Here is a 57,671-nt window from a genome sequence, read left to right as displayed (position 1 = left end):
GATTTATGACTACATATACCAAAATGGCCATACCTGGAGCCGTTCTCTCTGCCACTGCCGGAAGTGCAGGCGGGGCAATTATCCTCTACCAGGCAGGCCGTCTTTTATCTCCCGAAAGGCTGGATGCCTTTCTTTCCGGCCAGGCCGGAAGAATACTGCATCTAAAAAAATCTGACCTTCAAAAAGCCGCAGACTGGTTTGACAGCAAAGGGAATTATACTGTATTCCTCTGCCGCTTTATCCCTATTGTCCGCAGTCTGATCTCTGTTCCGGCTGGAATGGCGGGCATGGCTTTTGGAAGGTTTCTCTGGATGACTTTACTGGGCAGCTTTCTCTGGAATGTAGTTCTGATCTGTGCAGGAGCCGCCGCCGGCTCTTCCTGGCAGAAAGCAGTAGAATATTTCGGCAGTTATACCCAGGCCGCCAAAATTGTCCTGGGCGTATCCTGTCTCATCCTGCTTCTTCTCCTCATCAGAAAATACATATCCTCCCACTCATCCAAATCATAAAAGCTCTTTAAGTTTCCTAATATACTCCGGAGTGGTTCCGCAGCATCCTCCTACAATATCTGCCCCTGCTTCCACCAGTTTTTTCATGTGAAGGGAAAAATCCCCTGCATTCATAGAATATACCGGGCAGCCCTGAGCGTCGATTATCGGCATTCCTGCGTTTGGTTTTATGATCAAAGGAATATCTATGGCCTTTCTCAGGTTCTCTGCCACTGCCAGAAGCTGATCCGGCCCTGTGGAACAGTTGATTCCCACAGCATCTGCACCCATATCTGCCAGCGCTCTGGCTGCATCATATATATTTCCCCCAAAAAACAGACTGCCGTCTGACTCTACTGTAAGGGTGCACATTACCGGCAGGTCGCACAGGGATGCTGCCGCGTCCAGCACAGCCATGGGTTCTGTCTCTCCCAGCATGGTCTCTGCTACCAGCAGGTCTGCGCCTGCTGCCAGCTGGGCTTCTATCTGCTCTTTATAAGCCTCCAGCAATTCTTCATAGGAAACTTCCTGCTGCCCTGTTGTGGTAAGGTCTCCTGCTACCAGACAATCTGTCCCCACTGCTTTCCTGGAAATTTCTATCAGTCTGGTATTCAGCTCTTTCACTTTATCCTGGAGTCCATGATTTGTCAGGCTGATCCTGTTGGCAGAAAATGTAGGCGCATAGACAATCTGGGAGCCAGCCTCTTTATAAGCCCTCTGCAGCTCTGAAAGAGGCTCTGGATTCTCGCATATCCACTGTTCTGTACACACACCTCTGGGCATACCGGCTCTCATCAGATTGGAGCCTGTAGCTCCGTCCAGCAACACAGTTCCCTTATTTACCAGTTCCTGAAATTCCTGTTTTGTCATTTCTATTCCTCTCTTTCCTTCTGCTTTTTTCTCTTCTCTCTCAGTTCCCGGAAAAAGCCGGAAAGCATTCCACCGCACTCTTCCTCAAGAACCCCTCTGGTCACCTGGACTTTATGATTAAACCCTTCCATTTCAAGCAGGTTCAGCACAGAGCCTGCGCAGCCTGCTTTTGGATTCATAGCAGCAATGACTACCCGGTCTATCCTTGCCTGGACAATGGCACCTGCGCACATCTGACAAGGCTCCAGAGTTACATACAAAGTACAGCCTTCCAGCCTCCAGTCCCCCAGCTTTCTGCTGGCCTTTCGGATAGCATTTAGTTCTGCATGAGAAAGAGTATTTTTGTCCGTGTTTCTGCGGTTATATCCTCTGGCAATGATCTTATCTTCATAGACAATCACGCAGCCTATAGGAACCTCTCCAAGAGCATAGGCCTTCATAGCCTGTTTTTTTGCCTCTTTCATATACTTTTCATCTGCTGTCAGTGCCACTTGTCTCTGCCTCCTGCTCTTATTATTTTATTCCCGCGGACAATGAGCCAGGCGGACATGCAGGCATGTCCATTTGGCGGCTGCCGCGAGGGTCTTTGACTCATTGTAAAGGATTCCCATGGGCAAGTCAACTGCCTCAGCACTGCAAAGCAGTAAAATAACCCAGCGACGAAAACTTTTCCACAAAATGAAAAAGTCCCCGGGGAACGAATCCCTGAGGACAGTTTTCTGACGGAGATGGTGGGAGTCGAACCCACGCGCCCCTGGGGACCTATCGCATTTCGAGTGCGACCTCTTACGACCACTTGAGTACATCTCCAGAAAATTTATGTTTCAGACGAAACTTATTATATCTCCCCCATGGGTCCAGGTCAAGAAATTTTTAAGGCAAAAAGCCCAGGCGCCGAACCAGTACCTGGGCAGTATCTGTCCGCGTCTGAGCCTTTTTGGCACAGTTCATCTGTCACTATTTTCCTGAAATTCAGAGCTGGGGAGTATCAATGACTCTGTACCAATACCCAAACCGTTTTCCTCTTCCCGAAGCCTTCCCGCAGTCCTTAAAGTAGGGAAATCCAAACATATTGGCCATAAGCCCTTCCTGCCGTTCATAAATCCCCGGCACTCCCAATATGTATCTTCCATCCTCTTCTCTTTTCCCCAGAAGCAGGTGGCCGTAATTTTTCATTCCATATCTGAGGAAATTATTGTTCATCAGTCCCCTGTCCCGTCTCCCCAGAATCCGGAAATCTGCCGGAGTGATCTTCCTGCATTCGTTAATTTCATCGTCTCCAAAAGGAGTCCACCTGTTCCTGGCTGCTGCCGCTGACTGGCTCTCCATTTCCGGGCTGTCAGCAATCCTGATATTCTCCTCTGCTTCTTCCGTCTCCGGCGCCACAGGAGTTTCCGGCTTCTGTTCCTCTGCCATGGGAATACTGTCGGTTTCTTCAGCTTCTTCCTCATACATATTTTCCGTATACGGCTCTTCCTCCTCAGAAATTTTCTGTTCTTCCTGTTCCCGCTCTTCTGCAGTCTCCTGAGGTGCAGATTCTTCTGCCGGCAGCTCTTCTTCAGCTTCCGCCTCTTCTTCAGGGGCTGAAATTTCCTGCTCTTTTTTAAAAGGCAGTTCTATTATCTCAGGCCTTACCGGCTGTTCGTCCCAGCCGCTTGCATAGGTTTCTCCATTTTCTCCCAGGATCAGCAGTCCCCCTAAATCACTCAGACTGTAGCTGCTGTCTCCCATATGGTCCTCTCTCATCTCCAGCTCAAATTGTGCCTGATTTCCTGCCAGTTCTCCCTGACCCAGAAGGACTCCTCTGCAGATTTTTCCTTCTCTTACATAACCATAGGCTTTTGCCTTTACAGAATCCCTTCCCGGAATCCCTTCTAGTTTAAAGTTCATTCTGCAGATTCCATTCCTGGCTTCTACTTTGATAAATCCTTTTCCGTCTCCCTTCTTTCCCTGAAGATACTCATATACATATGCGATAAATCTCCTATATCCCGGCATAAACCCTTCCTTTAGACTCTTATCCCTAAAGTATATGAGTCCTCTCCGTCTTTAGAACCTTTCCTCTGCATTTCTCCTTCATCCAGACTAAGAACTCTGGTTGCCGTCCGTTGCCGGAATCTCACATCGTGTTCCACTGCCAGCAGGGTAGGCCTGTATTCTAAAAGCAGGTTTTCAATCTGAATCCTAGTGAATACGTCAATATAGTTCAGCGGCTCATCCCATACATACAAATGTGCAGGCGTAAGAAGGCTGGCTGCCAGAAGGACCTTTTTCTTCTGCCCTTCTGAAAATTCCTCCATATTCTTTCTAAACTGGTTCCTGTCCATATCCATCTGTCTGAGAATGGCGCAGAACAAGCTTTCATCCAGTTTTCTTTCCCTGCAGAACTCTCGGATACTGCCTTTGAGAAAAGAAGTGTCCTGACTGATATAAGACACGATAAGCCCTGATGCAGTCCTCAGTTCCCCTGTTTCTGCAGGGCCTTCTCCCTGTCTGAACTGAGGACTTTCTGTAGCTTTTTCCATGAGCTTTTTCAGCAGAGTAGATTTTCCCTGTCCGTTTCTTCCTGTAATAAATATCCTCTCTCCCTGGGTAATTTCAAAATTCAGCTCTTTGAAAAGCTCTTTACTGCTGTCGGTATACTTTAAGCCATATCCATCCGCCCATGCCAGTCTGTCCTTATGATATTTCAGAGGCATCATTTTAAGAGCCGTAATTTCCTCAATATCCTGAAGAAGTCCCTCCTGCTCCCGGATTTCCCTATCTATACGCTTTTCCATCTGTCTGACCCTGCTCTGCATCTTTTTGGTCTTTGCGCCAATATAGGCTCTGGTTGCAATAGAACGGTCATGTTCCTTTGTAGGATCAAAGCCGATTTTAGAGCTTTCACTCTTTTCCGCCCACTGTTTTGTCTGGCCTGCAGCCTCTCTAAGCTTTCCAATGGCCTTTCTGTGCTTTTCATTCTCTCTCATGGCAAACTCGTCTTTGCGCCGCTTATTCTCCTCCCAGGAGCTGAAATTGCCGTTTTGGATCTCTATGGTCTTTCGGTTCAGCACCAGTATATGATCGATACAGGCATCCAGCAGGTCCCGGTCATGAGATACCAGGATAAATCCTTTCTTTCCCTTCAGGTAACCTTTAACAGTCTCTCTGGATTCCTGGTCCAGATGATTGGTGGGCTCATCCAAAAGCAGAAAATCATTTTCTCCTGAAAAAAGCACTGCCAAAAGAAGTTTTGTCTGTTCTCCAAAACTGAGGGTATCAAACTTCCGATACAACAGGTCTCCCCCCAGTCCCAGCTTATCCATCTCGCAGAACACCCGCCACTGCTCACATCCCGGCTTTAATTCTTCCAGAAACTCTGCCGCTGTCTTTTCCCTGTTCTCTGCCTTCAGCACATAGGGAAAGTAATCAAAAGGCGTACTCCCAGTAATACTTCCCTTATAGGCGTATTCTCCTAACAGCAGTTTCAGAAAAGTAGTCTTCCCTTTTCCATTTCTTCCTGCAAAACCCAGTTTCCAATCCGTGTCAATGGAAAAAGAAACATTCTCAAAAATATTGTCAAAGCTTCCCTCATAACCGAAGGTCAGACCCCTTACATTTATCTGAGACATATCTATCCCTCCTCTTATCCGTTGCCAAAGGACTGTCTCTTTGAAGCCTACCTTGTCCGATTAAGGGCAGCAAAAAAGAGAGGCGATGAGAACATAGCCTGCTTTTGGCAACATAAAACCCGCCTTCCGGACCTCCGGAAGGAACTGTACTGCAAGTTTCACGTTTTCCAAAAACGAACTATCTGCTCATCTTTCCACCTCTCTCATTAATCATAGCCTCATTATAGTTAGAATTCCTGTGGCTGTCAAATCTTTTCCTGTAAATTTTATATCCTCAGCCCTTATATATTTCCGATTTTTTGCTTGACATCTGCAGCTCTATTCTATATAATAACATCTGTTGAACATCTCAGCGAAGCGTGGCTCAGTTTGGTAGAGCGCTGCGTTCGGGACGCAGAGGTCGCGTGTTCGAATCACGTCGCTTCGATTTTAGAATCCTACCGGGTAGTCTCGTCATGAGACTATCCGGTATTTTTTTGTCTAAAAATAAAATTTTTTTAATTTACGCGTCATAAATGGGCTGTTTATACCGTATATTAATTAGTAATATAATTTTCTATCAGTAGTTTAATATGGATTTACGGCTGGGTTAGCTATATAATAAATCCATAATACTTGGACAGGAGAATTCTTATGGAAAAAAAATTAAGCTCTTTTGAAAGACAGTTAATGTTGGATGAAATTATGTTTTACAGTATCTGCAGTGATCAGGACAGACAGAAAATTCTGGATCAGCAGCCTATGACCTTCGATGATTTCCGGAGGCTTTCTCTGCTTACTGATTACCTGGAACTGGAGCATCTCCATAAATTTATCTGGGATCTTCACGGATACAAATTTATGGACGAAATGGACAATCTCTATGACAAATGTAAAGACGGCAGCGAAGAACTGCCGGATATGCTCATAGAGACAGGACACTGGCTGGATGACTTCTGGAAGCAGGCTCCCAATACCACTGTGTCCTTCCTCTTACGGAAAGTTTTTTCCGACGGGCTGAAAAGTCCCCGTAAAAAAGCCAGCATAACCCTCTATCCTCTTCCGGATAAGGGAAAATCTATGTCGTAACGCAAACATCAGAAAGGAAACTATTTATGTGTACACAGCTTCCACAGGCATTTCTGTCCCGGATGGAAGAAATGCTGAAAGATGAATTCCGGGATTTTCTGGAAAGCTATCAGGCTCCCCGGCAGTATGGGCTTCGGATAAACACGAAAAAAATCAGTCCTGAGAAGTTTATGGAAATCTCTCCTTTTCAGCTTACCTCTATTCCCTGGGTGGAAAATGGATTTTTCTACAGCAGTGAGGACAGACCATCCCGGCATCCTTATTATCAGGCCGGACTCTATTATCTTCAGGAGCCCAGTGCTATGACCCCTGCCAGCCGCCTTCCCATTTATCCGGGGGAGCTGGTACTGGATCTTTGTGCGGCTCCCGGAGGGAAAGCTACCGAACTTGGCAGCCGGCTTCAGGGACAGGGGCTCCTGGTCGCCAATGATATCAGCGCCTCCAGGGCCAAAGCACTTATGCGAAATCTGGAGCTTTGGGGAATTGATAACTCCCTGGTAACTACAGAAACGCCCAAACGTCTGGCTGAAGTTTTTCCTGAGTATTTCCACAAAATACTCATAGACGCCCCCTGTTCAGGAGAGGGCATGTTCCGTAAGGAACCGGACGTTGCCAAAACCTGGGATCCTTCCAGGCCGGAATATTTCAGCAGTCTCCAGAAAGAGATTGTATCCCGAGGGATTTCCATGCTCAGGCCAGGGGGAATGATGCTGTATTCGACCTGCACTTTTTCTCCCCAGGAAAATGAAGGGGTGATTTCCTACATTCTGGAAAATTTCCCCCAGATGAAGCTCCTGGATATTCCAGGATATGAAGGCTTTTCCAAAGGCCGTCCCCAATGGGGCAATCATGACCCTCGCTTAGAAAAATGTGTAAGGATCTTTCCTCACCATATGGCCGGAGAGGGGCATTTCCTGGCGCTTTTCCAGAAAGATGGGATGCCCTCCCCCCAAGTATCAGAAAGAGGCTTTGAAAAGGGGAAAATAGAAAAGTCTTCCCGGCTGCTGCTGGAAGATTTCTTTAAAGATTTTTCCACTGTTCTGGATATGTCCAGAGTGGAAGTACGGGGGGATCATGTATACTATCTGCCGGAAACAGGACCGGAGTCTGTAAAAGGTGTGAAATTTCTCCGCTGGGGCCTGTATCTGGGGCAACTGAAGAAAAACCGTTTTGAGCCTGGTCAGCCTTTGGCTATGGCGCTTTCTGCCGAAGATTATTCCCGCGTTCTGAACCTGGCCCCAGATGACCAGCGGGCACAGCGTTATCTTAAAGGGGAAACCCTTCTTCTTGATGAGAAGGAGTCTGCCCCAGGACCTGGCTGGTATCTGGTATGTATCAGCGGCTATCCTCTGGGCTGGGGAAAAGTCTCTGGAAACCAACTGAAAAATAAATATCCCGCCGGCTGGCGCCAGCAGTAAAACTTTCATTACAGCAGGAAAAGACGCTGTCATATTTTACTTGTGCAGGCAATATAACAAATCTATATTCCTGACTCTGTAAAATACGGCAGCGCCTCTTTACTTTTTCACAATCTTTTTCTTATTCCACAGATTCCTCAAGTGGTTCCTCCGCAAGTACCTGCTCATATTTCTCCAGAATAATATTCTGTATTCTCTCACGGGTTGCAGAATTAATCGGATGGGCAATATCTCTGTATTCCCCATCAGTGGCCTTACGGCTGGGCATTGCAATAAACAATCCCTTTTCACCTTCAATGACTTTAATGTCATGAACTACAAATTCCTCGTCAATAGTAATGGAAACTACCGCTTTCATTTTGCCTTCTTTGGCCACTCTTCTTACTCTTACATCTGTGATGTTCATACAACCTTCCCCTTTCATCGCCGCCTTGTTCAGTCGTGCTTTATGTCTTATTTTGGAAATATATTCCGGCAGACCAGTCTGCCCGCAAAACGGATTTCTCCGCTCTGTTCCTAAGTAAGATATTAAAGAACATATCTTTCGTTCTTTTCGATAACCACTTTGATACCGTCCTCTCCGCAATAGTAAGAGTTCGCCCGGATAGTATCCCGGCTCTCTACAACGCAGTTCTCAATATGTGTGTTATCGCCCAGATATACATCATTTAATATGATGGAATTTTTGATCACACAGTTATTGCCCACAAAAACTTTCTTAAAGAGAATAGAATTCTCCACCTGGCCGTTTATAATACAGCCACTGGAAATCAGGCTGTTTTTCACATCAGAACCTGGATTGTACTTTGCCGGGGGCAGGTCGTCAATCTTGGACTGAACACCGGGATACTGACGGAAGAAATAATCTCTGATCTCTGGTTTCAGGAAATCCATATTGGTCTTATAATAGGATTCTACTGTGGAAATATTACTCCAGTAAGTATCAATTTTATATCCGTAAATCCTCTTCAGATTTTTGTATCGGATGAGGATATCTTTTACAAAATCATGGCGGTCTTCCTGTCCGCATTTTTCGATGAGTTCAATAAGCTGTCTTCTTCTGATCACATAGATACCTGTAGAAATCGTTGTGGACTGAGTTACCATAGGTTTCTCGTCAAACTCTACGATCCGGCTGTCCTCATTCATCTTCACACAGCCAAATCTGGTAGCATCTTCTCCGCTTACATCTGTGCATACTACTGTGATATCTGCTCTCTTTGCAATGTGATATTCCAGCACCTTATTATAATCCAGTTTATATACACAGTCTCCTGAAGCAATGATCACATATGGTTCATGGCTGCTTTTCAGGAAACTTAAGTTCTGGTAAATAGCATCCGCTGTTCCCTGATACCAGAAACTGTTGTCAGGGGTAATGGTAGGTGTGAAAATATACAGGCCTCCCTGCTTTCTTCCGAAGTCCCACCATTTGGAGGAACTTAAATGTTCGTTCAGAGATCTGGCATTGTACTGAGTCAGTACGGCCACCTTCTGAATATGGGAGTTTGACATATTGCTGAGGGCGAAATCAATGCTGCGGTAGCTGCCTGCTATAGGCATTGCAGCAATGGCTCTCTTCTGTGATAATTCTCTCATTCTGTGATTATTGCCGCCGGCAAGAATAATACCTATCGCTCTCATTCTGTCTCACCTTCCTTATTCAATGTTTCTCCGCTTTCCAGCACGCCGCCCGGGTAGTCCTCCGCTGTAGTTTCGCCTACAACAGCTGTATTCTTTCCGATTTTTACATTAGACGGAATTACGGTGTTCTCCCCTACTGTTACCAGTCCAAAAGAATATACATTAGGCTTCAGCTTATTGGGAACTTCTTCTCCCACACCCATTACCACATTGTCGCCTACTGTAACATTTTCGGCAATGATCGCTTTATCTATCACGTCGTTTTCTCCGATAACAGACTGTTTCATGATAATGGAATCACGGATTACAGCGCCTTTTTTAATAATAACTCCGGCGCCGATAACAGAGTTATGTACCTCGCCGTACACTTCTGTTCCTTCGCTGATAATACTTCTGTCCACCATTGCGTCTGCGGCAATATACTGAGGAGGAATAATATCTCCTTTGGTATAAATCTTCCAGAACTCCTCATATAAATTAAACTCAGGGATAATGTCAATAAGCTCCATATTGGCTTCCCAGTAAGAACCCAGAGTTCCTACATCCTTCCAATATCCGTTATACTCATAGGCAAAAAGTCTCTGGCCTTTCTCTCTGCAGTAAGGCAGGATATGTTTTCCAAAGTCGCAGCCAGACTGATCTTTCAGGGCAATCAGCGCCTCTTTCAATACTGGCCAGCTGAAAATATAAATTCCCATAGAAGCCAGATTGCTCTTAGGCTTTTCCGGTTTTTCTTCAAAGTCTGTAATTCTTCCTGTTTCGTCTGTAATAGCTAGTCCGAAACGGGAGGCTTCTTCCCATGGAACAGGCATACATGCCAGGGTGACATCTGCTTTATTTGCTTTGTGGAAGTCCAGCATTACCTCGTAGTCCATCTTGTAGATATGATCTCCACCCAAAATCAGTACATAATCCGGGTTAAAATTTTCCATATACGCCAGGTTCTGATAAATGGCGTTTGCTGTGCCGGTATACCATTCCGTATTGGTTTTCTTTTCGTAGGGCGGAAGAATGGATACGCCGCCTACATTCCTGTCCAGATCCCAGGGAATACCGATACCAATATGCGTATTTAAACGCAGGGGCTGGTACTGTGTCAGCACCCCTACGGTGTCAACTCCCGAATTAATACAGTTACTGAGCGGAAAGTCTATGATCCTGTATTTTCCGCCGAATGTCACAGCCGGTTTAGCCACTTTCGCAGTCAGAACACCCAGTCGGCTGCCCTGTCCTCCGGCCAATAACATTGCAATCATCTCTTTCTTAATCATGCAATCACCTCTTGTATATTCTATGGTTTTTACATTATACCACAACGCTTCGGAAAAGTGAATATTTTTAACAATTTTTTTTCGACATATTCATTTTTTTTGTGACATTTTACCTGTTTTTAACCACTCCCTAAAGATAGGGGGTTCCATTTTCTGAGATTTTAGGTATAATTTTTATCAGATGGAAGGATTCTTCCATCTGGTAAATGTTCTCCGGAAATGCTGGAGGCAGTTCTTAAAATTTTCAAGTAAAAAAGGAAGGGATTCTTTTATCATGTATCAGATTGATTTTCATAAACCAATGCATATTCACTTTATCGGCATCGGCGGCATCAGCATGAGCGGTCTGGCAGAGATTCTTCTGGAAGAGGATTTTGTCATCTCCGGCTCTGATGCCAAAGAGTCTGAGCTGACAAAGCTGCTGGAAGCAAGAGGCGCCAGAATTTTTATCGGTCAGAGAGCTTCAAATATCACCGAAGACATTGAACTGGTGGTGTATACGGCTGCCATTCATCCAGACAATCCGGAATTTAAGCAGGCCCAGGCCATGGGGCTGCCCATGCTTACCAGAGCAGAACTTCTGGGACAAATGATGAATAATTATGAGCTGCCTATCGCCGTATCCGGCACCCACGGCAAAACTACCACTACATCCATGATCTCTCATATCCTTCTGGAAGGAGAAAAAGATCCTACTATTTCCGTAGGTGGAATCCTCCCTGCCATTCACGGAAACATACGGGTTGGGCACTCTGGAACCTTTATCACCGAAGCCTGTGAATATACCAACAGTTTCCTCAGCTTTTTCCCGAAGATCAGCATTATCCTGAATATCGATGCCGATCATCTGGACTTTTTCAAAGATATTGAGGATATCCGTCATTCTTTCCGGCTTTTTGCCCAGAAACTGCCTAAAGACGGCACCTTGATCATCAATGGAGAAATCCCTAATGTTGAGGAAATCACCCAGGAACTTCCCTGTGAGATCATTACTTATGCTTTAAAGGGACCTGCCCAGTATACAGCCGAAAATATTGTCTTTGACGAGACAGCTCATCCCTCCTTTGACTGTATCTGTCAGGGAGAAAATATCGGACGTTTTTCTCTGTCTGTTCCAGGCATCCACAATGTGTCCAATGCTCTTTCTGCCATAGCCCTTTCCAGAAAGATCGGCCTGTCCACAGAAGTCATTCAGAAAGGCCTCCTCCATTTCGGAGGTACTGACAGAAGATTCCAGTATAAGGGAAAAGTAGCTGGCGTAACAGTCATTGATGACTATGCTCATCATCCTACAGAAATCGCCGCTACTTTGAAGACTGCCCGAAATTATCCTCATAACCGGATCTGGTGTGTTTTTCAGCCTCATACTTATACCAGGACCAAAGCTCTCATGCCGGAGTTCGCCCAGGCTCTGTCCCTGGCAGATAATGTAGTCCTGGCAGAAATCTATCCGGCCAGAGAGACTGACAATCTGGGGATTTCTTCTAAAAATCTGGCAGACCTTATCGCTGAAAAAGGCACGGACGTTCACTATTTTTCTACTTTTGACGAGATTGAAGCATTTTTATTAAAAAATTGTATCCACGGAGACGTGTTGATAACTATGGGGGCAGGAGACGTATATAAAATCGGGGAAAACCTCCTGGGAATGTAGAGTTATCCACATTATCCACCAATCCATCCACATGCTCTTTCCCCAGAGCATGTGGATTTTTTTGTGCATAATAGGGTTGACATAATCAGACAACATTTTTAACGAAAATACGCCAAAAGCCTCATACTTTCGACATACTATCGGTTTCCCATAAAAATTATCCACTTTTTTATCCACATTATCCACATTTATCCCAGCAATTTTTTTCAACTTGCCTCTTTCCACCGTCGAAAAAAATCTTTGTTCTCTTTTCAAAAATTATATGCTATACTGAGGTTGATTCATTAGGAAGATATAAAATGTAAAGGATGTTAAACATGGGACAGTTTGAAGTTTACAACAGCTTTCCAGGGGATTTCACCTTGATTTCCAACCGATTTCTGGAAGACTATATGCCTAAGGCCAATGGAGAATTTGTCAAAATATATCTCTACCTTCTGCGCTGCTGTCAGGGCGGAAGGGCAAAGATGGAGCTTTCCTCCATTGCAGATACTTTTAACTGTACGGAAACGGATATTTTGAGAGCGCTCCGCTATTGGAAGGAATCCAATATTCTGGATGTTTCCTTTGACCAGGACGGAAATGTGACCAGTGTCCGTTTTTCTGTCCCTGATTCAAAGCTGCCTGAGAAAAAAACGCCTTCCTCCCCTGCCGTATCCCGGAACAGGCTCCGGGCCCTCAGGGATCAGGAAGAGGTGCGGCAGCTTCTTTTTATTGCAGAACAGTATCTGGGAAGGATCCTTACCTCCACAGACACGGAGACGCTCCTTTACCTTTATGATGAAGTACATTTATCCGCCGAGCTTCTGGAATATCTTATCGAATATTGTGTCTCCAAAGGCAGCCCTTCCATGGCATATATAAAGAAAGTGGGACTGTCCTGGGCTCAGCAGAAGATCACTACCGTAAGCCAGGCCAAAGAAGAGACTAATTTATATAACAAGAATTATTTTACTATCCTGCGGGCATTCGGCATTACCAACAGGAATCCTCTGGATAAGGAAATCCAGTATATGAACCTCTGGCTGAACCAGTACGGGTTTACTATGGACATCATTACTGAGGCCTGCAGCCGTACTGTTCTGTCAACAGGAAAGGCCAGTTTTTCCTACGCAGACAGTATTCTGGAAAGCTGGTTCAAGAAAGGAGTCCATCATCTTTCAGATATTGACTCTCTGGACATGAATTTCCAGCAGAAAAAGGCGGAGAAAGCCAAATCCAGGCCAAAGGCTTCCGCCGCTGGTTCTAAAAATAAGTTCAACAATTTCCATCAGAGGAACTACAACATGGCAGAGCTTGAAAAACAGCTTCTTGGAAAATAGATAAGAGGAGACTTACCGTGCCACTGAAAAATTTTCAATATGAAGCAATTATGCGTGACTACAACCAAAAACAGTTTTTACATAAACATGAGCAGGACGAACATATCCGTCTGGCAGAGGAGAAGATCCCCCGTCTGGGTGAAATCCGCCGGGAGATTGCTTCTCTAGGGCTAAAGAAGGCCCGTTTTGTACTGGGAGCAGGCCAGGAAGAAGACTTCGACCTGGAGGCAGCTATCGGCGTTCTGGCTGATGAGCGAAAGACCTTGCTTCTGAAGAACGGCTTTCCTGCTGATTATCTGGAACTTCACTATGACTGTCCCATCTGTAAGGACACTGGCTATATAGAGGGAGAAAAATGTGCCTGCTTCCGTAAAGCTGCCGTAGATCTTCTCTATACCCAGTCCAATATCCGGGATATCCTGGAAAGGGAAAATTTTGAGCATTTTTCTTTTCAGTACTACTCTTCTGAGTTTACAGATTCCTCAAACGGCCTGACTGCCCTGGACGCCGCCCATCAGGCTTATGATAAGTCCTGGGACTTCATCGACAGCTTTGGGGAAGAATTCAATAATCTTATGATATATGGAGATACTGGTGTGGGAAAGACTTACCTTACCCACTGTATCGCCAAAGAGCTTCTGGACCGCTCCTTTTTTGTCCTGTATTTCAGTGCTTTCGATCTTTTTGACCTGCTGTCGAAGAATACATTTCAAAAGGATGTCCAATCTGCAGATATGGCTTCTTTTATCTATGACTGTGATCTGCTCATCATTGATGACCTGGGTACAGAGCTCACCAACAGCTTTGTGTCTTCCCAGCTTTTCTGCTGCATCAATGAGCGTATCATGAATAAAAAGGCAACTATCATTTCCACAAACCTGACCATGGAGGATTTTCTGGATACTTACTCCGAAAGAATCTTTTCCCGTGTCTCCAGCAACTACACCATGATCAAGCTTATTGGAAATGACATCAGAATCCAAAAAAGACTTTTAGGAGGAAAATGAACATGGCACCAAAAATCACAACACCTTTAGACTCACTCCCTGTAGGCCGTCTGGGTATCATTCCCCTGAAGAGCTGTGAAAAGCTGGGCTCTAAGGTTAACGACTACATCGTGAAATGGCGGAAGGACCGTGACCACCAGGAGAAAAACAATCTCCAATTCGAAGGTTATGAGCGTCCTTCTTACCTGATCGATGCCCAGACTCCCCGTTTTGGCTCAGGAGAAGCCAAAGGTATCCTGGAGGAATCTGTCCGCGGTGACGACCTCTATCTCATGGTGGATGTCTGCAACTATTCCCTGACCTATTCTCTCTGCGGCCACACCAATCACATGTCTCCAGATGACCATTTTCAGGATCTGAAAAGGATCATTGCCGCTGTAGGAGGGAAAGCCAGGAGAGTCAACGTTATCATGCCTTTCCTGTATGAGAGCCGTCAGCACAAGAGAACCCGCCGGGAATCTCTGGACTGCGCTCTGGGCCTTCAGGAACTGATCAGTATGGGAGTTGACAACATCATCACCTTTGATGCTCATGATCCCCGGGTACAGAACTCCATTCCTCTTCATGGCTTCGAAACAGTACAGCCTGCTTATCAGTTTATTAAAGGCCTCTTTAAGGCAGAGCCTGATCTGAAGATAGACAGCGACAGTCTGATGATCATCAGCCCTGACGCAGGAGGAACCAGCCGGGCTATCTACCTGGCCAATGTGCTGGGCATCGACATGGGTATGTTCTACAAGCGCCGGGACTACTCTACTATCATAGACGGACGTAATCCTATCGTAGCTCATGAATTTCTGGGTTCAGATGTAGCCGGCAAGAATATGATCATCATCGACGATATGATCTCTTCCGGTGACAGCATGCTGGAAGTAGCACGTCTGCTGAAACAGAGAGGAGCCGCAAAAATCTTTATGTGCTCCACCTTTGGTCTCTTCACCAACGGACTGGAACGTTTTGATGCTGCATACAAAAACGGTGATTTTGACCGGGTTCTGACCACCAATCTGGTATATCAGACAGAAGAACTGCTTCAGAAGCCATATTATGTAAACTGCGATATGAGCAAATACATTGCCCTGATCATTGACACCCTGAATCATGATGCTTCTATCAGCAAGCTATTGAATCCTGTAGAAAGAATCAATAAACTTGTTGCTAAGCATAATAAAGAACTGAAAGAGGGCAAAAAGAAAAATTAAATCTTTTTTGGCTTTTCATTGTAATTTACAGACAATAGTTGTATAATATAGGAAACTAAAAGAATTCTTTCATAATAAAAGGAGGTGCCACTATTATGATGAACAAAATTATTTCCATCATCAATGTCTGTATTGCTCTTTTTGTGATTCTCTATGCAGCACATATTTATGCGGTCACCGCTAGCATCAGTCTTGTTACCGTGGTACTCCTGATTGCCGGTCTGGCTCCTGTACTGCATATGTCCTGGAATTATATTCGGATCAAAATCGAGGAATATCGCGGCAGACATTCTCACCGTTATATGAAAGGCTGAGATGATTCGTATTACCTGTAAATAACTTCAAATTCAAAAGGGCTGCCCCATGAAACATATATCCAATTAACCTTGACTTCTGTTTCATGGGGCAGCCTCTTTTCATGTCATGAACTGCTCTTTATTCCGGCACGTATCTGCAGATCCACCTGATGGGAAGGAATTCCAAGGCTCTCCAGGGCTTCTATTTCCCTTCTGGTACAGGTTAAAAGGATGACCTGAGCTCTGTTCCTATGGAGCCATTCTAATGCCTCACAGAGCCTTTTATCGTCGTACATGGCAAAGGTCTCGTCCAGGATCACCGGCAGCTCCTCCTCCCGGCACAGCAGTTCTCCTGCTGCCATACGAAGAGCAAAATAAACCTGTTCTGCAGTCCCCTGGCTTACCTGGTGGAGTCCTGCATACCTGTCTCCTGTATCCAGCCGTATCTGAAAGTTTTCATCAATGATCCCTCTCTGGTATCTGCCCTGGGTAAGTTCTCCAAAAATCTCCCAGGTCCGTTCTTTCAGAAAATTTCCTCTCCTGCTCTGAAGATTCCCCGCTGCCTTGGCCAGCATTTTCTCTGCCAGGGATATGCTCTGGACTTCTTTCTGGGCTTTCAGTATCTTTTCGTTGTCATTCTCCAGCTCTTCCAGTTCCTCCTGAAGATTATATAAAAGATTTCTCTTGTCCTGCAGCGCCTCCTTCCAGGTTATCTGCTGCCCTTTTTTCCGCTCATTTCTGATGGCCCTGTCCTGCTCTTTGCGGCTGCGTGCTGAGGCCTTCTCCCCTCTGTCCCGGAAATACCAGAAAAGAAATGCGCCTCCTAACAGGAAGATCAGAGCCGGTATCAGCCAGGATAGCTGAAAAAAGATGGCACCGGCGCATCCCGCCAGAAATCCAAGAAAAAACAATGCTGCAAAAACCAGTGGAAAAGAGGATTCCCTCCTGTCTTCTGCCGATTTTTCTTCCTGTCTGTCCTGTCCAATGTCTCTGAAACTTTCTCTGCTTCTTTCCAGTTTTTCTTCCAGGTCTTCTATCTCCTCCCTGGTATACTGTATCCTGTCCAGAAGCTTTTCCCTTGCTCTTTCTTTTTTCTCTCTTGCTTTTTTTTCCTCTTTCTCCCATTCTTTCCGCCTGTCTTTCAGACGATCAAGAGCTGCTCCAGGGTCCAGGCGGAAGTCTCCTTCAGTCTGAAAGTTAGTCAGATATTCTCTCAGCTCCTCTGTCAGACCTTCCTCGGTCCTGGTTTTCAACTGGCCTATGGCTGCAGTATTTTCGTATATCCGCTGGGTAGCCCCTCCCAGAAGGATTTCCAGATCTCCTTCTTCCACAGACATCTTTTCTCCGTCTGTAACACAATAAAGCTCAGCCTCCTGAGAACGGCTTTCAAAATTTCTCTCCAGCCGAAAGTCTTTTTTCCCTGCCTCAAATAAAACACTGCCTTCATACCAGGATGGGTTCTCCCAGGGAAGACATCTGGTATAAGTGTCGGTCCGGGAAGCAACGCCTCTTTTTCTCCGGAGGCCAAAAAAGATTCCCTGGAAGAAGGTATAGAGAGTGCTCTTCCCGCTTTCATTCCCTCCGTAGACTATATTGATCCCCGGCTGAAATCTGAGTCTCTCATTATGGAATTTTCCAAAATTCTTCATGAAAACTTCTTTTATGATCACAGTATCTCCTCCCCAGTCTCCAGGAGTGCTCCGATTCCATATTCCAGAGCTTTCTCTGCCTCTTCATCCGGTTTCTCTCCAAAGCTTCTGATATACTCTTCCAGAAGGCTGCCTTTATATTTTCTGCACAGCTCCTCCAGGGACCATCCGGGCCTGGTCTGGTCTTCCACAGCCCGAATATTCCCCAAGGAGTAAAGCTGGTTTAAATGAAATTCTGTATCAGGATCTCTTTTTCCCTCCAGAAGCACTGTATAAATGTGTTTTTCTCCCATTTTCTTTATTAATTCCTGGAGAAACTGGGTCAGTCTATACTGGGTAGTTTCCCTGGTCACAGGAATTCTCAGCTCCTTATACTCTCTTACTGCCCAGGGAACAAAGGCAGTCCTTACTTTCCCTTTTTTAATCTCACCTTTTACAAAGCCATGAACACCGGTATCATTTTTCTCTGTAGGCTCCAGAGAGCCAGGGTAGATGATCCGGTCCTCCAACAGGACCTGAGGCTTGTGTATATGTCCTAAAGCCACATAGTCAAATCCTCCTGCTATCAGCCTTTCTCTGGATATAGGAATATGTTTCTCATCTCCTCCGTGAGCCAGCAAAATCTCCACTGGCATTTCTCCTGACTTTTTCAGGGAGTCATAGAGGGGCTGACGGATTTCTCTGCTCTCATAGCTGCATCCTCTCACCCGCACTCCCATCTCCGGAAAATCCACATGCGAAAACTCCTGGCTCCACAAACCCCAGACGTTTTTTCCCCATGGGAACTTCCGGTAAGGGGAATCTTTCCTGAGATAATCATGATTTCCTGCAATGAGCACAATCTTTGTGTCTGGAATCGTGGAAAACATGGCATTTACTTCTTTTAATTCTCTGGCCAGGGGCTGTCTGTGGAACAAATCTCCTGCAATAAGAAGCAGGTCGACATGATCTCTGCCGGCCTGCTCTATCACTCTTCGGAAGCTGTCCCAGATTTCCCGGCTTCTGTCCTGGCTCCAGGGATAACCCTTATCAGGTTCTGCCCCCAGATGAACATCTGCTATATGGAAAAATCTCATAGTGCTCCTCTTATAATTCACAATTGTTTACAGTTCTTGGGAAAGGAATTACGTCACGGATGTTCTGCATACCGGTAAGGTACATAACACATCTCTCAAATCCCAGACCGAATCCTGAATGGCGGGTAGAGCCATACTTTCTCAGATCCAGGTAGAATCCGTAATCTTCTTCCTTCAGATCCAGTTCCTTCATACGCTGTTTCAGCTTCTCATAAGAGTCCTCTCTCTGGCTTCCGCCGATGATCTCTCCGATTCCCGGAACCAGACAGTCCATAGCTGCTACAGTCTTTCCGTCCTCATTCTGTTTCATATAGAAAGCTTTGATCTCTTTTGGATAATCCGTAACAAATACCGGGCGTTTGAAAATCTGCTCTGTAAGGTATCTCTCATGCTCTGTCTGAAGGTCACATCCCCAGAAAACTTTGTAGTCAAACTTGTCATTTGCTTTTTCCAGGATCTCAACTGCCTCTGTATAAGTAACATGTCCAAACTCAGAATTCAGCACATGGTTCAGTCTGTCCAGAAGTCCTTTATCAATAAAGGAGTTAAAGAAGTTCATCTCTTCAGGTGCATTTTCCAGCACATAACGGATTATATACTTCAGCATGGCCTCAGCCATCTCCATATTGTCCTGGAGATCTGCAAAAGCCATCTCCGGCTCGATCATCCAGAATTCAGCGGCGTGGCGGGTAGTGTTTGAATTCTCTGCCCGGAATGTTGGTCCAAAAGTATAGATATTCCGGAAAGCCTGGGCAAAGGTTTCTCCGTTTAGCTGGCCGCTGACGGTCAGGTTTGTTGGTTTTTTAAAGAAGTCTTTTGAGAAATCAACCTCTCCCTCTTCTGTCTTGGGAATATTCTTCAGGTCCAGGGTAGTCACCTGGAACATTTCTCCTGCTCCTTCACAGTCACTGCCTGTGATCAGTGGGGTATGGACATATACAAATCCTCTCTCCTGGAAGAACTGGTGGATTGCAAAGGCTACCAGTGAGCGGACTCTGAATACTGCCTGAAAAGTATTGGTCCTTGGACGCAGATGAGAGATTGTTCTTAGATATTCCATGGTATGACGCTTTTTCTGAAGAGGATAATCCGCTGCAGAATCTCCTTCTACAGTTACCTCTGAGGCCTGGATCTCAAAAGGCTGTTTTGCCTCGGGTGTTGCTACCAGAGTTCCTTTTACCACAATGGCCGCGCCTACATTTAATTTGGAAACTTCCTGGAAGTTCTCCATCTGGTCATGGTATACGACCTGAAGAGTATCAAAGAAACTGCCGTCATGAAGTACGATAAAACCGAAGCTTTTTGAGCCTCTCACACTTCTGACCCAGCCTCCTACGGTAATCTCTTTATCCAGATATTCTTCTCTGTTTCTGTAAATCTCTTTTACTGTTGTCAGCTTCATTCCTCTATCTCCTTCTCTTACGGGTATTTCATTAGTATATCGCATTGTTCTGAACAGTTCAAGGCTAAACGGAAACTGTTACTGTATATCCTCCAGATAGCAGAGAAAAACGTTCCCATTAGCCTGGAAAGTATCGGTGCTGTCCTGCATTCCGAAGTAATAGGTCTCCTGAGTGGAGGGATTATATAATATGGTATTGTAATCATCATATCCAATGATAACAACCGCCTGGCCATTCTCGCCTTTAGCGATTACCGGGCGCTGAGCGCTTACTTCATACAGGATCTGTTCCAAAGTACAGCCTGTCATATCTATTACTTTCCCCTGACCTTTCAAAGCCTCATTCAAAGCAGCCGCATCAAGGGATGCCTGGGCCACAGCTTCTGGAAGGTCCTGAGCAGAAATACTCGCTCTGTCTCCAGTATTTCCTGCTTCCCATATATACTGCTGGGCGGTATTCAGGACAATTCCGCTCTCTTCTTCAGCCTTAGCCACTGCCTGGGAAGCGCTGTCATAGATTCCTGAAAGTTCTCCTCCCCCATATACGTAATATTTGTCTTCGCTTTCAGAGGAAAGCTCCATATTCAAAGTCCTGTCCGGATTCTCTATGATTTTAGTATCTACTACCAGAGGCGGCTGTCCGGAGCTGTCTGCTGCAAACTGTATGGATGTCACATTTCCCTGGCGCACAGTCGTGGATGTGATAACGGAAAAAACCTCGTCCTGTTTGCTGCGGACATTATTCATGATCTGGTCTCCACTGGTCCCTGCAAAGCTGTCGCCCACTTTGGTAGCTCTGGACAATTCCAGAAGATTTTCCTGAATCGTTACATCCAGTACATAATAACCATCCTGATGATAACTTTTTACCAGCTCTCCATCAAAATTCTGGATCCTGACCTCTGTCATGGCAAAATCCGTTCCTCCTGAAGCATTGGTCACAATGTCGCTTTCATTTGCCACACCGTAGATCAGATCATTATTAATAAATCCAAAGAGCCGTATCCTGGTCCCCTGATCTGCCTGTATGGTCTTCTGTTCTCCTGTATTAAAATCTATGAAGGTAATAGATGTGGTGTTATAAGGGTCCATACCGTCCATCCAGGCTGCATACCGGCTGTTTTCCGATACGAAGAAGCAGTCATCCTCAATCTGTTCCTGAAGGACTTCGTAAGTCTTTTCCTCCATCTGGAATCTGTAAAGGTTTCCTTCTAATAGAAGATACAAATTTCCGTCTTCGCTGACATAGGACAGTTTTTCCACATCCTTCTGAAGGAATTCACTGGATTGGAGGCTTCGCAGGAAAAATTCCTCTTCCATAGCATTCTGTTCCGCAGAATAATGGTATACGGAAGTTCCCACCTGGCCCTCATGCTGGCCTCTGTTCATGTAGCCATAAAGGATGAAATCTATATCTCCATTTTCACTTATCCGGACAATTTTGATATCGTGTCGGTTGATATCATTTCTCTCATCATTGCTTCCTGTGTCGCGGAAGCTGAAGACTCTGGTCATCTTATTTGTTTCTATATTATAAGACCATAAATCTCCCTGCTGGACAAAAGCCAGGATAGTTCCTGTACTGTCAGACATATACTGAACATCTGTATCGGTTATCCCCAGGTTTATTTTTCCATTGCTCACAAGATTCTGCTCTGTGGTAAGCACCTGCTTTACATGGCGCTGGAAATCCAACAGGTAAACCCTGGTCTGGTTATAACTCATCCGGTAAAACTCGTCTACCTGATATTTTTCCACTTCTCCGTTTTCATTTTCTGCTGAAATATAATAAGTAAGGGAAATGCTTCCTGAGTTTTCACTGATGTCCTCTATAGTAGGGATTCCCGGTCTGCTGATCTGAGGATTCAGGTCGCCCCAGGTGATCATATCTACATCTGAGTGTATATCCAGACTCCGGAAACTGTTACTGACAACAGAAGTATCCGGCTCCAGATAAGTAGTCAGGTCACCCGTGTCGTCCTGGGCGAAAGTCTTAGTGTAAAAACTATTTACGAACTCTACATACTGGGCCGTGCTGAGCCCTGCCCGCTGAAGAATCCTTGTATAATAATTCCAGGTTCCGTCTTCGGTGCTTAAAGTAAAAGTCAGGGCATATTCCTGGTTCATCAGAATTGGCTGGGACAGTGTAAATTCCACTGTAAGTCTGCCGTCTTCCTCCTCTGTAAAACTCCGTATCTTATTGTTTTCGATTACCTGTTCCCCGTCAGAGGTGCATACTTCATAGACAAGACTGTCGATTTCCCGGCCATTAGGGGTAATGCTCACCTTCAGACTTCTGTCCGTACCTACAGGAGTCAGCCCGTCCCTTACAAATCTTACATCCATGTCGTCTGCATAGGCGTACATACGGTTTACTTCTGTATCTTCGATCATCATGGCCATGCTTGGGCTGGATGCAGTTTCCATATCTGTCTTATTATCTGTAGACTGATAATTCATAAGACTGGAAAACCCTGCCACCCCGCATATAAAAATAACCAGTAAAATACCGGCTCTTATTAATTTTTTCTTCATTTACAGTCCTCTCCGTGTATATCTTCAAACAGCAGCTTCTTAAGGGTCGGTTCTACGTGGAAAGCCTGTATACAGTTTTCCCATTCCCTGGGCTGCTGTGGCTCCTCTTTTCTATTTTTATTTTTTACTGCCCGTATAAGCAGATTTTTAGGCGTATGCTCCATGGAAATAAATTCCAGGATCTGTACGTCGTAACCTGCACTTTTCAGCATCTGCGCCCGGAGTCCGTCTGTGAGAAGAGCCGCAAAGCGCTCTTTTAAAATCCCGTACTCCAGAATCGGCGCCAGGTCCTGGTTTGCCACCTGACGGTTCAGTTCATGCTGACAGCAAGGCACAGACAGGATTACAGAAGCTCCCCATTTTACAGCTTTCGCCAGAGCATAATCTGTAGCCGTATCACAGGCATGAAGGGTCACTACCATATCTACATGGTCCGCTCCTTCATAGGATGCAATATCTCCCTGTAAAAAACGCAGTTTATCATAGCCGTATTTATCTGCCAGTTTCTGGCACTTTTCAATTACGTCTGCCTTAAGGTCCAGTCCTGTGACCCGGATATTAAAGTGCTTCAGCTCTTTCAGATAATAATACATAGCAAAGGTCAGGTAGGACTTTCCGCAGCCAAAATCAATAATCTGGATTTCCCTGTCTCTGGGCAGCTTTGGAAGAATATCCTGTATAAATTCCAGATATCTGTTCAGTTGTTTAAACTTATCATATCTGGAATTTTTGATTTTTCCCTCTGGGGTCATTACCCCCAGGTCAATGAGCCAGGGAACAGGAACGCCTTCTTTCAGCAGATATTTTTTCGTTCTGTTATGAGAAAGCATAAGCGTAAAATCCTCTTTTGTTCCTCCCTTGACTTCTTTGGCCTTTATATCCATTTTTCCTTTTTTGCTCACCAGGACTCTGGCCTGGACATATCTGCCCTCCAACTGCATCTGACGGAAATTTTTCTCCATCTGTTCTGTAAGATAAGAATTCAATTCGTCCTTTTTATAGTTGTCGTGAATAGCCTTCGTTCCCTGGATGTAGGTAACCTGATACTGTACCTGACCCTTTACCGGTACCGGCCTCACCTGAAGCTTTGCCACTGGGCTTGAGCTTCTGGCATTACTCACCAGTATACGCTCAAGGTCTTCATTTACATATTTATCTAAAAATTCTCTGATATCTGTCATAATCTACCCCTGTATCTTATCTTTCCCCTGAAACTGCCGGCTTTCCTGCCTGCAGTCCATTTCTATTGTAAAAGCTTTAGGAAAAATCCGCAACCCCAAAACCAGGGGTTTTAGAAAAATAGCTATTTATTCTGCCTCCAGTGTACTGGCATAACCATTTTTCTTCGCTGTCTTCTCTTGCAGACTTCCTGACAGAATAAAACTCCCACAAAGTCTCCCAGCATTTCTCCTGTCCCTCTGTTTTCCATTCCTTGAAGCTCGCTGCAGCTTTCTGCCTGCCCACAGATCTGTCCGCAGATTCTTTCGATAGTATTCTTGTCAGGATATTCATCATAAATAAAACTACCCTCATAATCCAGTCTGTCACAGGCATCTGTAACAAGTGCCTGAAGATATCCCGCACTGGGAGGGTAGTAAGATTCCATCAGTCTTCTGTCTGCCTCCTGGGCAGCAGCCTGCTCAAATCCTTTTTTATTTATTACAGCAGATTTGTAAAACCTCTTTTTTTCTTCCATAAATCCTGTCTCCGGAACAGAAATACTCTTTAACAGTATATTCTGCTTTGTACAGAAAGTTACCCTCTCTGTACGAAGAGCAAAGGCTCTTGTTCAGAGAGGGTATTCGTTTTATTTTTATTATTGCCGGCTGGATTTTTTATTCTCTGTTTATTGTGTCTGCCGGAAAAATTATTCCCTGCTGTCTGCGAACTTCATCCATCAGCTCCATCTCCATCCGGGGATTTCCAGATTTTCTGTTTTTCCGCTTCTATAATAAATAGTAATCTCCTGTGGGTCTGGAATCTCCCGGATCACCATGGTTCCTTCTTCCCCCTGGATCTGGCTGGGTACTCTGGAATCGGTGTTCTTGGAGTAGAGAAGTTCTCCCTGAAACTCCGGATATTCCACCAGGATAGTTCCTGCCCCGTCAATGCCGTTGGAAAGTTTCAGACTGCTGCTGATCACTTTCTTCGGTTTTCCAAAAAGGCTTATCAGGGGATGTCAATTATTTACCTGTATGGTAAAGCTTTCGCCTATAGGTGTGCCGTCCTCAGGAAGGGACTCTCCTGGTTCTCCCAGAGGAATTACGCCCGGAGTAACGGCAATACTTCTGGTATCACTATCAATATTTCGATCTATAAGATAGACGTCCCCTGCTTCATGCTCAAACTTTACTTTCCGATATTTATCCGTCACTCCTGTTAAGTCTAAAATTCCGCTCCAGTCTTCGTTTGGATCCCAGCCCTCTGGCCTTTCTGTTTTCACATAGAGCTTTCTGCCCCCTTCGTTCTCCGCATATTTATAAATGTGAATGATCCTTCCATCGGGCATTGTATAGGTTTCATCTAATTCTTGTTCCCTAGTTGTATTTTTCAAGTTTCGTTTCTGTAAATTCAGATGAAATCTCCACTCTTCCGTATCTGGATAATATCTTTCTTTTAAAATCAGTTCCGCCTCTTCCACCTCGGACAGGTCACAGCCATAATCTCCTGTATAAATAGAAAAGGTATTATCAATAGCGTTTGTATTAAATCGCAGACTATAAGAATTAATCCACCCTTCTCCTACAATCTCTCCGTCTACCAAAAGCTGGGCGTCTAAAGAATATTTCGCACTGTCCGTCTTTTTTTCCATATCCTCATCGAGATATCCTGCTGCCTCGAAATTTTCTATAGTCAGGTCCCGGTCCTTATAAGAAATCTGAAGCAAATCCTCATCTGCGATCATATCTACGATAGTTACTTCTCTCCCGTTAGCCGTATCTTTTCCGTAAACTTCCTGAACATAGTCATTCTCCCTAGGCGTCCCAATAATCCAAATAGCAATGCTCCGATAGCTGTCCTCTACAACCTTTCTCGCCTTTGCCATCACTTCAGAATCTGACATTGTGAAAAACAGCCCTGCGGCGATTCCCAGACAGCCTGCGCTGACAGCTACTTTTCTTCCCGTTTTCACCGGCTTTTTGATCTCTTTTCTCAGCTTTTTCTTCCACTTCTGCTTTTCCAGATCATTCATAACTTCCAGATCTTTTTCTTCTTCCATATTAAAATCGTTGAATACTTCATATAAATCTCTCATAATCAGCGCCTCCTTTCTCCTGGCCTATTCGTGGGAAGTGTCTGCGGATCTTCTTTTTTCCTCTGGAGATCCGGTTGTAAAGGTTTTCCCTTTTAATCCCGTTTTTCCGGGCTACTTCATCCGGCTCCATTTCCTCTATGAAAAGCTGGCGGAAGAGAAAACGGTCCTCTTCTTTCAGGCAGGACAGGAAATCCTCGGTTTCATCGGAAAGCTCTTCCACAAGTTGGGAAAGCTCCCGGCTCTCCTCTCCCGGCTCCTGGATTTCCTCCAGTCCTGCCGCCTGCTGCCGGTTCAGATATTTCCGCTTATAGGTAAGGGCTTTATACCTGGTCACTCCGGCCACCCACTTCTCAAAGCTTCCTTTTTCTGGATCATAGGATCGGCTGTGCTGCCAGACTGCCAGAAACACATCATTGATACATTCTTCCTGATAATCTGTCAGCCCCCGCAAATGCCGTTTCACAATGGTCTTTATCAATCCGCCGTACACGTCTACCACATACTCCAGAGCTTTCTCATTTTTTCTGGATAATTCCTGGAGAAAATTATCCTGATCTACTTTTCTCATGCCGCCTCACCCCTCTTTCGGAAGCTTCCTTCTATTTAATACTTCGCTGTACATATTCTAAATCTATCAGAATCTCCAAAATTTTTCTCCTCTGATCCTGCCTTCTGTCTCGATTTTCTTTACAGATGCACAAATCTGCAAAAAACATGCTACAATATGTTCAACTGTTTAAACAGAAAGGAGCATTACATTGAAAAACACACGGGAAGATATCCAGAGACTTGAAAAAGAACTCCGGGCCTGTCAGAAGATCCTCACTGCCATCGGAGATGAAACCAGACAGCATCTCCTCTGTATCATGCTCCAGGGAGAGTGCAGTGGAAGCCGGGTCATTGAATTTGCCGAAAAAACCAATCTTTCCCGTCCTGCAGTATCCCATCATATGCAGATACTGAAAGACGCCGGGATCGTAAAAAGCAGGAAAGAAAGCACCTGCGTCTATTATTATCTGGATCCGGAGGCCAGTGAGATCAATAATCTGATCGCCCTTTTCACAGATATCAAAAAATGTATGGAAAAGGCTCCTGACAGAAAGGGCGACGACTTCCCAGACCTTTAACAGGCTCAGTGTGCAAAGAATCAAATGGACATGCAGACATGTCCGCCTGGCTATTTGCTCGCAGGAATAAAAACATAAAAAGGAGACATGAAAAATGGATTTATTACAGGCAATGAAAGAACGGCATTCTGTCCGTTCTTATGACGAAAAATCAATAGAAGCCGGGACTGTGGAAAAGCTCCGGTCCTTTATCAAAGAATGCAATAAAGAAAGCGGCCTTCATATGCAGCTTGTCCTGGATGAACCCCATGCTTTTGAGGGTTTTATGGCCCATTACGGAAAATTTTCCGGCGTCAGAAACTACATTGCTCTTATTAGCCGGAAAGGAAATGATCTGGAAGAAAAGCTCTGTCTGGTGATCGCCATAGGATACGGTCAGACCCAGGGCGTCTCTCACAATTCAAAGCCCAGAGAAAAAGTAATGAATGCAGAGGCAGCGCCCCAGGACTGGTTCCTGCGAGGCATTGACGCTGCTCTTCTGGCTCCTACCGCCATGAATCAGCAGAAATTCACATTTACCTGTAAAGGAAATCTGGTTTCAGCCAAAGCCGGTCTGGGATTCTACAGCAAAACAGATCTGGGGATCGTCAAGTATCATTTTGAACTGGGGGCAGGAAGGGAAAATTTTCGCTGGGTGTAATCTGCACCCAGCGTTTTTCTGCCTTATTTCTTAACCATACATTCCTTCCTATAAAAAGCCACTCCATACTTCAGGATCTGGCTATATCCCTCCTGCCGGAGAGCCTCCTCATATTTCTGTTCTTCAATCTGTCTCAGGGCCTCCTGACATTTTGCTTCAAGTCCCTGATAGGTTTTTGAAACTTTAATCTCCAGGATCACAGCCTTTCCTCTCACACTGGGATATTTCAGCAAAATATCCGGTCTGCCATTTCCCGACTCCCTGTTAGACAATACAATATAATTTCCGATATTCTTCAGCATTCCTGCCAGGAACCCACGGTAATAACTTTCCTGATAGTCGTAAAAGCTGATGGTCTCCATAAGATTTTCTGAGAGGATTTTTCCCATCTTTTCCGTATCTCCGCAGAGGATACTCTCATAAAGAGGAGACAATTCCTTCTGCTCTACTTTCTTTTCAAACCAGCGGAGCACCGTGTTTTTATAGATATACCGGACTTCCCGGTTTGGAATGGCCATTTCCATATAAATAGTTTCTTCCTCCTGGTGTTCCTGAATCTTTTTCAGATAACCGGTAAAGAACAGGAAGTTCCATAAATTATCCTGGGTAGAATCCATATCTTCATGAGTAATATCCTCATGGATGGGTTTTATGATTGTCTTTCCTTCTATCAGATCCTCTATTTCCTGTTTTACAGAAAAATCCGCTTTCTCCACAAGTGTACGGACAATATTATTGGAACTGGCGTTGGACCAGTAGGGCTTTGGCAGGCTATTTTTATTTAGTCGGCAGGAATCCACATAATTGATCACGCTCCAGGGGTTATAAACTTCTGCATTGCCAAACTGATATCCTTCATACCACTGGCGGACTGTCTCATAATCTTCTGTTAACCCGTAAAAATCCAGCATCCTTCTTACTTCTTCCGGGGTAAAGCCAAAGTATTCCCCGCAGGCCTGGGAGGTGACAGACATGATTTTCAGGTTATTGAGTCCTGTAAATATAGATTCCCTGCTGATTCGCAGACAGCCGGTGACCACAGCAAACTCCAGGCTTTCATTTGTCTTCAGGGCAGATTCAAAAAGGGAACGTATGGTATCGGTCATCCTGTCATAAAAACCGCTGAAATAGGCATTTTCTAATGGCACATCATATTCATCAATTAAAATGACGGTCTTTCTCCCCGTACATCTGCAAAGGCATTCCGAAAGGAACTTTAACGCATCTGCGTAGTCTGCTTCTGTTCCCTCCAGATCCCGCAGCCTCAGATACCTCTTCTGATCTGCATCGGTAAGTCTGCCGCTGTCTGAGACCAACTGCCAATGGCGCTGAAATTCCCCTTTTAAGGCTTTTTTCAGCATTTCAAAAGCCAGTTCATAGGAAGGCTGCTTCATAGACTTTAGGGAAATCATAATAACCGGATATTTACCCATATGATCCAGATATTTTTCTCCGGCATCCATAATATTCAAGCCCTGGAATATCCGTGAAACATTTTCTGGATTTTCCTCAAAAAAATATCTCAGCATACTCATATTCAAAGTTTTTCCAAAACGGCGGGGACGTGTGAAAAGATTTACTTCTCCTTTCATGTCCAATAGTTCCTTGATAAAAAGTGTTTTATCTACATAAAAGTAATCCCCTGTTACTATTTTTTCAAAATCATCAATTCCCACCGGCAATGGTTTCCATTCCATAAAAAACGTCTTCCTTACCTATTCTCTGAAGTTTTCCTCCAGCCATTTTGCAACACTGTCTGAGTCATTATTTCCGATAATTCCCGTTGCCAGCTTTTTAAGACTATCAACTGCATTTTCTACCGCATAACATTGATCAGAAATCTGGAACATAGGAATATCGTTGACAGAGTCTCCAAATGATATTACCTTATCGCAATGCCACAATTCTTTCAGTTTTAAAATCCCATTATACTTTGTTGCCTTTCTAGGCATAATCTCCAGCCAATATTCGGGACGATACAATTCTTGTTGAAATGTACAGGTATATCTTTCATCCCCGGCAAAGATATCATAAAGGGGCTTTAGCTCTTCTTCTTCCCCAATACAGGTATAATAAAAGGCCTCACCTTCATAAAGCTTTTTTTCATTCTCAACAGGGCGAAGTCTTTTATCTCCTTGTCTGTTGCCAAAATATCTCTTTTTTCCTTCGTTTATCTGCAAGAGATTCCAAGATACGCACTCTCTGCCTTTAATAAACGAATACACAACCGGACTCACTCCATATCCAGACAATTTTCTTTCCACATAGGAACGTTCTTCTTTTGTAAAACTTTCTGACGCAAGAATATTCCCGGTTGCCGGTTCCATAATATATGCCCCGTTATACACAATTACAGGAATTTTAGGATTCAGGCCTTTTGCGGCCACCGATGCAGAACTTAAAGACCGTGCCGTAGCATAGGTAAACAGCATCCCTTTCTCTACTAAACCATTGATGGTCTTTATGGTGTATGGGCTGAGGCTGGCACTGGTATTCAGCAATGTGCCATCCAGATCTGATACGTAAAGAATTCCCATAGTTTATCCCTCCCTGACGTAGTTTCATTTTACTACGTCGGGAAGAGAGGCGCAAGACGATTCCCTGGCCTTTACCTACTGCAGTAATCATTACCTGTTTTTGTTTTTCTCACTGCAAATACCGCGCTCAGTAAAAGAAAGAAAGCCCCGGCTGCCATGCACAGGAAAGATATATTCATACCGTGGATTAAAGCCCTGTCTCCATAAGCTGCTTCAGAAGCCGCACTCACTGCCGTCATAATTCCCACAAACAGAGCAGAACCCACAGAACCTGCAATGGTACGGAAAGAAGTCAGCAGTGAGGAAGCATCTGCCACTTTACGGAAGTCCACGTTGCTGGTTCCCCAGGTCAGCAGAGGCATCATCAGACAGCCTATAGAGATATTCCTTATAACATTCAAAACTGCTGCGATCCAGAGAGGGGTCTCCAGGCTCAGGAAGAACATGCCCAGATTGCTGATCAGCAGCACCGCAGAACCAAGGACAAAAATCTTTTTGATCCCCATCTTGTCGTAAATCTTACCTGCAAAGGGGCTGACAATAGCTGTAGCCGCAGATCCCGGCAGGGTAACCAGACCGGACACCACTGCGGAATAGCCCATAACACTCTGGACATACAGGGGCATCATGACCGAGGATCCCATCATGACCAGATAAAGGACCATACTGGCGATGACACTTACCGCATAGTTTTTATTGCTGAGGATCTTCACATCCAGGAAAGGAGTGTCCAGACCCCGCTGGCGGGCGACAAAGAAGAAGCACACCAGAATTCCGATCAGCAGAGGCGCCCCTGCCTGAACACTGATCAGACCGTAAGTGGTAATATTTCCAAGACCCAGGGTTATGCCCCCGAATGCAAAGATACTTTCCACAAAGGAAAGAACATCGAACTTCTTATCCTGGAGTTCCAGTACATTTTCAAACACTGCTGCCGATAATACAAAGGATACTGCCATGATCACCAGGACCACATAAAAAATAGATTTCCACCCAAAAGCATCGATCAGCAGTCCCGCAACAGTTGGGGCAATGATAGGCGCCGCTGTTGTAGCCAGGCCGTAAGTTCCCATCATGGTACCCTTTTTCTCAATGGGATAAACCGTAAGGATCACCACCTGAGCTGCCGCCATAAGGATTCCGTTTCCGCAGGCCTGAAGAACCCTTCCCACCATCATGATCCCGAAATTACCGGAAAAGATGCTGAGAAGCAGTCCCAGGATAAAAATCCCGATACCGGATAAATACAATCTTTTCGTAGGAAACCTGGTGATGAGAAAAGCCGTGAGAGGCATGATCATTCCCATAGCCAGAGAATATCCGCTGGTAACCCACTGTCCCAGGGAGGTATTGACCCCGAAATATTCTACCAGATTCGGCAGTGCTGTAGTCATAGCTGTTGATAAGGTAGAAGAGGCGATTCCTGAAACTACCAGACAGATAAATATCATTGTCCTCTTCCCGCCGGATATTTCCACACTTTCTTTATTTTCCATGATGTTCCTCCATTCTGTGCCATACTTTCTTGTTAATGTTGTCTGCTATGCGGTGCAGGGTGTTTTCTGTTACATTCAGATCCTCTCCGGAAATCCCCGCCTGGAGATCCTCGAAAAAAGCGCCGTGTATTTTTTTGATCTGTTCTGCCGCCGGAAGAGCTTTCTCTGTCAGATACAGATGTTTCATCCGCCGGTCTCTTTCGTCTCCCGCCACACGGATATATCCTACTTCTGTCAGTTTCTTTATGGTCTTGGTCAGCGTTCCTTTATCCACACGGATACACTGGGCCATTTCCTGAGGAGTGGCTCCTGGGTGATCGTAGATATACTCCACATAAAACTGCTGTCCCCAGCCGATCTCATAATCCGACAGCCCCCGGTCATAATACATTTTCATAAGCCTGTCTAAAATAGAAACATATCGTCCTAAATCTGAAAAATGGTCATACATACTGTTTTATCCTCCTTTACAGATGAAAAATTTCAATGTTTTACACTATAGCATATTTTAGTAGCGCAGGCAACTACTACCTCCCAGGGTTCAAATTCTCCTTCCCAGGCGGTACATTCCAGACTCTTTCTACCCCTCAGATTCCATTTTTCCCTTCCTGGGCCACAGTCCCATGGCTATTTCTACCTCTCAGATTCAAATTTCCCCTTCCTGGGCCGCAGTCTCATGGCTATTTCTACCCCTCAGATTCAAATTTCCCCTTCCTGGGCCGCAGTCCTATGGTTATTTCTACCTCTCGGATTCAAATTTCCCCTTCCTGAGCCGTAGCCCCATATCTATTCCTACCTCTCAGGCCCAATTTTCCCTTCTCAGGCCGTAGTCCCATGGCAAATACTACCTCCCAGATTCCGAAAATCGGTAATCCAGAGGTATTCTAGTCCTGTTGTACAGTTGATATCTCAATAATCGGATTCTTAGCCCCGCACCTCCGCCCCAATCCAATCCAATCCAATACAATATAAGGGCTTTTTTATTCTATAGGGCAGTCTGGAGACCCCTATAAAAAATAAACAGCACGCTCTGCGAACTGTCTATTGTCATGAATAAAAAGCAGATAAAACTGCGCAATACCTGCAAACAATCTTATCTGCTTTTTCTGATTCGGTTTTTCTAATTCTGTTCTTATTTATCTCATACAATTTCCGCAGGGTGTATATCCCTGATCAATGAGTGTTTCCTTATCTCCTTTATAGTATGCTATATTGTCCTCATCCATGGAATTTACGGAGCCGCAGTCCGGCAGGTGAATCTTCTTTGTATGGATATTTAGAATATAATCACATGCCTCTCTCGTAGAATTACTGAGGCTTCCTCTTGTTTCCTTCTGAGTCTCCTCATCTGCTCCCCGGGAGCTGTCTCCCGGCGTATAGTCGTTGCAGGGCTCCTGATCAAAGGTAATGCCCTGGCCTCTGCTTACAGCGGTAATGGTCCCCTGTCTGTCTGTGCGGAACAGAGGTACCTGAAACTCCTGGAGCAGCTCCACGGTATCCTGCCGGGGATGGCCGTAGCTGTTTCCCTCTCCGCAGCTGATCACTGCCCAGGAAGGATTCACCGTCTGAAAAAATTCCCGGCTTACATGAGAGCCATGATGGTTCATCAGCATAACGTCTGCCTGAATATCTATGCCTGCCTCTAAAATCTCCTGCTCACCCTCCAGGCCAATGTCTCCGCCTATGAAAAACCGGTCCCCACCGTTCTCCAGAACAATTCCCACAGAATCCTGGTTTTCATCTTCATGTCCATAGCTCACTGGCGAAACGATCCGGAAACTGGCGCTTCCCAGAGAAAACTCCTGCCCCACCAAAGGATGGATAACCTCATAGCCCTTCTCCTCCACCACTTCTCTGTAAGAATCATAAATAGAGGAATCTGTTTCATAATCTGCCGTGATCAGGGTTCCTACAGGAAAATTGTAAAGAGCGCCAATAGCTCCGGCCAGATGGTCTTCGTCAAAATGAGAGATCACCATGTAATCCAACTTTTCAATTCCCTGCTGTTTCAGATAGCTGACTACAAAGGAAGAACTTTCTCTGGGGCCTCCGTCTATAAACATCGTCTGGCCTTCCGACTGGACCACCATGGCATTTCCCTGGCCTACATCCAGATAAGTCACCGAAAGTTCTCCTGTGCTGCTCCCGTCCTGGTTCCCCTGGATATTACTGTTATTCTGTGTCTCTTCCGCCTGGGCTGTCTCATCCTCCAGAGTCTCAGCCTGGACCATTCCTCCCTGGCTGCTGCAGCCAGAGAGAATCGTCCCTCCAAGGAACAGCAGCCCGAAAAACAGGGCCAGCCGTCTTTTACTCAGAAACTGCCATCTGGTTCCAGATTTCCACATCTTTGTCCACAACATATCCGCTTCCACCTCTGCCTTTTACATCTTCTACCATATTCAGCATCAATACTGTGTTCTCATCTGATTCTCCCACATTGTATACTGCAAACCAGCCCAGCTCCGTGCCTTCTGTATCTTCCTGGGATTCTTTGATCTCTGCAGTGCCGGTCTTACCTGCAAGGGTTACTCCTGCAACGGAAGAAGCTGCGTGTCCGGTGCCTCCTGCATCGCTGACTACTTCCTGCATATCCTCATATACTGTCTGGGCTGCCTCTGGAGTAAAGGCGTCCTCAATCCAGTAAGAAGCTGTCTTGCCTTCTTCATATTCCAGATAAGGCGCGATCATATCTCCTTCATTAAAGAATGCGGAATAGATGCAGGCCAGATGAAGAGGATTCACCAGGATCTGTCCCTGGCCGTAACCGGAATCTGCCAGCTGGATTTCCGTGTCAATTCCCTCTGTATTAGAATATTGAGAGGAAGTCATAACAATGTCAAAAGGAATATCCTGATTAAATCCCAGTTTCTCTAACTGCTGGGCAAGGGTATCCGCTCCGATCTGAAGAGCCGCTTTTGCAAAGTATATGTTATCCGAATACACCAGCGCATTCCTCAGATTGGCTGCTCCGCTGTATTCATGAAGGGTAGTTACATAATAGTCACCCCAACTGCTGTCTTTCTGCCAGGACAGTCCGCTGGCTCCCAGATCTTCCTCTGCGTTCAAAGTTCCTGTACTCAGTCCAATGGCTGCAATAACCGGTTTAAAGGAAGAGCCGGGCACCCAGGTCTGACGGAATCGGTTATAGAGAGGCTGGGTCTCATCATTATTCAGAGAGTCCCACTGTTCCTGGGATATTCCCAGAACAAAGTCCATGCTGTCATAGGAAGGCGTAGACACAAGAGCCAAAATTTCTCCTGTCTTAGGATTCATAACTACAGAACAGCTTTCGTCCTCCTGGTAAGCCTCATAAACTTTTGTCTGCCAGTTGATATCTATAGTCAGAGTAATATCCTCTCCATCCTGGGCCGGCTCCATAGCCAGAGCCTCTTTCTCATTTCCCTCTGAATCTAAAATAGAGATTTTGTGCCCGTCTCTGGCCCTGAGCCGTTCCTCATAAAGGCTTTCCAGTCCGCTCTTTCCGATAATGCTCTGGTCGTTATAGCCCTGGTCCGCCATTTCCTCCAGTTCTTCTGCACTGATTTGCTGGACGTAGCCCAGAAGATGAGCTGTGCTCTCTCCATAAGGGTACACCCGGCTCTCTGTCTCAGAGATCATTACTCCCGGGTAGGACAGCAGAGCCTCCTGAACTGTCTGTCCAGTCTCATTGCCATCTGCATCTGTATAAGGCTGGTCCAGCTGCTCCTGGGTCATTTCTTTTAAAGGCACAAAACTATCTGTCTGGACCCAGGATGCGTCCAAGCTGGAGTTAATATTATCTTCTGTAGTTCCCAGTATCTGGGCAATTGCCTGGATTTCCTCCTGGGGCTGTACATCCATTTTCCCCGGCACCAGACCTACAGACTGTACGGTTCCCTGACCTGCCAGCAGGTTCTGATTCCGGTCATAAATGCTCCCTCTCTCTGCTTCCAGAGTGGTGACGCTTACCCTGTCGTTTTCTCCCAGGGATGGATAAATCATGGCATCGGTCCATACAATCTTCCAGTCTCCGTCCTCTCGCTCAAAGGCCGTATTGTTATCATAGGAAATCTCTCCTGCAATGGTATTCATAGTCACACTGTAGGATAGCGGCTGCCCTCTGTCCTGACCTTCAGAAATATCAAGCTGGATGTCAGAAGCCTCAATACCTTCATAGATATTCTGGTTTCTGGTCACAAAATCCTCCTGAGAGACTGTCTCCTGGGAAGAGCTGTCCAGAAAGTCGTACATCTTCTCATACTCGCCTGCTTCTATACAGGCCATATACTCTTTCAGTACTTCTTCCCTGGAACCTGAAAACACATTCTGGTACAGGAAAACTCCTGCCCCAGCTCCCACTGCCAGCACCACTACGCCGGCCAGCGTCCCCATGAGTATCTTTTTTTTCTGATTTTTTTTCTTTCCTTTTTTCTTCTTTGCCATTCTTTTCACCCCTTATTACCTTACATGGCAAACACTAAATCTTCCTGCTTCCTGTATACTTTCTTTCTGGATTTTACTGAGCAGCCTCTTCTGTCTGGGTTTCTTCTGCTGTCTCAGTGGTTTCTGTTATGTTTGCAGTTGACATAATTGCATCGCAAGCCACATTCCAGAGTACATTGCCTTTCAGCACAGTCATATCTGAATACATGCTTTTAATAGCCTCACCATCAGAGAAACCGCTGAGCTGGGCGAATTCATCCAAAGCCTTCTCATAATCTGCTTCTGTAAGGGTAATTCCCTCTGCATCAAGGATCGCCTGGGTGATCATATACTGGGACAGATAGCTTTTAGCTGTCTCGTCAAAGCTTTGATCTGCCTCCTCCTGGGATATCCCCTGAGATTCCAGATATTCGTCAAGGCTCACACCATAAGTTGAGGTATACAGATTATCCATCTGAGTCTCAATGTCCGTTTTCAGGTCATTCAGGGCCTCCTCCGGGTAATCCTTAATCTCTGAATTTTCTGTAACCTGCTGGAATAAATCGGATTTCACCTGACTTTCATACTCATTGTCCGTCTGCTGGACCAGGCTTTCCTTCTGGGCATTGCGATACTCTTCTGCGGTACCATAGTCTGTATTGGCAGCTGCCCATTCATCAGTAAGGGCAGCTGGTTCTGATATAGAATTAATGGTCACCTCAAAGACCACCGCCTGTCCCGCCAGATCCGGATTCGGACTGTAATCCTCCGGGAAAGTCAGGTCCAGACTTACTGTCTCACCTTTCTTATGGCCGATAAGTCCATCCTCAAATCCGTCAATAAAGCTGCCGGAACCGATAAGCAGATCCTGCCCCTGGGCTGAGCCTCCGTCAAAGGCTTCCCCGTCCAGGTATCCTGTATAGTCGATATTTACTGTGTCGTTTTCCTGGACAGCACGGTCTTCTGTAACCTCTACCGGATCGTAATTGTTAATAAGCTGTCTCTCTATGTAGGAATCCACATCCTCTTCTGTCACTTCAGACTTCGGTTCCTCTTCCGCAGTCAGGTTCTGGTACTCTCCCAGAGTCACATAGTCCTCCAGATTGTCTACATCCACAGCCACTACCAGTCCCTCTTCGTTGACCACAGATTCTTCCTCTGTCTCCTGGGCAGTATTTTCGGTATTTTCATTCTCTTCCTCATTAGAGCATCCGGCAGCAAGGCCAAGAACACCCACAGTCAAAAGAAGGGCTACAAGTTTTTTCTTCATGCTTTCATTCCTCTCATTAAAAATTAGCTTTATAAATGGTGTTATACCACATATAGGCCTAAATTGAAAGGCTTTCTCTCCATTTTTAGTTGCCTTTTCCAGGAAACAATGCTAGAATAGTTGAAGTATGACATAGAGATTCTAGGAGGTTTTATACAAATGAATGGCTGGATAGTATTTTTTATAATCGTGGCTATTTTGATCATCGGCCTTGTTGTCCTCTATTTCTTTGGCAAAAGGGCCCAGAAAAAAAGAGATGAACAGCAGGAGCAGATGGAGGCGGCAAAGCAGACCATCACCATGCTGGTAATTGATAAGAAACGACTTCCCATTAAGCAGTCAGGACTTCCACAGATGGTCATTGACCAGACTCCCAAGCTTATGCGTCGTTCAAAACTGCCTATCGTAAAGGCAAAGATCGGTCCCAGAATCATGTCTCTGGTGGCTGATGAATCTGTATACGATCTGATTCCTGTAAAAAAGGAGATCAAAGCTGAAGTAAGCGGTATCTATATTATGAGCGTAAGAGGCCTGAGAGGTTCTCTGACACCGCCGGCCAAGAAACCTGGTTTCTTCCAGAGGATGAAGGCAAAGGCATCAAGTCTGACCAATAAAGAATAAATATGACCCTTACGAAAAAGCTCCCGGAAACATCGGTATAAAAATGTTTCCGGGAGCTTTTTCCTGTCTGTTCCATATAACAGAACTTTATAATTCTAGTCCTACAGCGTTGCATCCAGAGAAAAATTCCCTGCTTCTTTAGGTTTTACATTAATCTGTATCTGGCAGTCTGCCGCATGCTCCGCATTAATCTCCAAAGCATAATCAATAGCCAGATCCAGCCCTGCCTCTTCTTCCTTCACCGCAATCTTTGTGGCGGCGATCCCCATCTGGAGATTTCCAAAAGGAGTGGCGTAATATGTAAGGTTCTTCTTATTCTCCTCAAAGATCATCTGCACGTTGGTAACGCCTTTTTTCTTTACCTCCACGCTTTTGTCCGTAATCTTAATAGTATTCCGGGTAGGCTCTGAAAAGCCTTCGGTGACTTCGTCAAAAAGTATGTAATGATGGCCGTTTCGGTAGTAGTAGTCTCCCTTTGCCACCAGTTCTACTTCTTCCGGATTTTCTATATTTTCCAGGGTCTGAAGGCCCCTGATGGTAACTAACACATCTTTTTCCATTTTCAATACTCCTCTATCTGTATCTGCTTGGTAGTTTTCACATCATAGGGAAGAATAGAATTGGCGAATTTCTGGAAATGCTCTTCCTCATCGCTGACAAAGAACCGGTAGGGAAATTCTTCCTCTTCTTTTCCTTCTCTTAAAAGTCCCTTATCTTCCAGCAGTCTTCCCAGAGCCAGAGCCGTTTCATAGGCGGGATTTACCAATGTTACTTTATCTCCCACCAGACTCTTCAGAAGAGAGCGGAGAAGGGGATAATGGGTGCATCCCAGTATCAGGGTGTCAATGTCCTGGGAAAGAAGGGGATCCAGATACCGCCTGGCCACCTCCAGAGTAATCTCGTCCTTGAGCCATCCTTCTTCCACAAGAGGTACAAACAAAGGACAGGGCTGGCCAATGACCTGTATCTCCGGGTCCTCCTTCTGTATCACTTTCTGATACAGCCCCGACTTCACAGTCCCTCTTGTTCCGATAAGCCCGATTTTTTTATTTCTGGTAGTCTCCACCGCCACCTTGGCCCCCGGCTCTACTACGCCGATCATGGGGACATCTGTCTCCTCAGATATGGTCTCCAGGGCCAGGGCGCTGGCCGTATTGCAGGCCACCACAATGGCTTTGACCTCCTGAGTCTTCAGAAATCTTACAATCTGACGGGAGTAGCGGATAATGGTTTCTTTTGATTTGCTTCCGTAGGGAACTCTGGCCGTGTCTCCAAAATATACGATTTTTTCCTGGGGAAGGTTCCGCATGATCTCTCTGGCAACGGTCAGGCCTCCTACCCCTGAGTCAAACACACCGATAGGGGCATCCTTTATTTCCTTCATATAATAACCTCTTTACCTGTTTCTATCGCTGTGTTTCATTGTACCCTTAACCCCGGCAGATTGCAAGACTAAAACCATTTAAATCCCACCCTGACTTTTTTCTTTTCCTCCGGATTTCCAAGGATTGCCTGAAATTCTTCCTCTGTAAGAACTTCTTTCAGCTCTTCCTTTTTCTCCTGAGACACGATCCCCCAGGTGTCGTCTATAAAGCAGAGACTGGGATAGAGGACGCACCACCAATTTTTTCCTTCCGCCTTTCCGATCCGTATATTAAGAGCCTCATATTCTCCTGCGGGAAAGGTGCAGTCTCCATAGGTCTTGTCAGGGAAATAGGCCGTTTCCACACTGGCAGCTACAGGATAGGTCTCTCCCTGGCTCTTTATGGTTTCTGCAGCGGCATTTTCTATATCAGAAAGATTTTCAAGAACCCAGTTTCTGGTTTCTTCCAACCCTGCCTTTTCTCCAAGCCCCTGGGCCAGACAGTCCACCACAGTTTTTTTCACTGCCATTTTCAGCTCCTGATCCTCCTGACTGTCGCTGTTTGCCACTACATGAAGACGGAAGATTTCTTCTGCGATCCCTTCCTGTATCTCCCTGTCCAGCCGCTGCTGAAGTTCTTCTTTTTCTGCCCGAAAAGCTGCCGCCTGCACCAACGTCAGGATTACAGTACCCATAAGGCCAATGAGAACCGCCCACAGGAAAGTCTTTTTATTTATCTTAAATCTCTTCATCTATGTAACACCTCCTGATCTTATCAGGAGTGTTGACGGATACTTGGCTTTTTATTCACGATTGTTACTTCGGGAAGTTCCGGCAGCTCCTCCTCCCTGTGCCAGGCCCCGTACAGATCCTGAAGCACTGCTGCCTCCTGTTCCTTTTCCTCCAGGGTGTTCTCCAGGATTCCCGTGAGATAGTCCCCCAGGGAATCTACTCCCTGTCCATCCAGGCTCATCAGCTCTTCCATATCCTCTGTGGCAAACACATAGATATTTCCAGCTACTGCAGGATTCTCTTCCAGAAAGGCCAGAAGTTCTTCCAGAGCCTCTCTGTTGTTCAGGATGCCCTCTCCCAGGACCAGGGCTTTGATATGCCCCATATCCAAATAATTTTCCTGGTTTTCATTAAAACGGTCCTGGGCATCCTCAGGAGTCAGCCCTTGATAGACCAGGGACTGTTCTTCCCCGGACTGGGTCTCCTCTTTGTTCTGCCCTGTGACCTTTGACAGCTGGGGAATCCCATAGACGATCCGATAATGTCCGTTTTCATAATCTACCCCCATGGAAAGGGGAAAGGCCCTGTTTTCCAGAGAAACTCCGCATCCGGAAAGAAAAAGAAGAGAAAGGCTCAAAAGCCCTGTTTTTATAATTTTTCCCCTGGGACCAGTAAGTCCCGCCAGGATCAAAAGGAAAAACAGCAGAGGGCCGTAAAGCTCTATAGTAATTCGTACAAAAAAGCTTGCATCTACTCCTGCCCTCTCACAGGCCAGGGCTCCCAGAACTACTGCTACACCGGCAAAAAGTGCTGATTTTTCCAGATGGATTCTGACCAGAAGCTCATGACTGTAAAAAAACACACTGCCCAGACTGAAAAGAATTCCAAACACAGCCGCTGCAACCCAGAAAATATCCACCCTTTCCAGGAAATCTCCTGGAAGACGGATGCCGCTCATAAGCCGTATCATAGGATATTTCTCATGTTCATAGCCGCCCAGTCCGAAGCTTCCCTGCAGGATAATAAGGGCCAGTACCAGCAGCCCTGTAATCAGCCCTATAGTTCCCCACATGACTTTTCCCGTATCTCCCGGCCTGGTTACATTTCCCAGTGCCACAGGAAGAAACCCAAAAGGCAGAAACACACACAACATCTCCCAGCTCCCTCTGACCCAGCCGGATAAAGTCAGTTCTCCCATTTCCTCCAGATATTCCGGACGGACCTGAAGAGACGCCAGAACCGTCATTCCCACCAATATCAGAACCAGCACCGGAAAAGATATTTCTGCCATTCTCCCTCTCCGCTCCAGTCCTTGATGACTGCCCAGATAAGCGGCAAAAGCCGCCAGGAGTATCACTGCCCAGGCTTTGCTGCCTTCTATCAGAAATCTGCCTGTGATCCTGGCAGTCATGAGAAGAAGGTATACTCCCATAAACCACAGCCAGGAGGTATAAAGAAAAATAAAAATCTTTCCCCACACTTTCCCCATATATTTTTCCGGCACCTGAAAGAAATTCCTGAGTCTGACAAAATAAATACATAAAATCCCATAAATTCCCGACGCCGTAAGGAGACAGAGGACTCCCTGCCTCCCTGTCATCTCCGGCAGCACCGGCACTGCCAGGAAATAGATTCCCAGCAGCCCTGTAAGAATCTGCCGGAAAAGCTGTCTGTGGGAAATTCTGGCATTATCAGTATACATGGCGCTTCCCCTTTTCTTTTATCTTTCTCCCGTCCCGAAGCCTTATCTGCTCTTCCTTTCTGGCATATACCGGACGTCTGGTAAGGAAAGGCAGCGGGAAGCGGATAAAGCTGTCCCGTTCTCCGCTGTAGCCCTCTTTATTCTGTGCAGCAAAAGGAGACAGGTAGGGAATTCCAAAGCTTTTCAGTCCTGCCAGGTGGCTCAGGACCAGATACAGGCCCAGCAGCATTCCAAAAACCCCCATAGTCCCGCCCAGAATGACAAAGCCAAATTTCAGCAGGCGGAAAGGCGCCGAAAACTCATCTGTAGGAATGGCAAGGGAACTGAGGGCGGTGACAGCTACCACCACTACAACAATAGGGCTTACCAGATTGGCAGTTACCGCCGCCTGTCCTATGATCAGCCCTCCTACAATACCAATGGTCCCCCCAAGAGGCCCGGGCATCCGAACCCCTGCCTCCCGTATGGTCTCAAAGGCCAGTTCCATAAGGAGGACTTCCAGCATTCCGGGAAAAGGCACTCCCTGTCTGGCTTCTGAAAAGGATAATATGAGATTTGTGGGAAGAACCTGGGTATGAAAATTCGTTACTGCCAGATAAGTGCCGGAAAACAATAAGGTCAGGATTACCGCCCCGTACCGAATCAGGCGCTGAAGGGATACAATAGCAAAACGATTATAATAATCTTCACTTACCTGAAGAAAATCATTGAAAACTGCCGGAAGGAGCAGCCCTACCGGAGAGTGGTCTGTAAGGAGGAGTATCCTGCCGTTTAAGATTTCTGCGGCACATTTATCCGGACGTTCCGTAGTCTGAAACTGGGGAAAGGGAGAAAGCCAGCTGCTTTCTGTCATCTGTTCCAGAACACCTGAGTCCAAAACGCCGTCTATGACAAAGGAATCCAGCCTTTTCTCGATTTCCTCCACCAGGCCGGGACGGACCAGATCCTCCATATACAAAAGCTGGACCACTGTCTGGCTTCTTTCTCCCAGGGTCTTCTGTTTTACTTTCAGCCTGGTGTCCCGGATCCGCTTCCGCACCAGAGCAGAATTGGTCTTCACAGCATCGGTAAATCCTTCTTTGGAGCCTCTGAGCACTTTCTCTCTGGTGGATTCTGAAACACTCAGGTTAGGATATCCCTTGCTGGAAACCTTGATGGCCCGGCTGTAGCCGTCCAGGAAAAACACGGCATTTCCTGCCATCATAGAGGCAAACACTTCCTCCATAGTATCCAGAGGCTGGACATCTGAAATCCCCATACCATTGTCCCGGACAAATTCCAGGATTTTATCAGAAGGCATCTCCCACATATGGTTGACCAGTTTTCCAATCACCGAGTCCTCCAGCATCATATTGCTCACCGCCACCTCGATGTAGACCACCAGGCAGCGGATTTTCTTTCCTTCCCCCAGAACCATAGGACGGATAATAAAATCATCACAGTTTTTCAGACGTTTTCTTACATATTCCCCATTTTTTTCTATTTTGCTGGATATCTTTTCACTCATTTGTCTCTCCTTAAAGTTTCTATGTAATAATAAAGGAGCGGCCATAAAATGGTGCGCTCCTTTATTATGTGAACTTTTTTCAATTTTATTCCTGCGGTGAATCGGTTTCCTGGTTCAGACCCCGGATGATTGCTTTCTGCTGATTGTCTATATGGACCCGTATAAAGTCCAGAGCTTTGGTCTCATCTCCTGCCCGAAGAGCTTCACAGATAGAACGGTGTTCCTCCGCCAGAGTCCTGCGGACAGCAATGTCTTTCAGATACTCCACTCTGTAGCGGTACATCTGCTCCCGAAGATTGTTCAGCAGCTGGACCAGTCTCTGATTATTGGTGGCTTTATAGATGGTATCATGGAATTCCACATCTATTTCCGCCAGCTCTGTAAGATTTCCCGCCTCTATCTGAGCCTGAAATCTTCCCTCTATCTCCTCTAGTTTATCCAGTTCTTCTTTCGTGATCCGCTGGCAGGCCAGAGATACTGCCAGTACCTCCATACCCTTTCTCACTTCCAGCACATCATTCAAGTCCCTTTCTGTAATGGAGGCCACCTTTGCTCCCTTCCTGGGGGCCATGACCACCAAGCCTTCCAGCTCCAGTTTCCGGATAGCCTCCCGGATAGGCGTCCTGCTTACCCCCAGCTTATCCGCCAAAGCAATTTCCATAAGACGCTCTCCCGGCTTCAGCTCTCCTTTAAGGATTGCCGCCCGGAGGGTATTAAAGACTACATCCCTGAGAGGCAGATATTCATCCATATGCATTTCCAGCTCCATGCTTATTTCCTCCTTCCTCCATTGTTAAAAACTGTAGTCAAGAAAACCGTCTTTGCCAGATGGCTGGCCCGAAGTTCTTCACAGGCCTGCTCCGCCGTATTCTTATCATCAAAAAGGCCGAATACTGTAGGGCCGCTGCCGCTCATCATGGCATTTAAAGCCCCATGCTCCTTCATATGATCTTTGATTTCCTGGATTACAGGATACTTAGGTATGGTCACTGTTTCCAGAACATTTCCCATTAAATCGGCAATTTTATACAGATTGTGCCATTGAATGGCTTCCAGCATCTTATCAATATTGGGATGATACTCCAGCCTGTCTGCATGAAGGTTCTCATAGACATATTTTGTGGAAACGCTGATTCCCGGCTTTCCGATAAGTACATAGCAGCCGGGACAGGCAGGAAGAGACCTGAGCTTGTCTCCGATTCCTTCTGCCAGAGCAGTGCCTCTTAGCAGACAATAGGGAACATCTGCTCCTACCTTTACTCCTCTCTCCATCAGTTCCCTAACAGTAAGTCCCAGTCCAAACAGACGGTTTACTCCTATCATGGCAGCGGCAGCATCGGAGCTCCCTCCGGCCATACCTGCTGCAACAGGTATAAATTTCTGCAGTTCTACTGTAAGTCCCTGCTGAATATCGAATTCATCCATTAAGAGTTTTGCAGCCTTATATACCAGGTTATTTTCATTTGTGGGAATAAAAGGAAGGTTTGTAGAAATATGGATGCCCGGCTCCGGGCTTATTTCCATTTCCAGCTGATCATACATATTAATAGTCTGCATGATCATGCGCAGTTCATGATATCCGTCTTCTCTCTTTCCTAAAACATCCAGTCCCAGATTGATCTTGGCCAGCGCTCTCAATCTCATGATTTCTCCTCCCTCTGACTTCTGTATATTGTATCCTTTCTAATACATTCCATTCTATCTGAAATATCATTATTTTTCAACAGGTAAAGCAAATGAAGCTGTCGCATTAATCAAAAGTCGAGAATATTTATACATTTTCTTGCTCAGTCTGTGCTGCTTTGAGCCTATGGTCTCAAAGCTATGCTCGACAAATTCGCATAAAATGTATAAATATTCCTGACATATGACTAATGCGGCAGCCCCTTATTTTTCAGATATTTCTATCCCTCTACTTTTTTCATCAGGATCAATGTATCATAAGGTCGGACTTCCTGGTCCTCCAGATGGTTCAACTGGATAATGGTATCTATAGTGGTATAAAATTTCTTTGCAATGTCCCAGAGAGAATCCCCAGGCTGAACCTGGTATCCTACGATTCCCGGCATACTGCTCAGTTTCTCCCTATCCAGTTCCTTTTCCTCGATTCCCCGGATGATGCCTGTTCTTGTTCCTTTTAAAACCAGAGCGTTCAGATTAATGATGATCTTGGCTTCGATTTCATCACTGTCGATCATGGTAGTGGAAAGCTGCTCCAGATCCGTGCGGAGATGGTAGGTACAGTCCTGGGAAATGCCGGGGGCTTCTATCAGATGGGAGAAAGGTATCATAGTCTCCATAGAATAGAAGGGCATCTCATCATCGCTGATAATATACAAAATCCTTACCTGAACGATTCCCTCTACCAGGATTCCTTTATCTGTAATGCTGGTCTCATCAATCTTTACATTTCCGTCGCTGTGACAGATCTGAAGGATTTTTCCCTGGCTGTTCTCCGCCTTCACTCTGTCGCTGACCTTACACTTGGAAAAATTTTTCACCAGCAGACTTTCCAGCCGCTTTTCTTCCCGAAGGGCCTGGCAGTCTCTGGCCGGCGTATATACATCCAGAAGAAGGGATATTTCTTCCTCCTCATAAATATTCATCTCCAGATCCAGGACTACATCCACGCCAATCATCCGCTCTTCTCCATCTTCGTCCTGCTTTACCTTTAAATCGCTCTGGGCCATGGAAACTTCCACGTTGGGGATCATATCGTTATTACATCCCGGACACTCCAGTTCCTGATAGAAAGGAAGAGAATGTTCCAGCCACTGAAGAGAATTGTTGTCGTCATTTCCTCTATATAGAACAAAAACAAAAAGTTCTCCTTTTACCGCCACCTTATCCTGTTCTGTCCGTATGTCCAGTCCCCGGATTTCCACAGTATTCCAGAGGAGCTGGTAAATATCCGGCTTATTAGACGCCAGACTGATATCCTCCTTTATCCTCATAGTATCTTTTTTATGTACTGCCGTTCCCATGACGGAAAGGTCCTCTTTTTTCTGAGAGATATCCCCGTCTTCCACTCCTATAGGCAGTTCCGTCTCTCTTACTTCCTCTGCATAGGCGGTAAATGTTACCAGAGCCTTAATATTCAGCTTTCTGGAATTGATAAAATGTACTGTAAGGTCTTCTATTTCCCATTTTAGCTGGACCTTGTCGCCGTTTTCCAGTCCCTCCAGATTCAGATTTTCTCCCAGAGGGAGATTCCCCATAAGGCTTTCAATGTTCCGTTCTTCACTGTCGCTGACATAGAGCAGGAATACCTGGAGAGCCCCGGTAATATAAGCCTTTCCCTCGGTAATCTGGATGTCCTCAATCTGGATGTTTCCTTTCTTCTGTATCATCCTTCCCATATCGGGCTTTACATCCGGCACATTCATATCCTCGTCAAAGGTAATCTGGCTCACTGCCTGACACTTTCTCTCCAGCATATGCATTTTCTTTGTTATCAGCTCCACACTACTACCCCTTTTCTATTCAAAGATTACCGGCTCTTCCCGGTATTTCATCTTCACCACCAGGCAGGGATAGGAAGGCTCGTCTGTCAGCTCCTCCTCATCCTCAGGTCCCATAAGTACAGTCTTTATATGAATGGCATTCTCCCACAAAGACAGGTCCTCGATCTGGATGCTGTATCCTCCCGTTTCCTGTTTCCCATATCCCTTTAGCAAATAGAGATATCCCTGATCCTGATAAGTCATCTGGAACTCTTTTTCTTTATTTTCATTGATCAGTTCTTTTACTTTTTCCGGGAAATCTTCTTCCTTCATAACGGTGTATTCCGGTGTAACCCCGTCTCCTGCCCGGACCTTTTCAATGCTGCATCCTCCCAGGAAGCTGCAGAGGATTACAAAAACCAGGATTCCTGCTCCACATCTCCTCATATCTCCCGCCGCCTTCACTTTCTCAACCTTATCAGTAATTTATGCAGGATTTACCAAAAATATGCCTCTTTTTCCTTGCAGATTTTACAGAGATTCATTATAATGGTTCCATGATGACAGGCAGGGCAGGATTCATGCATCTTGATAAACGCTTTTTTATTTTTTGTCTTTTATATACCAGTTGGTATAGAAGGACTGCTGCTGACACTGTAAATTTTATGGAAAAGGATTGAATTATATGTTTCGTTTTATTATTATCTGTATTATTGTAGTAGGATATCTGATTCTGTCCATCCCCATTCTTTTCGGCGAATGGATAGTTGGAAAATCTGATCCGAGAAAAAAAGATATCAGTTCTCTCAGACTCATCCAGGCCGTATTCCGACTGATCCTGAAAGTAACCGGAGCTCATATTACGACCCTGGGCCATGAAAAGGTTCCAAAAGATCAGGCGGTCCTGTATATCGGGAACCACCGAAGTTATTTCGATATTCTCCTTACCTATGTCCTCTGTCCGGACACTACCGGCTACATTGCAAAAAAAGAAATGGAACCTATTCCTCTTCTGTCCAACTGGATGAAATATCTGCACTGTCTGTTTCTGGACCGGAAAGATATTGAAGAGGGGATGAAAACCATACTCACTGCCATTGAGGAAATTAAAAATGGCGTATCCATCTGTATCTTCCCCGAAGGTACCAGAAGCAGAAGCGAAAGCGAACTGGAAATGCTTCCCTTCCATGAAGGAAGTTTTAAGATCGCCACTAAGACCGGCTGTCCCATAATCCCTATCGCTATTCACAATTCTGCAGAGATCTTCGAGGCCCACTCACCTAAAATCCGGCCCTGTAAAGTGGTGGTAGAATACGGAGACCCAATCTACCCGGAACAGCTCTCAAAAGAGGAGAAAAAGCACCTTGGCAGCTATACCCAGAATATTATTCTGGAAATGCTCAAAAAAAATCAGACCGCATAATTCTGCGGTCTTTTTCTTTTGATTTCTTCTTTCTCCATACAGGAGACAAACTCCACATGTCTGTCCATCCAGCCTCCGATCCATCCGATTACCTTTCCCATAGTAAAAGCTGCCAGAACTGTTCCCACTCCCAGGCCTTTCAGATGACCCAGAAAAGTCCATGTCATAAAAACCGTTACAGCCAGACAAGACACATCAAAACATATCTTCACTTTTGAATATACAATACCTGTAATCTGGGAAAATTCTCTTGGAAACAGGTCTGTAGGAACAATGGGCATCTTACACCGGTTTGCCAGGGCGGCAGAGCGCCTGTGCATTGCTCAGCCCAGCCTCAGCCATGCCATCGGCCAGCTGGAAACAGAACTGGGCGTGCCCCTCTTTGAAAAAAACGGCAGAAACACTGTCCTCACTTCCTTTGGGGAAGAATTTTTAAACTGTGCGGAAAATGCTCTGCGAACCCTGGATTCTGGTGTGGAAAGCCTGAAACGCAGCGCCCAGGGGGCCGGTACCATACGCCTTGGTTTTCTCCGGGTATTGGGAATACAGTGGCTGCCCTCCCTGGCCCGCAAGTTTCTGGAAACCCAGAAGGACCTGGAAATCCATTTTGACTTTCATACAGGAATCACTGAGGAATTGCTGAACGGTCTGAAGGCCCGGCACTTCGATTTGGTCTTTTCTTCCTATCCCCCTGAGGACAAAGGCCTCCTCTGCGTTCCCGTAGTAAACCAGCAGCTGGTTCTGATCGTCCCTGCCAGCCATCCTCTGGCTGTATACGAAGAAGTGGAGCTGTCCCAGACTCTGGCCTATCCTTATATTTATTTTTCTCAGGGTTCAGGTGTGCGGTATGATGTAGACCGTCTCTTTGAGGAAGTAGGGGAAAAGCCCCGGATTTCTTACGAGACAGAAGAAGACCGGGTCATTGCCGGACTGACAGCTCAGAACTTCGGCATCTCTATTGTACCGGATATGGAACTTCTGGACCATCTGAGCCTGAAGAAAATAAAAATAAAAAATTCCACCGCCAAAAGGAGTATCTATATGGTCAGCAATGACCAGTTCTACACTCCTCCGGCAGTGGAAAACTTCCGAAGATTTATCCTTGAAGAGCTTCCAGGATCTTCCCAAACTCCATAAAGTGGGAAGCTTTCACCAGAACATTATCTCCCTTTTTCAAGATTTCAGGAAGGACTTCCAGCAGTTCCTCCTTAGAGTCAAAATGCCGGATTTCCTTTGCAGGAGCCGCAAGCCGGGCAGCCTCTGCCATATAAGCAGACAGGGGGCCTACGCAGAGGATCCTGTCAATATTTTTCGAGGCGGCATACACCCCTACCTCCCGGTGCATTTCCACCTGATCCTCTCCCAGCTCTCCCATATCTCCCAAAATAGCGGTCTTTTCTCCCAAGGCATCGGACAGAACATCCAGAGATGCTTTCATGGATACCGGATTTGCATTATAGCAGTCATCAATAATGGTATATCTGTCTGTATGGATAATATGGAATCTGCCGCTTACAGGCTGAAGGCTTTCGATACCCCGGCGGATTTCCTCATTGGAAAGCCCGTAGATCCTTCCCACTGCTGCTGCGGCCAGAGCATTATATACCATATGCTGTCCCGGAACAGGGATCAGCACTGAAAAGCTGTCTTCTCCAATATGTATCCGGCAGGAAATCCCCTTCAGTCCCTCAGGCTGCACCTGGTCTGCCCAGACTTCCCGGCCCTTTTCCAGGCCAAAGAACACTGGCTTAATGCCCTTTACTTCCTGCACTGTGACCAGTTTATCGTCATCTCCGTTTAAAACGATATGTCCATCTTCCCGAAGGAAGTCAAAGATTTCTGTCTTGGCCTTTAAAATTCCGTCTCTGGATTTGAGAAATTCCAGATGGCACAGACCGATATTGGTGATAACACAGGTATCCGGCCTTGCGATCTTGGCCAGCCGGTGCATCTCTCCAAAATCACTGATACCCATTTCCAACACTGCAATCTGGTGTTCATCTCGAAGGTTGAACACCGTAAGAGGCAGGCCCAGTTCGTTGTTAAAGTTCCCCTGGGTCTTCAATACCTGATATTTCTGAGAGAGAACAGAAGCGATCATCTCTTTGGTACTGGTCTTTCCCACACTGCCTGTAATGCCCACTACAGGGATTTTCAGTTGTTTCAGGTAATATTCTGCAATGTCTTTCACTGCCTGAAGGGAGGACTTTACCTGGATATACGGATAAGGTTTCTCCCCCAGATCTTTTTCTGTAAGTGTGGCCAGAGCGCCTCTTTCCATGACTCCTTCAATAAAATCATGGCCGTCTGCCCTGGCGCCTTTTATGGGAACGAAGAGTCCTCTCTCCTGGATTTTTCTGCTGTCTGTGGAAATCCCTTCTATTTCTCTGGTCTTGTCTTCCTCTGACCCTTTATAGATTCCCTGGCAGGCCTGGGCAATATGTTCTAATGTCAGGTTTTTCATCACCTGTTTCCCCCTTTATCGATATTTATTAAATGAAACCTCTATGAGCTTTTCGCAAAGCCGGGGATAGCTCATTCCGATAACTTTGGCTTCCTGGGGGATCAGGCTGGTAGGCGTCATGCCCGGCAGGGTGTTTGCCTCCAGACAATACATATTTCCCTCGTCGTCCATAATAAAGTCCAGTCTTGCATAGGCCTCCAGATGAAGGGCTTTATAGCCTTCTTCTGCGTATCTCTGCATCTCCTTGGTAAGTTCCACAGAAATCTCTGCAGGGCAGGTCTCTATGCAGGAGCCTTCCTGGTATTTATTCTTATAATCATAGAATCCTTCCAGAGGCGCGATCTCAATGACCGGATAGGCCTTTCCGTCTACCACTGCCACAGAAAACTCCCGGCCCTGGACAAACTGCTCCACAACCACTTCATTTTCATAAGAAAAGGCTTCAGCCAGTGCCAGTTCATATTCCTTCTGATCCTTTGCAATACATACTCCTACGCTGGAACCGCCGCAGCAGGGCTTTACGATCACTGGAAATTCCATGCCGTAGTCAGACAGCTTTGAAGTACAGGTTTTCTTCTCCAGAGTGATCCCCCTGGGAGTAGGAATGCCGGCTGCCTCAAAGACCATCTTAGTAATCCCCTTGTCCATTGCCATGGCGCTGCTGAGATGCCCTGAGCCGGTATAGGGAATTCCCATAAGGTCCAGCACAGACTGCACCTTTCCGTCCTCTCCGTTGGCTCCGTGAAGAGCCAGGAAGACAATGTCTGCTGCCCTGCAGATATCCAGTACATAAGGACCGAAGAATTCTTTCCGTGTCTTCATAGTCTCCTTAAGCAGCTTACTTTTTTCCTGCATCCAGGCAGCTTCTTTCTCAATATCATATTCTGTCGGAAACAGATCTTCTTCCATCTTTTCCCGGCCAAAATAGGCATCTAAAAGGATGGCTCTGTGGTTTCTCTCTCTGAGAGCCCCGCATACGCCTTTTCCGGAAACAATAGAGACTTCCCTCTCTGTACTGTTTCCCCCTGCTAAAACTACTATATTCATATCTGAACTCCTTCTGACCTGTTTTTTATTAATATACAACCACAGGTACGCCTTTTTCAATATTATTGTATATGGTGGCCGCATTTTCCGTAGGTGTGTTTACACATCCGTGGGAGCCGTTGTTAAGGTATATAGAACCGCCGAAACTGGACCTCCAGCTTGCATCATGGATACCTACATTAGCATAAAATGGCATCCAGTAAGATACTGGGGAATTATATCCTTCTCCAACCAATGTGGCATCTCTCTCTTTATACATAATGGCGTAGACTCCGGTTTTGGTATCCCATCCTTTATTATGGCATCCGGTGACTACATCTGTCTCCACGATCAGCTGGCCGTCTTTATAAAACCACATATGCTGCTGCTCCAGACTGATCTCCACATAGGTATTTCCAATATCATTGGTATCCCGGCAGTAGCCTGTGTAGGTATACTCCGGCTCTATGGTCTGAGACTGTCCGCTCTTGACAGCTTCTATAATCTTCGTTGTGGTATCGTTGGGAGCGATCAGCCAGCCGTAATCACCGCCGCTGACCGTAATGGTCTGTCCGGAAGATGCCTTAAACTCTCTGGAACTTCCAAAGGTATCGTATTCATACTGAAGCTGCTGTACATACTCTCTTACCTTTGTCCGGTCCAGGTCCACATTTCCCTCTTCATTGGTAGTCAGCCAGTCCTTCATCACATCTGCATTGATCACTTCCTGTCTATCGGAAAAGTCAATCGTAACAGTAACTGTAAGTAATTTATTTCCTTCATCTCTCTGCTTTGCAAGGTTTTCATCTGTGCTGAGAACGGAAGGTTCCACATAGCAGCCTGCCTGGTCCAGATCCAGAAGGGTCTCCCCGCTGTCAATGGCATTCTTCACCGCTTCTTTCACCTTGTCACTATCCAGAGCCGTACCCTGGGTTTCCTCAACAATCACATACTGTCCGTTCTGAACCTCCAGATGGGCGTCTACAGGCTGTACAACATTTTCTTCTTTAAAGCAGTCCAGAGCCTCAACTGCAGAATTCAAAGCATTTTCATCATAGGAAGTGGTAGCGGACATGGTATAGTCCTGCTGCCTTGCAAAGGCCAAAAACCAGGTGAAAGGATTCTGCTCCTCCTTCAGTTCCTGTATCTTGCCGTCACTTATGTATTCCATACTGATCTGTGATGCGCTGATGCTCTCACTTTTATCTCCCCGTTCCTTCAGAACCAGCTCATAGGAAGCAATCTGGCTCTTCATGTTGCTCTCAACTTCTTCTACTGTTTTTCCTGAGCAGTCCATGCCGTTTATTTCCGTTCCTGACAGAAAACGATTGGAATAGTAAAACACTCCTATGCCATAAGCAATGACCAGAAGCGCCACATATCCGATCAGAACGCCCAGTATGATTTTTTTCGTTTTTTTGTATTTTCCTTTCTTTGATTTCTTTTTTGCCATATTTCTTACCCCTTTTCAAAACTCGCACCTGCGTATCTGATATGCTGTTTCGTTTCAGTATAGCACAAAATTTCTTTCAGACCAACCCGTATCCCTGAGAATTCTCATGTTTCTTATATAATAATCGGCTAGGGAAGAGCCCTTCCCTAGCCGCTGCGATACTGCGGACAGCTCCAGGCAAAGCCTGCCGCTGTCCGCTGGCTGACATCATATTCTATTTTTCTTCCAGTATTTTATCAATACTTACCAGCTTCACGCTGAGGACAAAAATCTCTGTTGCAAGCTGCAGCTCTTCTAAGGATGGGAAGCTTGGAGCAATACGGATATTGCTGTCCTGTGGATCGATGCCATAAGGATAGGTAGCTCCGGCTTCTGTCATCTTCAGCCCTGCTTCTGCTGCCTTGGCCACAATCTTCTTTGCACATCCTTCCAGAGCATCGAAGGAAATGAAATAGCCGCCCATAGGTTTGGTCCAGGTTCCGATTTCTGCTCCTCCCAGCTCCTGCTCCAGAGTAGCCTCTACTGCTTCGAATTTCGGACGAAGGATTTCTGCATGTTTCTTCATATGTTTGTGCATGCCTACGATACCGCCGAAGAAACGTACATGGCGAAGCTGATTGATCTTGTCATGACCGATAGTCTGAACACTCATATGTTCTTTGATATCTGCCAGGTTTCTGGGTGAGGCAGCGATAGCCGCAATACCTGAACCAGGGAAGCTAACCTTGGAAGTAGATACAAATTTATAAACCATATCCGGATTTCCGGCTTTCTCGCACTCATCTAAAAGCTCCAGAAGGAAATCCTGATGTTCGTCATAAAGATGATGGATGCAGTAAGCGTTATCCCAGAAAATACGGAAATCTTCTGCTGCAGGCTTCAGTCTTGCAAATCTCTTTACGGTATCTGCAGAATAAGTGATGCCCTGAGGATTGGAATATTTGGGCACACACCAGATTCCCTTAATGGCCGGGTCAGAACTTACCAGTTCCTCTACGATGTCCATATCCGGACCTGTTGGAGTCATAGGCACATTGATCATCTCGATACCAAAATACTCTGTGATCCGGAAATGACGGTCATATCCCGGAACAGGGCACAGAAATTTTACCTTATCCAGTTTGCACCAGGGAGTGCTGCCGCAGACACCGTGGGTCATGGAACGGGATACTGTATCAAACATAACGTTCAGACTGGAATTTCCGAAAATAATAATATGTTCCGGAGCTACTTCTGTCATTTCTCCCAGCAGTCTTCTGGCTTCGGGAATGCCTTCCGGAAGTCCGTAGTTACGGCAGTCGATACCTGTTTCGCACTTTAATTTATCTGTGCTCTTCAGTTCTTCCAGCATTCCCATAGACAGGTTCAGCTGTTCCTTACAGGGTTTTCCCCTGGACATGTCAAGGTTTAACCCCTTGGCTTTCACTTCTTCAAACTGTTTTTCTAACTCGCCTTTCATGGCCTGTAACTGTTCTTTGCTAAGCTCTCTGTACGGTGTCATGGTTCTCCTCCTGGTATTATTTTGAATCTCACTGTTTCCTATTGTATCCGGCATATGATACAGTGTCAAGCCTTTCTTGCATTTTCGTAGTTTTTTACCGGAAAAACAACGGTTATTTTATTTTTATATGCAATTTCACTTTCTCTATCCTGCAAAAATTCACTGATTCTTATGAAATCCCAGAAGTTTTCCCGGCAGAAGGAGCAGCTCATGAAATACCAGAGGCAGAGCAGAGATCCCCAAAAGGAGCTGCCATTCTCCCACAGAAAGTCTCTGAGTGCCGAAAGCCTCTACCAGCCATGGCACCTCCGTAACCAATACCTGTAGGAAAATCCCCAGGAAAAAGGCCAGTATCATGAAAGGGTTCTCCAGATGGTTCATCCGGAATATAGACTTTTCCCTGTCCCGCATTCCCCAGGCGTGAAAAAGCTGTGACACTCCCAGTACAGTAAAAGCGTAGGTCTGGCCGCCCAGGTAAAATGCATAGAGGGTAATACATCCTATAAGGATTCCGTAGAAAACAGTAAAGGCCCAGCCTCCATGGGCAAAAATCCCCTCTTTCGGGTCCCGTGTTTTTTTGCTCATAAGGGCTTTGGGATCGTTTTTATCCACCCCTAAAGCCAGAGCCGGAAGAGAATCTGTGATCAGGTTCACCCAGAGAATATGACTGGCTTTCAAAGGTGCAGGAAGTCCCAGAAGTACTGCGGCAAACATAGTCAGGATTTCGCCAAAGTTAGAGGAGAGGAGAAAAAGGATCGCTTTTTTAATATTTACATAAATACTCCTTCCTTCTTCCATCGCCTTTTCTATAGTAGCAAAATTGTCATCTGTCAGAATCATATCCGCTGCATTCTTCGCCACATCTGTTCCATTTTTCCCCATGGCAATACCGATATCCGCAGCCTGGAGAGAGGGTGCGTCGTTTACACCGTCTCCAGTCATAGCCACAATCTGTCCGGCTTCCTGAAACCCTTTGACAATTTTTACCTTATGGGCAGGGGTCACTCTGGCAAATACCCGGATATTCCGGATTTTTCTGCGGAAAGCCTCCTGGCTCATTCTGTCAATTTCCGCTCCGGTCATACACTGCTCTACAGAATCCGCTATGCCAATCTTTCTGGCAATAGCAAAGGCAGTATCCTTGTAATCTCCTGTGATCATAGCTACCTTTACACCTGCTTTTTTCAAAATCTTCACAGAAGAGACCGCTTCTTTTCTGGGCGGGTCTATCATCCCTGCCATTCCTCCAAAGACAAGGCCCCTCATCAGAGCTGACTCTGTTTTCTCTTCTGCTCTTTCCCGGTAGGCCAGTGCCAGGATACGCAGCCCTTCCTTTGCCATACTCTCCATAGCCAGGCGGATTTTCATCTTCCGAGCCTGAGTCATAGGCTCCCGGCTGTCTCTAAGCTGAACATAATCACATTTTTCCAGAAGGTAATCACAGGCTCCCTTTACATAGACAGTCTCATGACCGCTGTCCTTATGTACACTTATCATATATTTTTTTTCTGAATCAAAAGGAATTTCAAAGGTCCTGGGATACTGTTCCAGAAGTCTTTCCCGGTCATAGCCCATGTCCTGCCCCATATGGAGCAGAGCCAGTTCTGTGGCATCTCCGATTTCCTGCCTGCCCAGCATACTGTTGTTGCACAGAAGGAACCCTTCCATCAGTCTGGGGAATTCCCTTTTCCGAACTTTGGAAACCGGCAGGATCATATCATTAGCATAAATTTCTGCCACTCTCATATGGTTTTCCGTAAGAGTTCCTGTCTTATCAGAGCACACCACTCCTACGGAGCCCAGGGTTTCCACTGCAGGCAGCTTCCTTATAATAGTATTTACCTTTACCATCCTTCCTACTCCCAGGGCAAGGACAATGGTCACTACTGCCGGAAGGCCCTCAGGAATAGCAGCTACTGCCAGTGAGATAGCCAGAAGAAGCATCTGGAGCATATCTCTGTGCTGAAACAGTCCCAGGATAAACAAAGCCAGGCAGAATCCTACTGCAGTGATGCTGAGGATTTTTCCCAGATCTCCCAGCCTCTTTTGCAAAGGTGTAGGTTCTGCCGTAACCTCGTTGATCATATGGGCGATTTTTCCAAGTTCTGTGTCCATTCCCACCGCAGTAACAATGCCCTCGCCCCTTCCCTTCATGATTTGAGAGGACATATAGGCCATATTCCGCCTTTCTGCCACAGGAAGGTCCTGGGGCAGCGGTCTTGAAGTTTTCAGCACAGGAAGGGACTCCCCGGTAAGGGCAGACTCGTCTGCCGACAGTCCCCTCACACTGATGAGCCGGATATCCGCCGGCACCTGGTCTCCGGCCTCTACCTTTACCAGGTCTCCCTGTACCAGCTGGGACGCAGGAATTTTCCGGTACATGCCTTCTCTCTTTACAAGAGCCTCAGGGGCCGTAATCTTTTTCAGGGCTTCCATGGCCTTTACTGCCTTCCCCTCCTGGATCACTCCTATAGCCGTGTTCAGAAAGATTACCGCCAGTATGATCCCTGTATCGCTGAATTCTCTTAAAAGCATAGAGATAGCCGCTGCCACAAACAAGATAAAGATCATAGGATCATTAATCTGCTCCTGGACCATATCCCAGAGAGTCTTTTCCTTTCCTTTTTTCAGTACATTCTCTCCCTGGCTTTCTAACCGTTTTCCGGCCTCCTCCTGGGTCAGTCCGGTTTTTGTATCTGTATGGAGGATTTCACAGATCTCTTTCTCTTTTAACGTTTCATACATAGCACACCTCCCGGATGTGAGACAGCGATTGTCTGCTAACTCAGTGTATGCGTGAAAAACAGAGAAAAGACTTAAAATTCAATAGCCGGTTGCCTGCCCTTTTCCCTTCTGTTATACTAACCATGTCAGAAATAAGCTTTTATAGAATAATTATTAATAGAAAGGATCAATGTATGTGGATCGCAGATAAATGGAAAGACTATGAAGTAATCGATACCTCCAGCGGAGAAAAGCTGGAACGGTGGGGAGACTATCTCCTGGTTCGTCCAGACCCTCAGGTCATCTGGAACACGCCGAAAACCCACAAGGGATGGAAACATATGAACGGTCACTATCACCGGAGTAAAAAAGGAGGGGGAGAATGGGAGTTTTTCAGCCTTCCTGAGCAGTGGACCATTCAGTATAAAACTCTTACCTTTAATTTAAAGCCTTTCAGCTTTAAACACAC

At 45.8% G+C, this 57,671-nt stretch carries 52 protein-coding genes and 2 tRNA genes (2 of these 54 cut by a window edge); 15 read left to right on the top strand and 39 right to left on the bottom strand.

Translation table 11 applies throughout. The annotated features are described in order from the left end of the window. On the top strand, positions 1-509 hold the 3' portion of the coding sequence (locus B5G00_RS10655) for a DedA family protein (RefSeq protein WP_087272657.1). 118 nt of this gene lie to the left of the window's left edge; only the last 509 of its 627 coding nucleotides appear in the window; its start codon lies off the left edge, out of view; the stop codon is at positions 507-509. Here the strand turns inward: B5G00_RS10655 and B5G00_RS10650 are convergent. From B5G00_RS10650 to abc-f, 5 genes are all read right to left on the bottom strand, one after another. Next, positions 504-1,358 carry a homocysteine S-methyltransferase family protein gene (locus tag B5G00_RS10650; RefSeq protein WP_087272654.1) on the bottom strand — a complete coding sequence of 285 codons (855 nt, stop codon included), beginning with the start codon at positions 1,356-1,358 and terminating at the stop codon, positions 504-506. The two genes, B5G00_RS10655 and B5G00_RS10650, sit on opposite strands and share 6 nt — an antisense overlap. A 2-nt stretch (positions 1,359-1,360) precedes the next feature. Continuing rightward, positions 1,361-1,843 (bottom strand): tRNA adenosine(34) deaminase TadA, encoded by a 483-nt coding sequence (gene tadA / locus B5G00_RS10645; protein WP_087272715.1) that lies wholly within the window; start codon positions 1,841-1,843, stop codon positions 1,361-1,363. Between the two features lie 238 nt (positions 1,844-2,081). After that, a tRNA-Ser gene (locus B5G00_RS10640) sits at positions 2,082-2,168 on the bottom strand. Between the two features lie 162 nt (positions 2,169-2,330). After that, entirely contained in the window at positions 2,331-3,356 is a 1,026-nt protein-coding gene (locus B5G00_RS10635; RefSeq protein WP_087272651.1) for a DUF6128 domain-containing protein, read from the bottom strand. Between the two features lie 11 nt (positions 3,357-3,367). Continuing rightward, a complete protein-coding gene (gene abc-f, locus B5G00_RS10630) occupies positions 3,368-4,972 on the bottom strand; it encodes a ribosomal protection-like ABC-F family protein (protein ID WP_087272648.1) in 1,605 nt (534 codons plus the stop codon). A gap of 353 nt (positions 4,973-5,325) precedes the next feature. Between abc-f and B5G00_RS10625 the strand changes: the two genes are divergently transcribed. The 3 genes from B5G00_RS10625 to B5G00_RS10615 all read left to right on the top strand — a co-directional run bounded on the left by B5G00_RS10625 (position 5,326) and on the right by B5G00_RS10615 (position 7,458). Then, positions 5,326-5,399 (top strand) — tRNA-Pro (locus B5G00_RS10625). A 206-nt stretch (positions 5,400-5,605) separates the two neighbouring features. Next, entirely contained in the window at positions 5,606-6,040 is a 435-nt protein-coding gene (locus tag B5G00_RS10620; RefSeq protein ID WP_191385965.1) for a hypothetical protein, read from the top strand. 26 nt (positions 6,041-6,066) lie between these two features. Further along, positions 6,067-7,458 carry an RsmF rRNA methyltransferase first C-terminal domain-containing protein gene (locus tag B5G00_RS10615; RefSeq protein ID WP_087272644.1) on the top strand — a complete coding sequence of 464 codons (1,392 nt, stop codon included), beginning with the start codon at positions 6,067-6,069 and terminating at the stop codon, positions 7,456-7,458. Positions 7,459-7,579: 121 nt separating this feature from the next. Here the strand turns inward: B5G00_RS10615 and spoVG are convergent, their stop codons facing one another. From spoVG to B5G00_RS10600, 3 genes are all read right to left on the bottom strand, one after another. Beyond that, positions 7,580-7,864, bottom strand: coding sequence for a septation regulator SpoVG (spoVG, locus tag B5G00_RS10610; protein WP_087272640.1), 285 nt, complete (start codon positions 7,862-7,864; stop codon positions 7,580-7,582). Between the two features lie 122 nt (positions 7,865-7,986). Then, positions 7,987-9,102: a glucose-1-phosphate adenylyltransferase subunit GlgD gene (gene glgD, locus B5G00_RS10605; RefSeq protein ID WP_087272637.1), complete on the bottom strand. Its 1,116-nt coding sequence runs from the start codon at positions 9,100-9,102 to the stop codon at positions 7,987-7,989. After that, positions 9,099-10,373 (bottom strand): glucose-1-phosphate adenylyltransferase, encoded by a 1,275-nt coding sequence (locus B5G00_RS10600; RefSeq protein WP_087272634.1) that lies wholly within the window; start codon positions 10,371-10,373, stop codon positions 9,099-9,101. The genes glgD and B5G00_RS10600 overlap by 4 nt, the downstream gene beginning before the upstream one ends. Positions 10,374-10,647: 274 nt before the next feature. On the opposite strand from B5G00_RS10600, the gene murC reads away from it, so the two are divergent. The 5 genes from murC (at position 10,648) to B5G00_RS10575 (ending at position 15,872) form a co-directional block, all read left to right on the top strand. Further along, positions 10,648-12,027, top strand: coding sequence for a UDP-N-acetylmuramate--L-alanine ligase (gene murC, locus B5G00_RS10595; RefSeq protein ID WP_087272712.1), 1,380 nt, complete (start codon positions 10,648-10,650; stop codon positions 12,025-12,027). Positions 12,028-12,344: 317 nt separating this feature from the next. Beyond that, positions 12,345-13,349 carry a DnaD domain protein gene (locus tag B5G00_RS10590; RefSeq protein WP_087272630.1) on the top strand — a complete coding sequence of 335 codons (1,005 nt, stop codon included), beginning with the start codon at positions 12,345-12,347 and terminating at the stop codon, positions 13,347-13,349. A 17-nt stretch (positions 13,350-13,366) separates the two neighbouring features. After that, positions 13,367-14,356, top strand: a complete 990-nt coding sequence (locus B5G00_RS10585; RefSeq protein ID WP_087272628.1) for an ATP-binding protein — start codon at positions 13,367-13,369, stop codon at positions 14,354-14,356. A gap of 2 nt (positions 14,357-14,358) precedes the next feature. Continuing rightward, positions 14,359-15,558 (top strand): ribose-phosphate pyrophosphokinase, encoded by a 1,200-nt coding sequence (locus B5G00_RS10580; protein ID WP_087272623.1) that lies wholly within the window; start codon positions 14,359-14,361, stop codon positions 15,556-15,558. 95 nt (positions 15,559-15,653) lie between these two features. Then, entirely contained in the window at positions 15,654-15,872 is a 219-nt protein-coding gene (locus B5G00_RS10575; protein WP_087272620.1) for an intracellular septation protein, read from the top strand. Positions 15,873-15,979: 107 nt separating this feature from the next. Here B5G00_RS10575 and B5G00_RS10570 read toward each other — a convergent pair whose 3' ends face one another. From B5G00_RS10570 to B5G00_RS10530, 9 genes are all read right to left on the bottom strand, one after another. Next, the gene (locus tag B5G00_RS10570) at positions 15,980-17,524 is read right to left on the bottom strand and encodes an ATP-binding protein (RefSeq protein ID WP_087272618.1); all 1,545 of its coding nucleotides are present in this window, start codon (positions 17,522-17,524) and stop codon (positions 15,980-15,982) included. Then, complete coding sequence (locus B5G00_RS10565) at positions 17,521-18,579, bottom strand: metallophosphoesterase family protein (RefSeq protein ID WP_087272616.1); 1,059 nt, start codon at positions 18,577-18,579, stop codon at positions 17,521-17,523. The genes B5G00_RS10570 and B5G00_RS10565 overlap by 4 nt, the downstream gene beginning before the upstream one ends. A gap of 10 nt (positions 18,580-18,589) precedes the next feature. Further along, positions 18,590-19,981 carry an asparagine--tRNA ligase gene (gene asnS, locus B5G00_RS10560; protein WP_087272613.1) on the bottom strand — a complete coding sequence of 464 codons (1,392 nt, stop codon included), beginning with the start codon at positions 19,979-19,981 and terminating at the stop codon, positions 18,590-18,592. Positions 19,982-20,059: 78 nt separating this feature from the next. Then, on the bottom strand, positions 20,060-22,516 hold the full coding sequence (locus B5G00_RS10555; protein WP_087272610.1) for a hypothetical protein: 2,457 nt from the start codon (positions 22,514-22,516) through the stop codon (positions 20,060-20,062). Next, positions 22,513-23,697 carry a class I SAM-dependent methyltransferase gene (locus B5G00_RS10550; protein ID WP_087272607.1) on the bottom strand — a complete coding sequence of 395 codons (1,185 nt, stop codon included), beginning with the start codon at positions 23,695-23,697 and terminating at the stop codon, positions 22,513-22,515. The genes B5G00_RS10555 and B5G00_RS10550 overlap by 4 nt, the downstream gene beginning before the upstream one ends. A 122-nt stretch (positions 23,698-23,819) precedes the next feature. Beyond that, positions 23,820-24,212, bottom strand: coding sequence for a hypothetical protein (locus tag B5G00_RS10545; protein ID WP_087272604.1), 393 nt, complete (start codon positions 24,210-24,212; stop codon positions 23,820-23,822). A 201-nt stretch (positions 24,213-24,413) separates the two neighbouring features. Next, positions 24,414-24,659, bottom strand: coding sequence for a hypothetical protein (locus tag B5G00_RS10540; RefSeq protein WP_087272601.1), 246 nt, complete (start codon positions 24,657-24,659; stop codon positions 24,414-24,416). A gap of 36 nt (positions 24,660-24,695) precedes the next feature. Further along, complete coding sequence (locus B5G00_RS10535; RefSeq protein ID WP_087272599.1) at positions 24,696-25,772, bottom strand: DUF4179 domain-containing protein; 1,077 nt, start codon at positions 25,770-25,772, stop codon at positions 24,696-24,698. After that, on the bottom strand, positions 25,756-26,340 hold the full coding sequence (locus B5G00_RS10530) for a sigma-70 family RNA polymerase sigma factor (protein ID WP_087272595.1): 585 nt from the start codon (positions 26,338-26,340) through the stop codon (positions 25,756-25,758). The genes B5G00_RS10535 and B5G00_RS10530 overlap by 17 nt, the downstream gene beginning before the upstream one ends. Before the next feature lie 190 nt (positions 26,341-26,530). Between B5G00_RS10530 and B5G00_RS10525 the strand changes: the two genes are divergently transcribed. Further along, the gene (locus B5G00_RS10525; RefSeq protein WP_087272593.1) at positions 26,531-26,899 is read left to right on the top strand and encodes an ArsR/SmtB family transcription factor; all 369 of its coding nucleotides are present in this window, start codon (positions 26,531-26,533) and stop codon (positions 26,897-26,899) included. A 94-nt stretch (positions 26,900-26,993) separates the two neighbouring features. Further along, positions 26,994-27,539: a nitroreductase family protein gene (locus B5G00_RS10520; RefSeq protein WP_087272590.1), complete on the top strand. Its 546-nt coding sequence runs from the start codon at positions 26,994-26,996 to the stop codon at positions 27,537-27,539. A gap of 23 nt (positions 27,540-27,562) precedes the next feature. Here the strand turns inward: B5G00_RS10520 and B5G00_RS10515 are convergent, their stop codons facing one another. From B5G00_RS10515 to tig, 7 genes are all read right to left on the bottom strand, one after another. Continuing rightward, the gene (locus B5G00_RS10515; protein ID WP_087272587.1) at positions 27,563-29,236 is read right to left on the bottom strand and encodes an AAA family ATPase; all 1,674 of its coding nucleotides are present in this window, start codon (positions 29,234-29,236) and stop codon (positions 27,563-27,565) included. Between the two features lie 18 nt (positions 29,237-29,254). Further along, a complete protein-coding gene (locus tag B5G00_RS10510) occupies positions 29,255-30,076 on the bottom strand; it encodes an HAD family hydrolase (protein ID WP_087272584.1) in 822 nt (273 codons plus the stop codon). Positions 30,077-30,147: 71 nt separating this feature from the next. Continuing rightward, a complete protein-coding gene (locus B5G00_RS10505) occupies positions 30,148-31,572 on the bottom strand; it encodes a DHA2 family efflux MFS transporter permease subunit (RefSeq protein WP_242971334.1) in 1,425 nt (474 codons plus the stop codon). Beyond that, positions 31,562-32,023 carry a MarR family winged helix-turn-helix transcriptional regulator gene (locus B5G00_RS10500; protein ID WP_087272580.1) on the bottom strand — a complete coding sequence of 154 codons (462 nt, stop codon included), beginning with the start codon at positions 32,021-32,023 and terminating at the stop codon, positions 31,562-31,564. Before B5G00_RS10500 ends, B5G00_RS10505 begins: the two co-directional genes overlap by 11 nt. A 685-nt stretch (positions 32,024-32,708) precedes the next feature. Then, positions 32,709-33,932 (bottom strand): ComEC/Rec2 family competence protein, encoded by a 1,224-nt coding sequence (locus tag B5G00_RS10495; RefSeq protein ID WP_242971333.1) that lies wholly within the window; start codon positions 33,930-33,932, stop codon positions 32,709-32,711. Beyond that, positions 33,880-35,994 carry a penicillin-binding transpeptidase domain-containing protein gene (locus B5G00_RS10490; RefSeq protein ID WP_087272577.1) on the bottom strand — a complete coding sequence of 705 codons (2,115 nt, stop codon included), beginning with the start codon at positions 35,992-35,994 and terminating at the stop codon, positions 33,880-33,882. Before B5G00_RS10490 ends, B5G00_RS10495 begins: the two co-directional genes overlap by 53 nt. 73 nt (positions 35,995-36,067) lie before the next feature. Next, positions 36,068-37,243, bottom strand: coding sequence for a trigger factor (gene tig / locus B5G00_RS10485; RefSeq protein WP_087272574.1), 1,176 nt, complete (start codon positions 37,241-37,243; stop codon positions 36,068-36,070). Between the two features lie 159 nt (positions 37,244-37,402). Here tig and B5G00_RS10480 point away from each other — a divergent pair, with 159 nt between their 5' ends. Continuing rightward, complete coding sequence (locus tag B5G00_RS10480; RefSeq protein WP_087272570.1) at positions 37,403-37,864, top strand: type II secretion system protein; 462 nt, start codon at positions 37,403-37,405, stop codon at positions 37,862-37,864. Between the two features lie 101 nt (positions 37,865-37,965). Here B5G00_RS10480 and B5G00_RS10475 read toward each other — a convergent pair whose 3' ends face one another. The 9 genes from B5G00_RS10475 to B5G00_RS10435 all read right to left on the bottom strand — a co-directional run bounded on the left by B5G00_RS10475 (position 37,966) and on the right by B5G00_RS10435 (position 47,058). Continuing rightward, positions 37,966-38,424, bottom strand: a complete 459-nt coding sequence (locus B5G00_RS10475; protein WP_087272567.1) for a DUF1934 domain-containing protein — start codon at positions 38,422-38,424, stop codon at positions 37,966-37,968. A gap of 2 nt (positions 38,425-38,426) precedes the next feature. Then, on the bottom strand, positions 38,427-39,248 hold the full coding sequence (murI, locus tag B5G00_RS10470) for a glutamate racemase (protein ID WP_087272564.1): 822 nt from the start codon (positions 39,246-39,248) through the stop codon (positions 38,427-38,429). Positions 39,249-39,316: 68 nt separating this feature from the next. Next, on the bottom strand, positions 39,317-39,979 hold the full coding sequence (gene spoIIR, locus B5G00_RS10465) for a stage II sporulation protein R (protein ID WP_087272560.1): 663 nt from the start codon (positions 39,977-39,979) through the stop codon (positions 39,317-39,319). Between the two features lie 23 nt (positions 39,980-40,002). Continuing rightward, positions 40,003-41,661 (bottom strand): GerAB/ArcD/ProY family transporter, encoded by a 1,659-nt coding sequence (locus B5G00_RS10460; RefSeq protein ID WP_087272557.1) that lies wholly within the window; start codon positions 41,659-41,661, stop codon positions 40,003-40,005. After that, positions 41,651-43,168: a spore germination protein gene (locus B5G00_RS10455; protein WP_087272553.1), complete on the bottom strand. Its 1,518-nt coding sequence runs from the start codon at positions 43,166-43,168 to the stop codon at positions 41,651-41,653. Before B5G00_RS10455 ends, B5G00_RS10460 begins: the two co-directional genes overlap by 11 nt. An 85-nt stretch (positions 43,169-43,253) precedes the next feature. Continuing rightward, positions 43,254-43,937, bottom strand: a complete 684-nt coding sequence (locus B5G00_RS10450) for a GntR family transcriptional regulator (RefSeq protein ID WP_087272550.1) — start codon at positions 43,935-43,937, stop codon at positions 43,254-43,256. 2 nt (positions 43,938-43,939) lie between these two features. Beyond that, positions 43,940-44,812, bottom strand: coding sequence for a 4-(cytidine 5'-diphospho)-2-C-methyl-D-erythritol kinase (ispE, locus tag B5G00_RS10445; RefSeq protein ID WP_087272548.1), 873 nt, complete (start codon positions 44,810-44,812; stop codon positions 43,940-43,942). Between the two features lie 260 nt (positions 44,813-45,072). Further along, entirely contained in the window at positions 45,073-46,632 is a 1,560-nt protein-coding gene (locus tag B5G00_RS10440) for a DUF3794 and LysM peptidoglycan-binding domain-containing protein (protein WP_087272545.1), read from the bottom strand. Between the two features lie 15 nt (positions 46,633-46,647). After that, complete coding sequence (locus B5G00_RS10435; protein WP_087272541.1) at positions 46,648-47,058, bottom strand: protease complex subunit PrcB family protein; 411 nt, start codon at positions 47,056-47,058, stop codon at positions 46,648-46,650. A 238-nt stretch (positions 47,059-47,296) separates the two neighbouring features. On the opposite strand from B5G00_RS10435, the gene B5G00_RS10425 reads away from it, so the two are divergent. Next, positions 47,297-48,034, top strand: a complete 738-nt coding sequence (locus tag B5G00_RS10425; RefSeq protein WP_087272535.1) for a lysophospholipid acyltransferase family protein — start codon at positions 47,297-47,299, stop codon at positions 48,032-48,034. Here B5G00_RS10425 and B5G00_RS10420 read toward each other — a convergent pair. Then, positions 48,022-48,315: a DUF6198 family protein gene (locus B5G00_RS10420; RefSeq protein ID WP_087272532.1), complete on the bottom strand. Its 294-nt coding sequence runs from the start codon at positions 48,313-48,315 to the stop codon at positions 48,022-48,024. The two genes, B5G00_RS10425 and B5G00_RS10420, sit on opposite strands and share 13 nt — an antisense overlap. Between B5G00_RS10420 and B5G00_RS10415 the strand changes: the two genes are divergently transcribed. Further along, positions 48,308-49,171, top strand: a complete 864-nt coding sequence (locus B5G00_RS10415; RefSeq protein WP_087272528.1) for a LysR family transcriptional regulator — start codon at positions 48,308-48,310, stop codon at positions 49,169-49,171. The genes B5G00_RS10420 and B5G00_RS10415 overlap by 8 nt on opposite strands. On the opposite strand, the gene B5G00_RS10410 is transcribed toward B5G00_RS10415, so the two are convergent. The 5 genes from B5G00_RS10410 to B5G00_RS10390 all read right to left on the bottom strand — a co-directional run bounded on the left by B5G00_RS10410 (position 49,131) and on the right by B5G00_RS10390 (position 57,223). Beyond that, positions 49,131-50,498 (bottom strand): UDP-N-acetylmuramoyl-tripeptide--D-alanyl-D-alanine ligase, encoded by a 1,368-nt coding sequence (locus B5G00_RS10410; protein ID WP_087272525.1) that lies wholly within the window; start codon positions 50,496-50,498, stop codon positions 49,131-49,133. The genes B5G00_RS10415 and B5G00_RS10410 overlap by 41 nt on opposite strands. A gap of 15 nt (positions 50,499-50,513) precedes the next feature. Beyond that, complete coding sequence (locus tag B5G00_RS10405; RefSeq protein WP_087272522.1) at positions 50,514-51,545, bottom strand: D-alanine--D-alanine ligase family protein; 1,032 nt, start codon at positions 51,543-51,545, stop codon at positions 50,514-50,516. Between the two features lie 28 nt (positions 51,546-51,573). Next, positions 51,574-52,977 (bottom strand): L,D-transpeptidase family protein, encoded by a 1,404-nt coding sequence (locus B5G00_RS10400; protein ID WP_087272517.1) that lies wholly within the window; start codon positions 52,975-52,977, stop codon positions 51,574-51,576. Positions 52,978-53,191: 214 nt separating this feature from the next. Next, on the bottom strand, positions 53,192-54,478 hold the full coding sequence (locus tag B5G00_RS10395; RefSeq protein WP_087272513.1) for an aminotransferase class I/II-fold pyridoxal phosphate-dependent enzyme: 1,287 nt from the start codon (positions 54,476-54,478) through the stop codon (positions 53,192-53,194). 159 nt (positions 54,479-54,637) lie between these two features. Next, on the bottom strand, positions 54,638-57,223 hold the full coding sequence (locus B5G00_RS10390) for a cation-translocating P-type ATPase (protein WP_087272510.1): 2,586 nt from the start codon (positions 57,221-57,223) through the stop codon (positions 54,638-54,640). A 173-nt stretch (positions 57,224-57,396) separates the two neighbouring features. On the opposite strand from B5G00_RS10390, the gene B5G00_RS10385 reads away from it, so the two are divergent. After that, a protein-coding gene (locus tag B5G00_RS10385; protein ID WP_087272507.1) for a class I SAM-dependent methyltransferase crosses the window boundary here: on the top strand, positions 57,397-57,671 show its 5' portion. It continues 586 nt past the right edge of the window; the window shows 275 of its 861 coding nt (coding positions 1-275); its start codon is at positions 57,397-57,399; its stop codon lies beyond the right edge, outside the window.

It is taken from the genome of Blautia sp. An46, from assembly GCF_002161645.1.
GTDB classification, from domain to species: domain Bacteria; phylum Bacillota; class Clostridia; order Lachnospirales; family Lachnospiraceae; genus Blautia; species Blautia ornithocaccae.
This window is presented reverse-complemented; position numbering and strand designations above follow the sequence as displayed.

What these genes read in the sequence shown, in the direction of transcription:
- B5G00_RS10480 (WP_087272570.1), top strand. Translation starts at nt 37,403, where the DNA reads ATGAATGGCTGGATAGTATTTTTTATAATCGTGGCTATTTTGATCATC.
- asnS (WP_087272613.1), bottom strand. Translation starts at nt 19,981, where the DNA reads ATGAAGCTGACAACAGTAAAAGAGATTTACAGAAACAGAGAAGAATAT.
- murC (WP_087272712.1), top strand. Translation starts at nt 10,648, where the DNA reads ATGTATCAGATTGATTTTCATAAACCAATGCATATTCACTTTATCGGC.
- B5G00_RS10425 (WP_087272535.1), top strand. Translation starts at nt 47,297, where the DNA reads ATGTTTCGTTTTATTATTATCTGTATTATTGTAGTAGGATATCTGATT.
- B5G00_RS10395 (WP_087272513.1), bottom strand. Translation starts at nt 54,478, where the DNA reads ATGACACCGTACAGAGAGCTTAGCAAAGAACAGTTACAGGCCATGAAA.
- B5G00_RS10505 (WP_242971334.1), bottom strand. Translation starts at nt 31,572, where the DNA reads ATGGAAAATAAAGAAAGTGTGGAAATATCCGGCGGGAAGAGGACAATG.
- B5G00_RS10400 (WP_087272517.1), bottom strand. Translation starts at nt 52,977, where the DNA reads ATGGCAAAAAAGAAATCAAAGAAAGGAAAATACAAAAAAACGAAAAAA.
- B5G00_RS10415 (WP_087272528.1), top strand. Translation starts at nt 48,308, where the DNA reads ATGGGCATCTTACACCGGTTTGCCAGGGCGGCAGAGCGCCTGTGCATT.
- B5G00_RS10565 (WP_087272616.1), bottom strand. Translation starts at nt 18,579, where the DNA reads ATGAGATTTTTCCATATAGCAGATGTTCATCTGGGGGCAGAACCTGAT.
- B5G00_RS10590 (WP_087272630.1), top strand. Translation starts at nt 12,345, where the DNA reads ATGGGACAGTTTGAAGTTTACAACAGCTTTCCAGGGGATTTCACCTTG.
- B5G00_RS10580 (WP_087272623.1), top strand. Translation starts at nt 14,359, where the DNA reads ATGGCACCAAAAATCACAACACCTTTAGACTCACTCCCTGTAGGCCGT.
- B5G00_RS10455 (WP_087272553.1), bottom strand. Translation starts at nt 43,168, where the DNA reads ATGAGTGAAAAGATATCCAGCAAAATAGAAAAAAATGGGGAATATGTA.
- B5G00_RS10550 (WP_087272607.1), bottom strand. Translation starts at nt 23,697, where the DNA reads ATGACAGATATCAGAGAATTTTTAGATAAATATGTAAATGAAGACCTT.
- tig (WP_087272574.1), bottom strand. Translation starts at nt 37,243, where the DNA reads ATGAAGAAAAAACTTGTAGCCCTTCTTTTGACTGTGGGTGTTCTTGGC.
- B5G00_RS10620 (WP_191385965.1), top strand. Translation starts at nt 5,606, where the DNA reads ATGGAAAAAAAATTAAGCTCTTTTGAAAGACAGTTAATGTTGGATGAA.
- B5G00_RS10450 (WP_087272550.1), bottom strand. Translation starts at nt 43,937, where the DNA reads ATGGAGCTGGAAATGCATATGGATGAATATCTGCCTCTCAGGGATGTA.
- B5G00_RS10650 (WP_087272654.1), bottom strand. Translation starts at nt 1,358, where the DNA reads ATGACAAAACAGGAATTTCAGGAACTGGTAAATAAGGGAACTGTGTTG.
- murI (WP_087272564.1), bottom strand. Translation starts at nt 39,248, where the DNA reads ATGAAGGAAATAAAGGATGCCCCTATCGGTGTGTTTGACTCAGGGGTA.
- B5G00_RS10420 (WP_087272532.1), bottom strand. Translation starts at nt 48,315, where the DNA reads ATGCCCATTGTTCCTACAGACCTGTTTCCAAGAGAATTTTCCCAGATT.
- abc-f (WP_087272648.1), bottom strand. Translation starts at nt 4,972, where the DNA reads ATGTCTCAGATAAATGTAAGGGGTCTGACCTTCGGTTATGAGGGAAGC.
- B5G00_RS10535 (WP_087272599.1), bottom strand. Translation starts at nt 25,772, where the DNA reads ATGAGAGATTTATATGAAGTATTCAACGATTTTAATATGGAAGAAGAA.
- B5G00_RS10410 (WP_087272525.1), bottom strand. Translation starts at nt 50,498, where the DNA reads ATGAAAAACCTGACATTAGAACATATTGCCCAGGCCTGCCAGGGAATC.
- B5G00_RS10545 (WP_087272604.1), bottom strand. Translation starts at nt 24,212, where the DNA reads ATGGAAGAAAAAAAGAGGTTTTACAAATCTGCTGTAATAAATAAAAAA.
- B5G00_RS10405 (WP_087272522.1), bottom strand. Translation starts at nt 51,545, where the DNA reads ATGAATATAGTAGTTTTAGCAGGGGGAAACAGTACAGAGAGGGAAGTC.
- B5G00_RS10510 (WP_087272584.1), bottom strand. Translation starts at nt 30,076, where the DNA reads ATGGGAATTCTTTACGTATCAGATCTGGATGGCACATTGCTGAATACC.
- B5G00_RS10495 (WP_242971333.1), bottom strand. Translation starts at nt 33,932, where the DNA reads ATGTTGTGGACAAAGATGTGGAAATCTGGAACCAGATGGCAGTTTCTG.
- B5G00_RS10555 (WP_087272610.1), bottom strand. Translation starts at nt 22,516, where the DNA reads ATGAAGAAAAAATTAATAAGAGCCGGTATTTTACTGGTTATTTTTATA.
- glgD (WP_087272637.1), bottom strand. Translation starts at nt 9,102, where the DNA reads ATGAGAGCGATAGGTATTATTCTTGCCGGCGGCAATAATCACAGAATG.
- B5G00_RS10390 (WP_087272510.1), bottom strand. Translation starts at nt 57,223, where the DNA reads ATGTATGAAACGTTAAAAGAGAAAGAGATCTGTGAAATCCTCCATACA.
- B5G00_RS10475 (WP_087272567.1), bottom strand. Translation starts at nt 38,424, where the DNA reads ATGGAAAAAGATGTGTTAGTTACCATCAGGGGCCTTCAGACCCTGGAA.
- B5G00_RS10515 (WP_087272587.1), bottom strand. Translation starts at nt 29,236, where the DNA reads ATGGAATGGAAACCATTGCCGGTGGGAATTGATGATTTTGAAAAAATA.
- ispE (WP_087272548.1), bottom strand. Translation starts at nt 44,812, where the DNA reads ATGAGATTGAGAGCGCTGGCCAAGATCAATCTGGGACTGGATGTTTTA.
- spoVG (WP_087272640.1), bottom strand. Translation starts at nt 7,864, where the DNA reads ATGAACATCACAGATGTAAGAGTAAGAAGAGTGGCCAAAGAAGGCAAA.
- spoIIR (WP_087272560.1), bottom strand. Translation starts at nt 39,979, where the DNA reads ATGAAGAGATTTAAGATAAATAAAAAGACTTTCCTGTGGGCGGTTCTC.
- B5G00_RS10520 (WP_087272590.1), top strand. Translation starts at nt 26,994, where the DNA reads ATGGATTTATTACAGGCAATGAAAGAACGGCATTCTGTCCGTTCTTAT.
- B5G00_RS10530 (WP_087272595.1), bottom strand. Translation starts at nt 26,340, where the DNA reads ATGAGAAAAGTAGATCAGGATAATTTTCTCCAGGAATTATCCAGAAAA.
- B5G00_RS10490 (WP_087272577.1), bottom strand. Translation starts at nt 35,994, where the DNA reads ATGGCAAAGAAGAAAAAAGGAAAGAAAAAAAATCAGAAAAAAAAGATA.
- B5G00_RS10575 (WP_087272620.1), top strand. Translation starts at nt 15,654, where the DNA reads ATGATGAACAAAATTATTTCCATCATCAATGTCTGTATTGCTCTTTTT.
- B5G00_RS10615 (WP_087272644.1), top strand. Translation starts at nt 6,067, where the DNA reads ATGTGTACACAGCTTCCACAGGCATTTCTGTCCCGGATGGAAGAAATG.
- B5G00_RS10435 (WP_087272541.1), bottom strand. Translation starts at nt 47,058, where the DNA reads ATGAGGAGATGTGGAGCAGGAATCCTGGTTTTTGTAATCCTCTGCAGC.
- B5G00_RS10500 (WP_087272580.1), bottom strand. Translation starts at nt 32,023, where the DNA reads ATGTATGACCATTTTTCAGATTTAGGACGATATGTTTCTATTTTAGAC.
- B5G00_RS10600 (WP_087272634.1), bottom strand. Translation starts at nt 10,373, where the DNA reads ATGATTAAGAAAGAGATGATTGCAATGTTATTGGCCGGAGGACAGGGC.
- B5G00_RS10460 (WP_087272557.1), bottom strand. Translation starts at nt 41,661, where the DNA reads ATGTATACTGATAATGCCAGAATTTCCCACAGACAGCTTTTCCGGCAG.
- B5G00_RS10635 (WP_087272651.1), bottom strand. Translation starts at nt 3,356, where the DNA reads ATGCCGGGATATAGGAGATTTATCGCATATGTATATGAGTATCTTCAG.